This window comes from Streptomyces sp. Je 1-369 (assembly GCF_026810505.1).
Classification (GTDB): Bacteria; Actinomycetota; Actinomycetes; order Streptomycetales; family Streptomycetaceae; genus Streptomyces.
This window is the reverse complement of the sequence record NZ_CP101750.1, coordinates 5979532-6035818: the sequence shown is the minus strand read 5'-3', so window position 1 is coordinate 6035818 and position 56287 is coordinate 5979532. Positions and strand designations below refer to the sequence as shown.

At 69.7% G+C, this 56287-nt stretch carries 56 protein-coding genes (1 of these 56 cut by a window edge); 24 read left to right on the top strand and 32 right to left on the bottom strand.

What is annotated here, in order from left to right:
* Together NOO62_RS27545 and NOO62_RS27540 are read left to right on the top strand one after the other, a co-directional pair.
* Window positions 1-2005, top strand: partial view of a hypothetical protein gene (locus NOO62_RS27545; protein ID WP_268773514.1) — the end only. The gene continues 2228 nt to the left of window position 1, outside the view; 2005 of the gene's 4233 nt are visible here — the last part of the coding sequence; its start codon lies off the left edge, out of view; its stop codon occupies window positions 2003-2005.
* A gap of 90 nt (window positions 2006-2095) precedes the next feature.
* Window positions 2096-2356: a hypothetical protein gene (locus NOO62_RS27540; RefSeq protein ID WP_268773513.1), complete on the top strand. Its 261-nt coding sequence runs from the start codon at window positions 2096-2098 to the stop codon at window positions 2354-2356.
* A 16-nt stretch (window positions 2357-2372) separates the two neighbouring features.
* Here the strand turns inward: NOO62_RS27540 and NOO62_RS27535 are convergent, their stop codons facing one another.
* The 4 genes from NOO62_RS27535 to NOO62_RS27520 form a co-directional block, all read right to left on the bottom strand.
* Window positions 2373-4073 carry a methylmalonyl-CoA mutase gene (locus tag NOO62_RS27535; RefSeq protein ID WP_268773512.1) on the bottom strand — a complete coding sequence of 567 codons (1701 nt, stop codon included), beginning with the start codon at window positions 4071-4073 and terminating at the stop codon, window positions 2373-2375.
* Between the two features lie 82 nt (window positions 4074-4155).
* The gene (locus NOO62_RS27530) at window positions 4156-4488 is read right to left on the bottom strand and encodes a DUF3817 domain-containing protein (RefSeq protein ID WP_268773511.1); all 333 of its coding nucleotides are present in this window, start codon (window positions 4486-4488) and stop codon (window positions 4156-4158) included.
* A 76-nt stretch (window positions 4489-4564) separates the two neighbouring features.
* Complete coding sequence (locus NOO62_RS27525) at window positions 4565-5074, bottom strand: MarR family winged helix-turn-helix transcriptional regulator (RefSeq protein WP_055564582.1); 510 nt, start codon at window positions 5072-5074, stop codon at window positions 4565-4567.
* A gap of 10 nt (window positions 5075-5084) precedes the next feature.
* Window positions 5085-5261, bottom strand: a complete 177-nt coding sequence (locus NOO62_RS27520) for a hypothetical protein (protein ID WP_414930895.1) — start codon at window positions 5259-5261, stop codon at window positions 5085-5087.
* A 182-nt stretch (window positions 5262-5443) separates the two neighbouring features.
* On the opposite strand from NOO62_RS27520, the gene NOO62_RS27515 reads away from it, so the two are divergent.
* Window positions 5444-6481 (top strand): glycoside hydrolase family 6 protein, encoded by a 1038-nt coding sequence (locus NOO62_RS27515; protein ID WP_268773510.1) that lies wholly within the window; start codon window positions 5444-5446, stop codon window positions 6479-6481.
* A 97-nt stretch (window positions 6482-6578) separates the two neighbouring features.
* Here NOO62_RS27515 and NOO62_RS27510 read toward each other — a convergent pair whose 3' ends face one another.
* The 7 genes from NOO62_RS27510 to NOO62_RS27480 form a co-directional block, all read right to left on the bottom strand.
* On the bottom strand, window positions 6579-8546 hold the full coding sequence (locus NOO62_RS27510; RefSeq protein WP_268775806.1) for a kelch motif-containing protein: 1968 nt from the start codon (window positions 8544-8546) through the stop codon (window positions 6579-6581).
* 12 nt (window positions 8547-8558) lie between these two features.
* On the bottom strand, window positions 8559-10424 hold the full coding sequence (locus tag NOO62_RS27505; RefSeq protein WP_268773508.1) for a cellulose synthase catalytic subunit: 1866 nt from the start codon (window positions 10422-10424) through the stop codon (window positions 8559-8561).
* A gap of 560 nt (window positions 10425-10984) precedes the next feature.
* The gene (locus NOO62_RS27500) at window positions 10985-11635 is read right to left on the bottom strand and encodes a TetR/AcrR family transcriptional regulator (protein ID WP_268773507.1); all 651 of its coding nucleotides are present in this window, start codon (window positions 11633-11635) and stop codon (window positions 10985-10987) included.
* On the bottom strand, window positions 11632-12288 hold the full coding sequence (locus NOO62_RS27495) for a DUF4166 domain-containing protein (protein WP_268775805.1): 657 nt from the start codon (window positions 12286-12288) through the stop codon (window positions 11632-11634). The genes NOO62_RS27500 and NOO62_RS27495 overlap by 4 nt, the downstream gene beginning before the upstream one ends.
* 29 nt (window positions 12289-12317) lie before the next feature.
* Window positions 12318-13037, bottom strand: coding sequence for a hypothetical protein (locus NOO62_RS27490; protein ID WP_268773506.1), 720 nt, complete (start codon window positions 13035-13037; stop codon window positions 12318-12320).
* A gap of 142 nt (window positions 13038-13179) precedes the next feature.
* Window positions 13180-13473 carry an MTH1187 family thiamine-binding protein gene (locus NOO62_RS27485; protein WP_268773505.1) on the bottom strand — a complete coding sequence of 98 codons (294 nt, stop codon included), beginning with the start codon at window positions 13471-13473 and terminating at the stop codon, window positions 13180-13182.
* Window positions 13470-13820 (bottom strand): DUF3817 domain-containing protein, encoded by a 351-nt coding sequence (locus NOO62_RS27480; RefSeq protein ID WP_150216147.1) that lies wholly within the window; start codon window positions 13818-13820, stop codon window positions 13470-13472. The genes NOO62_RS27485 and NOO62_RS27480 overlap by 4 nt, the downstream gene beginning before the upstream one ends.
* Window positions 13821-13987: 167 nt before the next feature.
* Between NOO62_RS27480 and NOO62_RS27475 the strand changes: the two genes are divergently transcribed.
* The 4 genes from NOO62_RS27475 (at window position 13988) to NOO62_RS27460 (ending at window position 16685) form a co-directional block, all read left to right on the top strand.
* The gene (locus NOO62_RS27475; protein WP_268773504.1) at window positions 13988-14626 is read left to right on the top strand and encodes an AIM24 family protein; all 639 of its coding nucleotides are present in this window, start codon (window positions 13988-13990) and stop codon (window positions 14624-14626) included.
* A 1-nt stretch (window position 14627) separates the two neighbouring features.
* Window positions 14628-15278 (top strand): AIM24 family protein, encoded by a 651-nt coding sequence (locus NOO62_RS27470; protein ID WP_268773503.1) that lies wholly within the window; start codon window positions 14628-14630, stop codon window positions 15276-15278.
* Window positions 15279-15334: 56 nt separating this feature from the next.
* Window positions 15335-16090 (top strand): AIM24 family protein, encoded by a 756-nt coding sequence (locus tag NOO62_RS27465; RefSeq protein WP_268775804.1) that lies wholly within the window; start codon window positions 15335-15337, stop codon window positions 16088-16090.
* A 118-nt stretch (window positions 16091-16208) separates the two neighbouring features.
* The gene (locus tag NOO62_RS27460; protein WP_150172322.1) at window positions 16209-16685 is read left to right on the top strand and encodes a MarR family winged helix-turn-helix transcriptional regulator; all 477 of its coding nucleotides are present in this window, start codon (window positions 16209-16211) and stop codon (window positions 16683-16685) included.
* Between the two features lie 28 nt (window positions 16686-16713).
* Here the strand turns inward: NOO62_RS27460 and NOO62_RS27455 are convergent, their stop codons facing one another.
* Both NOO62_RS27455 and NOO62_RS27450 read right to left on the bottom strand, forming a co-directional pair.
* Window positions 16714-18153 carry a sensor histidine kinase gene (locus NOO62_RS27455; RefSeq protein WP_268775803.1) on the bottom strand — a complete coding sequence of 480 codons (1440 nt, stop codon included), beginning with the start codon at window positions 18151-18153 and terminating at the stop codon, window positions 16714-16716.
* A gap of 5 nt (window positions 18154-18158) precedes the next feature.
* A complete protein-coding gene (locus NOO62_RS27450) occupies window positions 18159-18824 on the bottom strand; it encodes a response regulator transcription factor (RefSeq protein ID WP_268773502.1) in 666 nt (221 codons plus the stop codon).
* 151 nt (window positions 18825-18975) lie between these two features.
* Between NOO62_RS27450 and NOO62_RS27445 the strand changes: the two genes are divergently transcribed.
* Window positions 18976-19725, top strand: coding sequence for a PepSY domain-containing protein (locus tag NOO62_RS27445; protein WP_268775802.1), 750 nt, complete (start codon window positions 18976-18978; stop codon window positions 19723-19725).
* 76 nt (window positions 19726-19801) lie between these two features.
* On the opposite strand, the gene meaB is transcribed toward NOO62_RS27445, so the two are convergent.
* Together meaB and NOO62_RS27435 are read right to left on the bottom strand one after the other, a co-directional pair.
* Window positions 19802-20758, bottom strand: a complete 957-nt coding sequence (gene meaB / locus NOO62_RS27440; protein ID WP_268775801.1) for a methylmalonyl Co-A mutase-associated GTPase MeaB — start codon at window positions 20756-20758, stop codon at window positions 19802-19804.
* Window positions 20759-20838: 80 nt separating this feature from the next.
* The gene (locus tag NOO62_RS27435) at window positions 20839-22041 is read right to left on the bottom strand and encodes an acetyl-CoA C-acetyltransferase (protein WP_268773501.1); all 1203 of its coding nucleotides are present in this window, start codon (window positions 22039-22041) and stop codon (window positions 20839-20841) included.
* A 138-nt stretch (window positions 22042-22179) separates the two neighbouring features.
* On the opposite strand from NOO62_RS27435, the gene mce reads away from it, so the two are divergent.
* The 8 genes from mce (at window position 22180) to NOO62_RS27395 (ending at window position 32905) form a co-directional block, all read left to right on the top strand.
* A complete protein-coding gene (gene mce, locus NOO62_RS27430; protein WP_150216156.1) occupies window positions 22180-22620 on the top strand; it encodes a methylmalonyl-CoA epimerase in 441 nt (146 codons plus the stop codon).
* Between the two features lie 237 nt (window positions 22621-22857).
* Window positions 22858-26829, top strand: a complete 3972-nt coding sequence (gene scy / locus NOO62_RS27425; RefSeq protein ID WP_268773500.1) for a polarized growth protein Scy — start codon at window positions 22858-22860, stop codon at window positions 26827-26829.
* Between the two features lie 182 nt (window positions 26830-27011).
* On the top strand, window positions 27012-27947 hold the full coding sequence (locus NOO62_RS27420; protein ID WP_268773499.1) for a cellulose-binding protein: 936 nt from the start codon (window positions 27012-27014) through the stop codon (window positions 27945-27947).
* Between the two features lie 74 nt (window positions 27948-28021).
* Window positions 28022-29005 (top strand): ABC transporter ATP-binding protein, encoded by a 984-nt coding sequence (locus tag NOO62_RS27415; RefSeq protein ID WP_268773498.1) that lies wholly within the window; start codon window positions 28022-28024, stop codon window positions 29003-29005.
* A gap of 3 nt (window positions 29006-29008) precedes the next feature.
* Window positions 29009-29779: an ABC transporter permease gene (locus NOO62_RS27410; protein WP_268773497.1), complete on the top strand. Its 771-nt coding sequence runs from the start codon at window positions 29009-29011 to the stop codon at window positions 29777-29779.
* A 21-nt stretch (window positions 29780-29800) separates the two neighbouring features.
* Window positions 29801-30628, top strand: coding sequence for a hypothetical protein (locus NOO62_RS27405; protein WP_268773496.1), 828 nt, complete (start codon window positions 29801-29803; stop codon window positions 30626-30628).
* A 109-nt stretch (window positions 30629-30737) separates the two neighbouring features.
* Entirely contained in the window at window positions 30738-31937 is a 1200-nt protein-coding gene (locus NOO62_RS27400; protein WP_268773495.1) for an ABC transporter ATP-binding protein, read from the top strand.
* A gap of 113 nt (window positions 31938-32050) precedes the next feature.
* Window positions 32051-32905 carry an ABC transporter permease gene (locus tag NOO62_RS27395; protein WP_398975631.1) on the top strand — a complete coding sequence of 285 codons (855 nt, stop codon included), beginning with the start codon at window positions 32051-32053 and terminating at the stop codon, window positions 32903-32905.
* A 27-nt stretch (window positions 32906-32932) separates the two neighbouring features.
* On the opposite strand, the gene NOO62_RS27390 is transcribed toward NOO62_RS27395, so the two are convergent.
* Window positions 32933-33271 carry an ATP/GTP-binding protein gene (locus NOO62_RS27390; RefSeq protein WP_268773493.1) on the bottom strand — a complete coding sequence of 113 codons (339 nt, stop codon included), beginning with the start codon at window positions 33269-33271 and terminating at the stop codon, window positions 32933-32935.
* A gap of 209 nt (window positions 33272-33480) precedes the next feature.
* Between NOO62_RS27390 and NOO62_RS27385 the strand changes: the two genes are divergently transcribed.
* Window positions 33481-34515 carry an LLM class flavin-dependent oxidoreductase gene (locus NOO62_RS27385; protein ID WP_268773492.1) on the top strand — a complete coding sequence of 345 codons (1035 nt, stop codon included), beginning with the start codon at window positions 33481-33483 and terminating at the stop codon, window positions 34513-34515.
* Between the two features lie 60 nt (window positions 34516-34575).
* Here the strand turns inward: NOO62_RS27385 and NOO62_RS27380 are convergent, their stop codons facing one another.
* Complete coding sequence (locus NOO62_RS27380; protein WP_150172297.1) at window positions 34576-34968, bottom strand: SCO5389 family protein; 393 nt, start codon at window positions 34966-34968, stop codon at window positions 34576-34578.
* A gap of 254 nt (window positions 34969-35222) precedes the next feature.
* On the opposite strand from NOO62_RS27380, the gene nucS reads away from it, so the two are divergent.
* Complete coding sequence (gene nucS / locus NOO62_RS27375) at window positions 35223-35894, top strand: endonuclease NucS (protein WP_268773491.1); 672 nt, start codon at window positions 35223-35225, stop codon at window positions 35892-35894.
* Window positions 35895-35912: 18 nt separating this feature from the next.
* Here the strand turns inward: nucS and NOO62_RS27370 are convergent, their stop codons facing one another.
* The 4 genes from NOO62_RS27370 to NOO62_RS27355 form a co-directional block, all read right to left on the bottom strand.
* The gene (locus NOO62_RS27370; protein ID WP_268773490.1) at window positions 35913-38375 is read right to left on the bottom strand and encodes an ATP-binding protein; all 2463 of its coding nucleotides are present in this window, start codon (window positions 38373-38375) and stop codon (window positions 35913-35915) included.
* 196 nt (window positions 38376-38571) lie between these two features.
* On the bottom strand, window positions 38572-38895 hold the full coding sequence (locus tag NOO62_RS27365; RefSeq protein WP_055696792.1) for an STAS domain-containing protein: 324 nt from the start codon (window positions 38893-38895) through the stop codon (window positions 38572-38574).
* Window positions 38896-39091: 196 nt separating this feature from the next.
* Entirely contained in the window at window positions 39092-39940 is an 849-nt protein-coding gene (locus tag NOO62_RS27360; protein ID WP_268773489.1) for a 3-hydroxyacyl-CoA dehydrogenase family protein, read from the bottom strand.
* Window positions 39941-40087: 147 nt separating this feature from the next.
* Window positions 40088-40729, bottom strand: coding sequence for a TetR/AcrR family transcriptional regulator (locus NOO62_RS27355; RefSeq protein ID WP_268773488.1), 642 nt, complete (start codon window positions 40727-40729; stop codon window positions 40088-40090).
* Window positions 40730-40836: 107 nt separating this feature from the next.
* On the opposite strand from NOO62_RS27355, the gene NOO62_RS27350 reads away from it, so the two are divergent.
* The 3 genes from NOO62_RS27350 to NOO62_RS27340 are packed head-to-tail and all read left to right on the top strand — an operon-like array spanning window position 40837 to window position 42994.
* A complete protein-coding gene (locus NOO62_RS27350) occupies window positions 40837-41628 on the top strand; it encodes an ABC transporter ATP-binding protein (RefSeq protein WP_268773487.1) in 792 nt (263 codons plus the stop codon).
* A 24-nt stretch (window positions 41629-41652) separates the two neighbouring features.
* Entirely contained in the window at window positions 41653-42408 is a 756-nt protein-coding gene (locus NOO62_RS27345) for an ABC transporter permease (RefSeq protein WP_268773486.1), read from the top strand.
* Between the two features lie 13 nt (window positions 42409-42421).
* The gene (locus tag NOO62_RS27340; protein WP_268773485.1) at window positions 42422-42994 is read left to right on the top strand and encodes a cob(I)yrinic acid a,c-diamide adenosyltransferase; all 573 of its coding nucleotides are present in this window, start codon (window positions 42422-42424) and stop codon (window positions 42992-42994) included.
* Window positions 42995-42997: 3 nt separating this feature from the next.
* Here NOO62_RS27340 and NOO62_RS27335 read toward each other — a convergent pair whose 3' ends face one another.
* A complete protein-coding gene (locus tag NOO62_RS27335) occupies window positions 42998-43555 on the bottom strand; it encodes a hypothetical protein (RefSeq protein WP_268773484.1) in 558 nt (185 codons plus the stop codon).
* 174 nt (window positions 43556-43729) lie between these two features.
* Between NOO62_RS27335 and NOO62_RS27330 the strand changes: the two genes are divergently transcribed.
* From NOO62_RS27330 to NOO62_RS27320, 3 genes are all read left to right on the top strand, one after another.
* Window positions 43730-44920: a sensor histidine kinase gene (locus NOO62_RS27330; protein ID WP_268773483.1), complete on the top strand. Its 1191-nt coding sequence runs from the start codon at window positions 43730-43732 to the stop codon at window positions 44918-44920.
* Window positions 44917-45567: a response regulator gene (locus tag NOO62_RS27325; protein ID WP_268773482.1), complete on the top strand. Its 651-nt coding sequence runs from the start codon at window positions 44917-44919 to the stop codon at window positions 45565-45567. The genes NOO62_RS27330 and NOO62_RS27325 overlap by 4 nt, the downstream gene beginning before the upstream one ends.
* A gap of 234 nt (window positions 45568-45801) precedes the next feature.
* The gene (locus NOO62_RS27320; RefSeq protein WP_414930894.1) at window positions 45802-47616 is read left to right on the top strand and encodes a glycosyl hydrolase family 18 protein; all 1815 of its coding nucleotides are present in this window, start codon (window positions 45802-45804) and stop codon (window positions 47614-47616) included.
* Between the two features lie 85 nt (window positions 47617-47701).
* On the opposite strand, the gene NOO62_RS27315 is transcribed toward NOO62_RS27320, so the two are convergent.
* From NOO62_RS27315 to NOO62_RS27270, 10 genes are all read right to left on the bottom strand, one after another.
* The gene (locus NOO62_RS27315; RefSeq protein ID WP_150172274.1) at window positions 47702-48151 is read right to left on the bottom strand and encodes a DUF2550 domain-containing protein; all 450 of its coding nucleotides are present in this window, start codon (window positions 48149-48151) and stop codon (window positions 47702-47704) included.
* A 144-nt stretch (window positions 48152-48295) separates the two neighbouring features.
* A complete protein-coding gene (locus NOO62_RS27310; protein WP_150186240.1) occupies window positions 48296-48670 on the bottom strand; it encodes a F0F1 ATP synthase subunit epsilon in 375 nt (124 codons plus the stop codon).
* Between the two features lie 133 nt (window positions 48671-48803).
* Window positions 48804-50246 (bottom strand): F0F1 ATP synthase subunit beta, encoded by a 1443-nt coding sequence (gene atpD, locus NOO62_RS27305; protein ID WP_268773480.1) that lies wholly within the window; start codon window positions 50244-50246, stop codon window positions 48804-48806.
* Window positions 50246-51166: a F0F1 ATP synthase subunit gamma gene (locus tag NOO62_RS27300; RefSeq protein WP_268773479.1), complete on the bottom strand. Its 921-nt coding sequence runs from the start codon at window positions 51164-51166 to the stop codon at window positions 50246-50248. Before NOO62_RS27300 ends, atpD begins: the two co-directional genes overlap by 1 nt.
* Window positions 51167-51187: 21 nt before the next feature.
* Window positions 51188-52777: a F0F1 ATP synthase subunit alpha gene (atpA, locus tag NOO62_RS27295; protein ID WP_268773478.1), complete on the bottom strand. Its 1590-nt coding sequence runs from the start codon at window positions 52775-52777 to the stop codon at window positions 51188-51190.
* A gap of 117 nt (window positions 52778-52894) precedes the next feature.
* Complete coding sequence (locus NOO62_RS27290) at window positions 52895-53719, bottom strand: F0F1 ATP synthase subunit delta (RefSeq protein WP_268773477.1); 825 nt, start codon at window positions 53717-53719, stop codon at window positions 52895-52897.
* Window positions 53716-54270, bottom strand: coding sequence for a F0F1 ATP synthase subunit B (locus NOO62_RS27285; protein WP_268773476.1), 555 nt, complete (start codon window positions 54268-54270; stop codon window positions 53716-53718). The genes NOO62_RS27290 and NOO62_RS27285 overlap by 4 nt, the downstream gene beginning before the upstream one ends.
* Window positions 54271-54311: 41 nt before the next feature.
* Window positions 54312-54557 (bottom strand): ATP synthase F0 subunit C, encoded by a 246-nt coding sequence (gene atpE, locus NOO62_RS27280; RefSeq protein ID WP_268773475.1) that lies wholly within the window; start codon window positions 54555-54557, stop codon window positions 54312-54314.
* A 71-nt stretch (window positions 54558-54628) separates the two neighbouring features.
* Window positions 54629-55399 (bottom strand): F0F1 ATP synthase subunit A, encoded by a 771-nt coding sequence (atpB, locus tag NOO62_RS27275; RefSeq protein ID WP_268773474.1) that lies wholly within the window; start codon window positions 55397-55399, stop codon window positions 54629-54631.
* A 276-nt stretch (window positions 55400-55675) separates the two neighbouring features.
* A complete protein-coding gene (locus NOO62_RS27270; RefSeq protein ID WP_268773473.1) occupies window positions 55676-56125 on the bottom strand; it encodes a hypothetical protein in 450 nt (149 codons plus the stop codon).
* Between the last annotated feature and the right edge of the window lie 162 nt (window positions 56126-56287).

Genomic DNA, 56287 nt, shown 5'->3' with positions numbered 1-56287 from the left:
CGGCGCCGAGAACGAGACCGGCGCCGGCCCCTGCCTTCTGACCACCGGCGACGACAAGTTCAAGTGCTGGTGGCATCAGTCCGTGCAGTGGAAGGACGACTGCAAGACCTACTGCGGCAACGAGTTCGTGCGGTTCAACGACACCTATCCCGAGGAGGCCGACGGCACCGCGTACCCGCCCAACTGCACGACCGCCGGTCTGCCCTCCAACGCGATGATCATCGATGATGTACCCGGGGGCACCCCGTCGATCAGACCCAACTGCCTCAACGGGGGCTGGAACAACCAGGGCACCTTCTCCATGGACTTCGGTGAACCCGAAGCGGGTGTCGAACCGGGCGGCGTGATCGGGAACGTCTGGCCCGCCAAGGTCGACCTGCACCAACTCGGCGCCGGCTTCGGCGGGCACTTCTACTTCGGTCACACCCGGCAGAACGACGCCAAGGGGAAGAGACTGGAGGCCACCGCTCAGTGGAAGCTGGAGAAGGCGGTCAACGGGCCGGCCAAGATCATGGTTCATCTGCCGGACCACGGAGCACACACGAAGAGGGCCAAGTACAAGATCAAGACGGCGAAGGGGACAAGGACTCGCGTCCTCTCCCAGCCCGGCGACGGAAACCGTTGGGCCACCCTCGGGTCCTTCATGTTCGACGCCGCCCCCGAGGTCACTCTGAGCACCACGACGTCGGACGGCACGGGAGACCAGGACATCGCCTTCGACGCCGTCGCGGTGGTGCCCATCAAGGGCACGTACGTGGAGCGCACCGTGCAGTCGGTCGGATTCTTCGACGAGGACCAGAATCTCGACGCCGACAAAGAGAGCATGCTGCCACTCGATACCCCCTTCAAGGATCGGCAGCACATCTACGACTGGGGCATGAAGACGTCGGGTGGTGTGACGGCGCTGCCGGGTTGCATCGACATGCCGGCACCGGGCTGTGTCCTGCCGAACACGCGCGCCGCGATGGCGAGCTGGAAGAAATCCATCGAGGAGGCCGGGACGGATCCGGAAGACCATCCCGACGGCAAGAGCATGGCGGGATGGCTGCACTATTCCAATCCCGTGACCGATCGGCCGACCAGTGACGGTAAACCCGCCCAGTTCGACAGCGACGACAGCTCCTACAAGATCCGCAACAAAGCGACCGTGTCCTTCGTCAAAGCGGACGACGGAAAGATCGTGGACGGCAGCGAATTCGTCGAGTACGACGACCGCACGGCCGACACCCATCTCCCGAAGTTCGTCACGGATACGTTCAAAGCCATCAAGGATGACTACAAGATCGAGCCGCCGGACCTGAACTACACGGCCCAGGACCTGAACGAGCACGACGGCAGGAACACCACAACGGACACCAACAGCACCGGGATACTGCCCGGACGGGCCTACGCGGCCATGGGGCTCAAGCCCAGCGTGGTCGAGAACGGAACCTGCGTCAGGGCCCTGCACACCTCCGGGGGTTCGATCGGCTACCGGCCGATGCTCGGCGTCAAGGAGGCGACCGACGCCGCGACCAAGTGGAGGAACGAGGTGGCGGACTCGCCCGTGGTCGACGACAAGGTGGACGACGTGGTCGGCGAGATCTACAACGCCTTCTTCAAACCGGGCAAGCTGGGTTCGCTGATGAACGCGGCGCCCCCCATCTGGCAGGAACTGAGCTTCCAGCTCTGCGCGGACGGCAAGGTCCGCTCCTACGACGGCGATCCCATTCTGCGGTCGAGCCACATGCCGAACCAGTATCTCTACCTGGACGGCAAGTCGATCGATCAGTCCGGCAACTACACGCAGAGCGCGAGTCCCGTCTACCGCGGTGACTTCATTCCCTTCAGCGCCATCATCTCCCACGCGGGCGGCCATGGAATCCCGTACGGCGGCTGCGACGGATCGTCCGGACACAGCGGAAACCCGTGGAACATCGATGTCCTGGATGGCGCAGGCACCAACCCCGGCGGCCATTTCTGCTCCTGGCCGAGTACTTCACCGGACCCCGAGTACAGTAGCTGACCATCGCATCTGATATCGGAGATGGGACAAGGGGTGGGGTCATCCTCTCGGGTGCCCCCACCCTCGGCGCCGGACAAGGCGGAGAGAAACTTGTTGCTGCTCCTGCCGGTACTCCTCTATTTCGGCATATTCCTTCTGTGGATCGTCATTCCGATCTTCAGTACGCGTGAAGGCCGCATCGGGATACTGCTCCCGTACGGCCATATCGCACTGACCGCGGTGTTCGTGGTCTACGTATACGCGTATGACCCCGACCTGGTGCCGCTGGCCCTTTACATCCTGGCACCTGGCGGCATTGTGGCGTTCCTGCGCATCGTGCTCCAGCGGGCGTTCCGCACCCGGGACCGCTAGAAGCCCGGCGTCTCCACTAGAACCCCGGCGGCTCCACGTAAACCCCCCACTCATCGCGAAGCACCCCGCAGATCTCCCCGAGCGTCGCCTCCGCGCGGACCGCCTCCAGCATGGGGGCGATCATGTTGGCGCCGGAACGCGCGGCCGCCAGCATGGCGTCGAGGGAGGTCCGGACCCGCGCGTCGTCGCGCCGGCCCTTGCGCCCCGCGAGATCCCGTACCTGGTCCCGCTCCACCTCATGGCTGACGCGGAGGATCTCCAGGTCACCCGTGACGGAGCCTTCGAGGCAGTTGACGCCGACGACCCGCTTGTCGCCCTTCTCCACGGACCGCTGGTACTGGAACGCGGACTCGGCGATCTCGCCGGTGAACCAGCCGTCCTCGATGCCACGGAGAATGCCCGAGGTGATCGGGCCGATGGGGTGCTGCCCGTCCGGACAGGCCCGCCGCCCCCGCTCCTTGATCTGCTCGAAGATCTTCTCCGCGTCGGCCTCGATGCGGTCGGTGAGCTGCTCGATGTACCAGGAGCCGCCCAGCGGGTCGGCGACGTTCGCGACGCCCGTCTCCTCCATCAGCACCTGCTGCGTACGGAGCGCGATCTCCGCCGCCTGCTCGCTCGGCAGCGCGAGCGTCTCGTCCAGCGCGTTGGTGTGGAGGGAGTTCGTGCCGCCGAGGACGGCTGCCAGGGCCTCGACCGCCGTGCGGACGACGTTGTTGTACGGCTGCTGCGCCGTGAGCGAGACGCCCGCCGTCTGCGTGTGGAAGCGGAGCCACTGCGCCTTGTCGGTCTGCGCCCCGTACTCCTCGCGGAGCCACCGCGCCCAGATGCGGCGGGCCGCACGGAACTTCGCGATCTCTTCGAAGAAGTCCACGTGCGCGTCGAAGAAGAAGGAGAGGCCGGGGGCGAAGACATCCACGTCGAGGCCGCGGGAGAGACCGAGCTCCACGTACCCGAAGCCGTCCGCGAGCGTGTACGCCAGCTCCTGCGCGGCCGTCGCCCCGGCCTCGCGGATGTGGTAGCCGGAGACGGAGAGCGGCTTGTACGCGGGGATGTCACGCGCGCAGTGCTCCATCAGGTCGCCGATGAGGCGCAGGTGCGGCTCGGGCTGGAAGAGCCACTCCTTCTGCGCGATGTACTCCTTGAAGATGTCGGTCTGGAGCGTGCCGTTGAGGACGCCGGGGTCGACGCCCTGCCGCTCCGCCGCGACGAGGTACATGCAGAAGACCGGCACGGCGGGCCCGCTGATCGTCATGGACGTCGTCACGTCGCCGAGCGGGATGTCCTTGAAGAGGACCTCCATGTCGGCGGCGGAGTCGATGGCGACACCGCAGTGGCCGACCTCGCCGAGCGAGCGCGGGTCGTCGGAGTCGCGGCCCATGAGGGTCGGCATGTCGAAGGCGACGGAGAGGCCGCCGCCGCCGTTGGCCAGGATCATCTTGTAGCGCTCGTTCGTCTGCTCGGCGTTGCCGAAGCCCGCGAACTGGCGGATGGTCCAGGTCCGGCCGCGGTACCCGGTGGGGTAGAGCCCGCGCGTGAACGGGTATTCGCCGGGCCAGCCGATCCGCTCGAACCCGTCGTACGTGTCACCGGGCCGCGGCCCGTAGACGGGGTCGACCGGGTCCCCGGAGAGCGTGGTGAAGTCCGCGTCGCGCTTGCGGGCCTTGTCGTAACGGGCCTGCCAGCGCCGGCGGCCTTCCTCGATCGCGTCAGCGTCCATACCCTCGAATTTACTAGGACGTCCTAGTAAAAGTCGATGCCCAACCGCCACGGACCTGTCCGTGGCGGTGGAGGGTTAGGCCTTACGCCTTCGCCGCGGCCGGTGAGCCGTCCGCGATCAGCGGCTCGACCTCACGCACGACCTTGCGCTCGACGAAGAACGCCGCGGTCGGGATCGTCCCCGAGACCAGCACCCACAGCAGCTTCCCGAACGGCCACTTCGCCTTGGAGCCCAGGTCGAAGGCGAAGATCAGGTAGATGATGTAGAGGACTCCGTGGACCTGGGAGACCACCAGGGTCAGGCCCTCGCCCTTCTCGAAGCCGTACTTCGCCACCATGCAGGCGCACAGGATGAGGAGCATGACGGCGGTGACGTAAGCCATCACCCGGTAGCGGGTCAGCACGCTGGATTTCATGGCTACGAGCGTAACCGCCTGTTTTGCGCGATCTTCGCCGACCCCGACCCGAGCGGAAGGGGCGAGTCCGACGGCCCTACTTCTCCTCGAAATCCTCCGCCGCCACCCGCAGCGGCCTGAGCATCGCGAAGATCTCCCCGCACTCCTCCGCGTCGTACACCCCGAGCCCGAAGTCCATCGCCATCAGCTCACGCGTCGCCGCCTCGACCACCTCGCGGCCCTTCTCCGTGATGGAGGCGAGCGTGCCGCGGCCGTCGTTGGGGTTCGGGCGCTTGTCGACCAGGCCGGACTTGACCAGGCGGTCCACCGTGTTCGTGACCGACGTCGGGTGCACCATGAGCCGCTCGCCGATCTTGGACATCGGCAACTCGCCGGCCTGCGAGAAGGTGAGCAGCACCAGCGCCTCGTAGCGCGCGAAGGTCAGTCCGTACGGCTTCACGACCGCGTCGACCTCGGCGAGCAGGATCTGGTGCGCCCGCATGATCGAGGTGATCGCACCCATGGCCGGGACCGATCCCCAGCGCTGCTTCCAGAGCTCGTCGGCGCGGGCGATGGGATCGAAGGGGAGGCTGAGCGGCTTCGGCACGGCATCGACCTTACCCGTCGGTCACATGGTGGTCAGCCCCGTCTCGCAATTCGGTCGACCGCACCTCCGCCATCAGGAGCAGACAGCAGACGGTGCCGAGGACGCCCGCACCCGCGACGACCGTGCTCACCGCGGAGAACTCCGCGGCCAGTCCGGCGAGTGCCGCTGCTTCGTCGACGCCGTGCATCCTGGCCCGGGCTCCTGGTGTCACGGCGGTACGGGCATCAGGTGTGCTACGAGTGCACCCCGCTCGGCATCGCCCTTGCGACCGGAGGCGGTGTGGCACAAGAGCGCGACTAGTCCTTTATGTAACGATTGCCGGGCTGACTGACCGTCACCATTACTGTCACCACCGCCCAAGGGGGCTGGATGCACCGGCTGCTCCGCACGTTCACGGCACTGGCGGCGTTCGCCGCCCTCGGGCTCCCGGCGGGCTGCTCCTCCGACTCCGCGTCCGGCACGGGCGCGGGCGCGAAGGAGGAGGCCACCGTGCGCGGGGCCGCCACCGCGTCCGCCGGGCCGCCCGAAAGCACCTTCTGGGTCGACCCGGAGAGCCCCGCCGCACGCCAGGTCGAGCAGTGGGAGCAGCAGGGCCGCGCCCGCGACGCCGACGCCCTACGGCGCATCTCCGAGCAGCCCATGGCCGTGTGGCCCGCGGGCGACGACCCGGCGCCCGACATCGCGCAGGCCACGCGGGGCGCGGCGAAGGAGAACCGCACCGCCGTGCTCGTCGCGTACAACATCCCGCACCGCGACTGCGGCCAGCACTCGGCGGGCGGCGCGGGCAGCGCGGACCAGTACCGGACCTGGGTGGACACGTTCGCCGACGCGATCGGCGGTGCGTCGGCGCTGGTCGTCCTGGAGCCCGACGCGATCCCGCACATCGTGGACGGCTGCACCCCGGCCGAGTACCACGCGGACCGCTACCAGCTGCTGTCCGAGGCGATCCAGCGGCTGAAGCGGCAGCCGAAGGTCAAGGTGTACCTCGACGCGGGGAACCCCGGCTGGATCTCCGAGCCGGGCAAGCTCACCGAGCCTCTCCAGAAGGCGGGCGTCGCGCAGGCCGACGGCTTCTCCCTGAACGTCTCCAACTTCCAGGACGACGGGACGATCAAGTCGTACGGCCGCACGCTGTCGGCCACGGTCGGCGGCAAGCACTTCGTCATGGACACCAGCCGCAACGGCAGGGGGCCCCTGGCGGGCGACCGTCAGGACGCCTGGTGCAACCCGCCGGGACGCGGCCTCGGCACGCCGCCGACCGACCGCACGGGCGACCCGCTGGTCGACGCCGTGCTGTGGATCAAGCGGCCCGGCGACTCGGACGGCCCGTGCCGGGGCGGCCCGGCGGCGGGCCAGTGGTGGCCGGACTACGCGCTGGGTCTCGCGCGCAACGCGAAGGCCGCCTGACCACACGACTCCGCGCGGACGGCCGACGGCCCTCCTACCGATCACGACCGGTCAGCCCTACCGATCACGGCCGGTCAGCCCTACCGTTCACGGCCGGTCAGCCGTCCGCGCCGACGTGGACCCACTTCGCCTCGGACGACGTGCCGTCCTTGTCCGTCACGAACAGCATGTACCAGCCCGGCGGCACCAGCGCCGCGTCCTCGCGCGGCACGTCCACCGTCACCGAGCCCGGCCCCTTGCTGACCTCCAGCGCGATCGAGCGCTGCTCGACGTCCGTCGTGTGCGTCACCGCGCTCGGCCGCATCAGGCGGGCCGACGCGATGTTCTCGGGCCGGTCGATCCGGAACGTCGCGCGCCCGTCGGCCGCCAGCTCCTCGGGGCCCTCGCCGAGCACCGGGCGCGTCTCGCCGCCCCGGTGCAGCGCAGGCGGCGTGAAGATCTCCATGCGCTGCTCGAAGTGACCGAGCTTGGTGTTCTGCTCGTTGTCGTAGAGCGGGTCGGAGCCAAACGTGGCGACCCGCCCGTCGGGCAGCAGCAGCGCCTCGGAGTGATAGTTGCGGCCGACCGCGGGCGCCGCGGCCTCCTGGAAGGCGTTGGTCCTGGGGTCGTAGAACTGCGCCTTGTGGATGTTGCTCGCGCTGCGTCCGCGGTAGTCCGAGGCGCCGTTCGTCGTGAACACGGAGTCGTTCGGCATGAGGACGCTGTTCAGGTAGCGCGTGCCCTGCGGAAGCTGCGGCCCGGTCTTGAAGGACGGGTCGTCCTCCTTGAGGTCGATCACGGCGGTGCGCCGCGTCGCCTTCTCCGACTCGCCCACTCCCCCGCCGCCGAGGATCATCACCTTCTGGTCCTGGGCGGGCGGCAGCAGCACGGACGCCGACGTCTCGGTCTGGTCGAGGTCCTCCAGGCCGGGGACCTTCTCGAACTTGTTCGTGTCCAGGTCCCACAGGCCCGGCTCACGGCCCTTCTCCGCGGGCCCGTAACCGGCGTTCGAAGCGGGGTAGAAGAGCTTTCCGCCCTTGGTGAGGAAGAGCGCGGGATACGTGGGGAAGTACCGCTTGGGCCCGTCCGTCCACTTCTTCGTCTTCGGGTCGTAGATCTCGTTGTCGCCCGGGTCGACGACGCCCACGTCGTCGAGTCCGGAGACCGCGAGCACCTTGCCGTCCTCCAGGCCGACGAGCGTCGGATACCAGCGGGCCTTGTCCATCGGCTCCACCGGAACGTACTTCTCGGCCTTCGGGTCGAACTCGTACGCCGCCTTGATCCCCTGGAAGTCCTGCTTCTCCATGTCGATCTTCTCGGCGATGCCGTACGTGTTGTCGGCCTCGTCACCGGTCAGTCCCTCGATCTCGTACTGCGCGGACTTCTCGGTGACCGACTGCGCACCGTCCTGGATCGCCTCGACGAAGACCCGTGCCTCGCTCGCCTTGACCTTGGTCTTCCAGGGCTGCATCACACCGGACTTGGAGTACTCGATCTCGAAGTCCCTTTTGGCCTTGGGCACTTCGACGTCGAACTTGCTGACGTACTCGACACCCGAGGGCGACCGGAACTTGGTGCCCTTCTTCAGAACGATCGGCTTGTCGGGGTTCTCGTTCTTCACGCGCATACCGCCACCGGCCCGCTCGACCTCCCCGTCGAGCAGTTCGTAGCGGGCGGTACCCCCCGCCACCAGAAGCCGCCCGTCCGGCAACTGGGCGTGCCCGGAGCAGAAGAAGTCCTCAGGCGTAGGGATCTTCTTGAACGTGTCGTTCTTCGGATCCCACAAGACGGTGTCGAAGGACCCGGCGTCGAATTTCTTCTGCTCGTTGCCGGACCCCGCGACGATCAGCACCTTGCCCGTGTGGAGCAGCGCGGCGTGAATGGCGTTCGTACGGAACTCGTCCGGAATGCCGACCTGTTTCCAGGAGCCGTACTTCTTCTTGTAGCCGGGCTGGGCGATCTTGTACGCGTAGTACTTCTCCTCGGCGAAGGAGAGCGCGGCGGGCGCGTTCAGCCCGACGAGCAGGGCGCCCGCGCCGACTCCGAGGAGCGTCTTCCTGGTGCGCTTCGAGGGCCGGTAGGCCATGGGTGCCATGGGTCAGTTCCCTCCTGTCGACGTGCCGGTGGCGAACGCGGGCTCAGGCTCGCCTTCGGGGGCGGCCTCGCCACGCGGCACGGCCGTCTGCGTCTGGTTCTGCGCCTTCGCCTTCGCCTTCGTCGCCGCCTTCGGGTGGGCCCTGCGCTCCTTGACGAGGCCGTAGGCCCAGATGGACACGGGTGCCAGGGAGATGACCATGGCGAGGACGGCCCAGGTCCGCATCGCCACGTGGGTGTGGCCGAGGACGAAGGACGCGATCAGCGAGCTCGCGAGCACGACGGCCCAGAACAAGTGGATCCGGAAGGTGAGGAGCCGGTCCGGGCTGGCGTCGCCGCCCTTGGGGGTGACGACGAAGCGGCTGGGCCTGCGCACGACGGCCGCGCCGAGCGACTTGGCGTAGATGGGGGCGGAGAGCGCCGACATCGCCATGCCGGCGAGCCCTCCGGAGCCTTCGGGCTCGTGCGGAGACACGTTGTGCCGCCGGTTCCACAGGTAGAGCCCCACCTGGAGTGCGGCCGCGTCGCTGTAGAGCATCAGCCACACGGATGCGGCGACCTGCGTCCCGGAGGCCCCGAACCACAGGAACAGCACACAACTGAGAATGCCGAGGAGCCAGTTCACGGCGGTCATGGGGTAATACACGAGCATCAGGGAGTACGAGAAGAATCGCCCGGGCGGCATCGTGAACGGTGCCTTCCAGTACTGCTTGAACAGCGTCTCGTACGTACCGCGCGACCAGCGCATCTGCTGGGTGAAGAAGTCCGTCCAGGAGGCGGGCCCTTCGCCCACGGCCAGCACGTCCGGGGTGTACACCGACCGCCAGTGCTTGTCGGTGACCGGATTGCGCCGCCGGTGCAGTTCGAACCCGGTGGCCATGTCCTCGGTGATGGAGTCGTACAGCCCCCCGATCTGCGTGAGCGCACTGATCCGCACGACATTGTTGGTGCCCACGAACATGGGGGCGCGGTAGCGGTTGCCCGCGCGCTGGATCAGCGCGTGGAAGAGGAACTGCTGGGACTCAGCGGCTTTGGTGACGGGAGCGGTGTAATTCCCGTAGACCTGCGGCCCGACGACGAAGGCGACATCCGGGTCCCGGAAGTACCCCATCATCCGCTCGAGGAAATTGGGGAGCGGCACGTGGTCCGTGTCGACGGAGGCGAAGAAGTCGTACTCCGCGTGGTGCATCGCCAGCCAGGCGTTGTAGTTGCCGTGCTTGGTGCGGGTCTTGTGCGGCCCCTTCTTCCGGTTCCACTCGGGCACGCCGTTGCGCGTGAAGTGCCGCACGCCAAGCTCTTCGCAGAGCACCTTCGCCTCGGGACTGTCCCCTTCGTCAAGAAGCCATACGTCGAGGGGGCCGGGATGGTGTATCCGAACGGCACCTTCGAGAGTCGCCCGGACCATGCTCAGAGGTTCCTTACCGGGTACGTACGTAGTAAGAAACGCGACGCGCGTACCGCTCTCCGGACGCACGGGGACCGGATCCCTCGCCACCATCGTCGCGTGGGCGATCGATACGACGTTGACGAGCATGAACAGCTCGATCAGCCCGATCGCCACGAGCATCGTGATGTCGAGCCCGATCAGCCACCGGTCGCCGCCTTCGCGTTCGGTCCAGTGGGTGGGCCACACGAGATAGACGAGCAGGAGTCCCGTGAGGAGGGGGGCGAGGCTCATGAGCAGGACGGCGCGTATTCGGTGCGGTTCGCTGGAAAGCAGGGCGCGATACTGCACGCGGTACGTCCCGCTCCCCCGCCCTCCCCCATGGTCGCCGTCCGGCTCCGTGAGCGGTCCGGCGAGCGTGCTGTGGGTCTCGTAGTCGTAGCCCTCCGGCTGCCGCACAGCGCCCTCCAGGTTCTGGTGGTCCAAGTTCCGCCGATACCCTCACAAAAGTGGACTTTCCCCGGCGTGTCGAACGGGGTTCCCCCGTGCGAGCGGTTTTAGGATGGGCGGTTTGGGTGGGGTTGCGGTGGGGGGCGGGCTGTGCGAGCGGCCCTCACGGGACGTGGCGGGGCGCACGCGCCCTGCCCTTGCCGGACGACGCGGGGAAGCGCCTCCACCCCACCCCCACCGGACGACGCGAGGGGAAACGCCGCTACCCCCGCTGGACGTCGCGGGGTAAACGCCACCCACCCCCACCGCACGACGCGAGAGGAAACGCCCCCACCTCCGCTGGACGTCGCGGAGTAAACGGGTGGGCGGGCGGGGAACATCCGCCGCGAAGCGGCGGGCTCGGCGCCCCTACGCGCACTGGACGTCGCGGGGTAAACGGGCGGGCGGGCGGGAAACATCCGCCGCGAAGCGGCGGGCTCGGCGCCCCTACCCCCGCTGGACGTCGCGGGGTAAACGGGCGGGCGGGTGGGAAACATCCGCCGCGAAGCGGCGGGCTCGGCGCCCCTACCCCCGCTGGACGTCGCCGGGCGCCGAGGTCACTGCAACCGACGAATCCGGTGCCGAACCGCCCGCTGAGCCAGCGGCCCGAGGTCCTCGACGGCGGAGACGAGAAGGGAGAGCTGCTCGAGGGAGTCGAGCGCCCGCCCCGCCCCCTCCGCATCCACCCCTTCGTACAGCTCCATCCCCACGAACGACGCCCCCACCGCCCGCGCGAGCCCCACCGCGTCCACGAACTCCCCGAGCGGCGAAGCCGAGAGCACCCGGGTCAGGACCTTCTCGATCTCCTCGATCCAGAGGGCGAGCCCCGCCGCCGTGGCGACGGCGAGCCGCGGCTGCGTCTGCGACCCGGCGAGCAGCTGGCCGAGCACGGCCACGTGCCCCGCCTCACGCTCCTCCTCGTGCATCTCGCGCCCGAAGGCGAGCAGCCCGGCGAGGGAGTCGATCCCGGAGAGGCGCTCCCGGTACCGGGAGACCCGCTGCTCCGTACCGTGTCGGCACGCCGCCGCGAGCAACTCGTCGACGGACCCGAAGTGGTAGAAGACGAGCGCCTGGTTGACCCCGGCCGTCGCCGCGATGTTCCGCGCGGACGTCTTGGCGATGCCCTGCTCCGTGAGCGTCCGCAGCGCGCCGTCGAGGAGCTTGGTCCGGGTCTCCAGGCTCTTGGCCGGGTCCTTGGCCGCACTCACGCGCGCGCCTCCTCGCGGACCGGCCGGAGCCCCGGGCGGACTCCGCACGTACGGACGTCGGTGTACGTCGCCGCGAAGGACCCCTCGTAGCCGAACAGCGGCCCGAAGCGGGAGTTGGCGACCCGGACCCGGATGCGGAAGCGGCCGGACGCATCGTCCCAGGACTCACGGACCTCGGCGTCGCCTCCGATGAGGGAGGGCACCCGGCAGTCCAGGGGACCTTCCCGGAAGCGGTGCTCTCCGGAGCGGATGAGGAGCGAGCCGTCGGGTTCCGCACGGAAGTGGAGGTCGCTGGCGAGGTGCTGGTGCGTGCCGAGGTAGTCGAGCACGCGGTCGCCCTTGGGGCTCAGAACCATTTGGGCGTCGAAACGGCGGGGGCCGCCGGGCAGGTCGAAGGTGCGCACGAAGGTCACCGTCTCACGGCCGTACGTGTCGGTGTACGGCACGTTCTCGATGACGAAGGGAACGTTCCTGCCCTGGCGCGGGACGAGGATGTTGCGGGTGCCGCCGAGCGCGAGGAACGGCTTCACGAACCCGCGCCCGTGCCAGATGCGGTCCATGACGCCCCGGCCCGTACAGGCCTCGCCGCTCGCGAGCCCGACGGAGAAGCGGCGCTGGAGCTGCGGGTGGAGGCGGTGGAAGTCGGCCCCCATCACGGTGCGGAAGATGGATGCGGGCTGCGTCACGAGTACTGCTCCTCGGTCCTGGTGAGCGGGGCGAGAGTGGAGAGGATGCGCGGGTCACGCGCGCGTGCCGGCGGCTTGCGCAGGCAGCGGCGGGCGGCCGGAGTCGTGGGCAGCGGCGGCAGCATCAGCATCGAGGCCGCGGTCGCCAGGGCCACCATGGGAGCGAAGAGGAGCGCGGCGATCACGCACAGGAGACGAACGGCGAAGTCCGCCACCGCGTGCAGCAGAGCCCTCTCCGGAGTGATGCCCCGCTCCAGCCACAGCCGGAGACGGTCGAACGACCAGGCGGTCGCCCACCCCATGAGGGGGCGGAAAAGCAGCCGGTCGGCGACCTTTCCGAAGCGCCCCCAGCGCGGGCGGTAGTCGTACCCGGTGAGGAAACGGATGCCGTCGCCGTCCTCCGCGGGTACGTAGCGCCAGTAACCGCTGCCCTCTTCGAGGAGGGAGAGCGGGTGCGGGGACGCGAAGCGCAGAGCGGAGGTCCTGGTGCCGTCGCGCCGCCGCTTCTCGCCCGCGGAGATCCCGGTGCCCGCGATGGTCAGAAAGGGCAGCACGCGCGTGGCGTACCGAAAGCGCTGCGGCTCGCCCTCCCGGCACGGCAGGTAGTCGATCTCGCTGAAACGAAGGTCCCAGCGCTGGTGCCGGTCGGGTTCCTGGGTGCGGGCCCAGAGGTCGTCGAGATCGGCGCGTATGCGCGCCTCGATGTACAGAATCACGGCAAACCCCCACGTCAGGATACTTTTGAGCGACCGCTCAAAACGAAAGGTAGCTTTGTTTGAGCAGTCGCTCAAGTTGAGGGGCAGCAAAAAAGCCCCTGCCTGAGGGCAGGGGCTTTTCGCAGTCAGTACTGAGGTGCTTCTACGCGGACAGGTGGCGCTCCACCGTCTCGACCTTCGACGTGAGGCCGTCCGTCACGCCAGGGCGGATGTCGGCCTTCATGACGACGGAGACGCGCGGAGAGCGGGCCTCGACCGCGGCGACGGCGCGCTTGACGACGTCCATCACCTCGTCCCACTCGCCCTCGATGGACGTGAACATGGCGTCGGTCCGGTTCGGCAGGCCGGACTCGCGGACCACGCGGACCGCGTCGGCGACGTACTCACCGACGTCCTCGCCGACCCCGAGCGGGGTCACGGAGAAGGCGACGATCATGCGTTCACTACGCCTTCCTTGCGGGCGCGCGACGCGATCACCGCGGCCTCGGCCTCGCGCTTCAGCTTGCGCTCGGCCATGAAGCCGCCGCCGGGGATGAACGAGAACGCGAAGTACAGGGCGCCGGTCCCGAGGTCCCACTTGGCACGGTTCCAGGCGTCGAGCCAGAAGACCACGTACAGGACGAAGAGCACGCCGTGGATCGGACCGAGCACCGGCGCCACGTTGAAGTCCTCGGAGACCGTGTACTTGATGATCGTGCAGACCAACAGCACGATCCACGAAATGCCCTCGGGCACGGAGACCAGGCGGAGGCGGCGGAGTGCGGAAGCGGTTTTGATGTCCACGGGTCACCTTCGGTGGGACGGACGACAGGCAGGGGGCGGTGCTCGGCGGCGTCGATCTTGTGAACGGACGCACAAGCGACCCCCATTGTGACATCGGGGTGTTCTCCGGGTTCGCTCAGGGCCCTTCACCCTGTTCTGGGTGGGTACGCGGCGGCTACCGTCGATTCGTGGCTACGTTCCGGCTCCAAGGGAGCAGAGTGCTCGCCGTCGACATGACGGGCGACGCCGTGAAGGCGAAGAACGGCTCGATGGTCGCGTATGACGGCCAGATGGCCTTCAAGAAGATGACCGGCGGTGGGGAGGGCATCCGGGGCATGGTGACCCGCCGCGTCACCGGCGAGCAGATGACGGTGATGGAGGTGAAGGGGCACGGCACCTGCTGGTTCGCCGACCGTGCCACCGAGATCAACCTCGTCCGGCTGACCGGCGAGAAGCTGTACGTGGAGGCGAGCAACCTGCTCTGCACCGACGCCGGCCTGCGCACCGGCACCAGCTTCACCGGTATGCGCGGCGCGACGCAGGGGAACGGCCTGTTCACGACGACCGTCGAGGGCACCGGCCAGGCGGCGATCGTCTCCGACGGGCCTGCGGTGGTCCTCCGCGTCTCCCAGCAGTACCCCCTGACGGTCGACCCGGGGGCGTACATCGCACACCAGGGCGACGTCCGTCAGAGCTTCCAGTCCGGTGTCACGTTCCGCACCTTCATGGGCGAGGGCGGCGGCGAGGCCTTCCAGATCCGCTTCGAGGGCGAAGGTCTTGTCTATGTCCAGCCGAGCGAGCGGGCGACGATCGCGGGGGATGTGTGACATGCCCTTCCGCGAGATCAACTCGAAGATGATCGAGGCCACGGTCCAGCCGGGCACCAAGATCTTCAGCCAGCGCGGCGCCATGCTGGCCTACAAGGGGGACGTCTCCTTCACCCCCAACATGCAGGGCGGCCAGGGCGGTCTCGCCTCCATGATCGGGCGCCGGGTCGCGGGCGAGGCCACGCCCCTGATGACCGTTGAAGGCAGCGGCACGGTCCTGTTCGGGCACGGCGGGCACCACATCCAGGTGATCGGCCTCTCCGGAGACACGTTGTACGTGGAGGCGGACCGCCTGCTCGCCTTCGACGGCACGCTCCAGCAGGGCACGATGTTCATGGGCTCCCAGGGCGGCGTGATGGGGATGGTGCGCGGCCAGGTGAGCGGCCAGGGCCTGTTCACCACGACCCTGAAGGGCCACGGCGCGGTCGCCGTCATGGCGCACGGCGGCGTCATCGAGGTGCCGATCACCCCGCAGCGCCCGGTCCACGTGGACCCGCAGGCGTATGTCGCGCACCACGGCGACGTGCGCAACAAGCTGTCCACGGCGCTCGGCTGGCGCGACATGGTGGGCCGCGGCTCCGGTGAGGCCTTCCAGCTGGAGCTGTCGGGGACCGGCGCGGTGTACGTCCAGGCTTCGGAGGAGAAGCTGTGAACCCCAACGTCCCCAACGTCTCGACGCCCGCGGGAGCCCCCGCCGTCTTCGACCCCATGACGCTGCCGAGCGACGACAGCGTGAACGCGTACACCTTCTGCGTGGAGCTCAAGGGGAACCAGTGGTTCCTGCAGAAGGGGAAGATGATCGCCTACTACGGACGGATCGAGTTCAACGGCATCGGGCACGGCCGCCTGGACCGCCTGGTCCGGACCAGTTTTCATTCGCCGCTGCACGCGAGCGACTGGGTCGTGGCGGACGGTCAGGGCAAGATGCTCCTTGCCGACCGGGCCTTCGACGTGAATTCGTACGACCTCGAAGAGGGCAACCTGACCATTCGCTCCGGCAACCTCCTCGCTTTTCAGCCAACTCTCGCGCTGAAGCAGTCGATCGTTCCGGGCTTTCTGACCCTCATCGGCACGGGCAAGTTCGTCGCCGCGTCGAACGGCCCGGTGGTGTTCATGGAGCCTCCGATTCGGGTGGATCCACAGGCGCTCGTGGGGTGGGCGGACTGCCCCTCACCCTGCCATCACTACGACCACGGCTACCTCACGGGCGTGATCGGAGGCGTGCGGGCACTGACCGGCATCGGCGGGACGTCCGGCGAGGAGCACCAGTTCGAGTTCGTGGGCGCCGGCACGGTCCTGCTCCAGTCCACCGAGGCGCTGATGCCCGAACGGGCATCGGGGGAGGTGCCCCATCAGGGGGGCGTTCCCGGCGGACGGGGCACTCCGGGCCAACCGGGTCAGCAGCCGGGTGCACCGCGCCTTCCCGGACAACTGGGGGACCTCCAGCGTCGCTTCGGGCTGTGAGCGGTAGTCTGCGGAGTGTGACGGCGAACGCCTGTGCCCCTCCGTGAGGCAGGTGGTGCGAGGCGTGTCACATCCCACCATTCGTTCACCTTTCAACTTCTTAGGTAGAATCGATTCCATGGAGACCGAGACGGCCCCGCAGTGGCTGACCGACGAGGAACAGTGCGCCTGGCGCACCCACGTGGAGGTCAACAGGATGCTGACATATCAGCTCGAAAAGGACCTTCAGCCGTTCAACCTGACCATGAACGACTACGACATTCTCGTGTACCTCTCCGAGTCGGAAGAGCTCCGGATGCGGATGAGCGACCTTGCCGCCGCCACCCTGCAGTCCAAGAGCCGCCTGTCCCACCAGATCACCCGCATGGAGAACGCGGGCCTGGTGCGCCGTGAGAACTGCGAGTCCGACCGGCGAGGTCTCTACACCGTCCTCACCGAGGAAGGCATGGAGACCATGCGGAAGGTGGCCCCGCACCATGTCGCCTCCGTGCGGCGGCACTTCGTGGACCTCATCTCCGACGAAGCCCTCGAAGACCTGCGCAAGGCTCTGACCCCGATCGCGGAACACCTGCGCTCCCAGCGCGGCAAACCCTGATCGACGCCACCACGGCCCGCCGCACCCCTCATTCCGCCGACGACTGAGGACCCGGCAGCCGCAGCTCGAACAGCGCACCCCCGGACGGCGCCTCCCGCACCACGAGCGTGCCGCCGTGCCGCACCGCCACGTCCCGCGCGATGGCGAGGCCCAGACCGGCCCCGCCCTCGTCGCGGGTCCGCGCGTCGTCGAGCCGTACGAACCGCTCGAAGATCCGCTCCCGCTCGCCCACCGGCACGCCACTGCCGTCATCGGCCACCTCCAGGACCGCCCAGGCCCCGTCGCTCCGGGTGGTGACCGTGACGCGGGAGCGTGCGTGCCGCTGCGCGTTGTTCAGGAGGTTGCCGAGCACCCGTGCCAGCTGGCCGCGGGAGCCCGCGACTTCGGCGCTCTTCAGCTCCGCGTGCACCTCGACGCGGTCCCGGGTGCGCTGCGACAGCTCCTCGCGCGCGAAGGCCGCCAGGTCGACCCGGCCCGCCCCCGGCTTCTCCCCCGCGTCCAGGCGGGCCAGGAGCAGCAGGTCGGCGGCGAGTTCCTGGAGCCGCACGGTGTCCTCGACGGCGCCGTCCACGTCCAGCAACTCCGGGTGCGCGGCGCCCACTTCGAGCTGTGTGCGCAGCGAGGCGATGGGGCTGCGCAGCTCGTGCGAGGCGTCCGCCACGAACCGGCGCTGGCGTTCCACCGAGGTCTGGAGTGCGGTGAGCGTCTCGTTGGTGGTGCGGGCGAGGCGGGCGATCTCGTCGTGCGTGTCCGGCTCGGGCACGCGGCGCGCGAGGTCCTCCGACGCGGTGATCGCGGACATCTCCGCGGTGATCGCGGCCACCGGGCGCAGGGCGCGCCGCGTCACCAGCCAGGTGACGCCGGCGACGACCGCGAGGAGCAGCGGGAATCCGATGAGCATCGACGTCAGCGCCGTGGACACGGCGCTCCGTTCGTCGGAGAGCGTGCCGCCCGCGTAGACGGTGAAGTCGCCCTTGGGCGAGCTGACCTCGACGGCGGCGAAGCGGTACTCGGCGCTCTCGCCGTCGACGGTGGCGGAGCCGTTGGTGTACTTCGACTCGTCGTCGATCTCCCCGTCCTCGCGCGCCTCAAGCTCCTCGCGGTCCCCGGCGTCGCCGCTGTCCTCCTTCGCGCCCGCTCCCCCACGGCCGGGCTTGACCTGGTCGACGCCCGTTCCGCTGATCTTCTCCAGGTCCTCGCTGGCCGCGACCAGCCTGCCGTCGCCGTCGACGACCTGGACGGGCTGGTTCTCGTCGTCCGGCAGGTCCAGGTCGCCGAACGACCGGACCGTGAGGAGCTGCGAGGCGACCTTGCGGGCGGCCGCATCGGCCCGGGAGCCCGCCTGGTCGGTGAGGTTCTCCCGCAGCGAGAGCAGCACGGCGGCGCCCGCGGCGACCAGGGCGAGGGCGACGACGAGGCTCGCGCCGAGCGTGGCCCTGGCCCGTACCGATCCGAACAGTCGGCTCATCCTGCTCATCGCGGGGCCTCCAGGCGGTATCCGGCGCCGCGCACGGTCTTGATGAGGGCCGCGCCGAGCTTGCGCCGCAGCGTGCTCACGTACACCTCGACGATGTTGGGGTCGCCCTCGTACGCGAAGTCCCAGACGTGGTCCAGGATGTCGCCCTTGGAGACGACCTCGCCGGTCCGCAGCACCAGCTGCTCGAGGACCGCGAACTCCTTCGCCGTGAGGGTGACTTCGTCCTCGCCGCGGAAGACGCGGCGCGCCGCCGTGTCGATCCTCAGCTCACCCAGGGTGTGGACCGGGGAGGGGCCCGCGTTGCCGCGGCGGCGCAGCAGCGCCTTCACGCGGGCGACCAGCACGACGTACGAGAAGGGCTTGGTGAGGTAGTCGTCCGCGCCGGTGTCGAGGCCCTCGGCCTCGTCGTACTCGCCGTCCTTGGCCGTGAGCATCAGGATCGGCACGTCGTGGCCTGCCGCGCGCAGTGTGGAGCAGACGCGGTAGCCGTTCATGCCGGGGAGCATGATGTCGAGGATCACCAGGTCGTACGTGCCCTCGCTCGCCCGGTGCAGTCCGTCGACGCCGTCGTGGACGACGTCGACGGCGAAGCCCTCGGCGGTCAGACCCTTGGCGAGCGACAGGGCGAGTCGCTTCTCGTCCTCCACGATCAACAGGCGCATGCGTTCAGGGTGGCAGAGCGAAGCTGAAGAGTTCTTCAGGCGGCTTCAGCGTGCGTTCAGGATCGCTCAGCCAGATTGGTCCATGTCGAAAGCGAACGGCAGCGGCCCCCGGGCCGCCGCCCACACCGCCCACTTCCTCGGGAGGACCCTCATGAAGCGCAACATCGTCATCGCCACCGTCGCCGCCGCGGCCCTGATCGGAGGCGGCACCGCCACCGCCTTCGCGACCGGCGGTGACGACGACAGCGCCGCGAGCAAGTCGAGCGTCCAGCTGAAGGACAACGACCGCAAGGACCAGGACGACCGGGACGACCGGGACAACAACGGCAAGGACGACGACCGCGACGACGCCGCCGAGAACACCGCCGAGGCGAAGGCCGCCAAGGTGACCGCCGCCGACGCCATCAAGGCGGCCCTCGCGGACACGTCCGGCACCGCGGTCTCCGCCGAGCTCGACGACGAGGACGGCGGCCTGGTCTGGGACGTCGACATCCTGAACGGCAAGACCTGGCACAGCGTCGAGGTCGACCCGGGCACGGGCAAGGTCCTCGGTTCCTGGGTCGACAAGGCCGATGACACCGACAAGGACGACGCCGCCGAGGACGCCGCCGACGCCGCCCGGATCAACTCCGCCCTGAAGGGCGCCTCCGTCAGCGCCGCGGACGCCGCGAAGGCCGGCGCCGACAAGGGCACGGTGACCTCCGTGGACCTCGACGACGACGGCACGGCGACCGCCTGGAACGTGGAGACGACCGGCCAGAAGGGCGCCGAGTCCGAGTACAACGTCGACCTGAAGACCGGCAAGGTCACGGCCGACCGGACGGACACCCACGACGACGACCACGACGGCCAGGACCACGACGACCACGACGGCCAGGACGACGACGGCTCCGACGACTGACGGTCAACTGACGGTCGTAGGAGAGCCCACTTCCGCCACAGGGGCGGCGTCACCGACGCCGCCCCTGTGGCATGTCTCAGCTCTCCGTCAGGCCCTCGACGAGTTCGTCCGCAGCCGTGTACGGGTCGAGCTCCCCCGCCACGATCCGCTCCGCGAGCGCGGAGAGCCGCAGGTCACCGTGGAGCGAGCCGATCCGCTCGCGCAGCGTCGTGACGGCGATCGTCTCGACCTCGCGGGAGGCGCGGGCGACCCGGCGCTCGCCGAGGACCCCGCGCTCCTCCATCCAGGCCCGGTGCTTCTCCAGCGCCTCGACGACCTCGTCGATGCCCTCGCCGCGCGCGGCGACCGTCTTGACGATGGGCGGGCGCCAGTCGCCGGGGCCGCGGGACTCGCCCAGGCCCAGCATGTGGTTCAGTTCGCGCGCGGTCGCGTCGGCGCCGTCGCGGTCCGCCTTGTTGACGACGTACACGTCGCCGATCTCCAGGATTCCGGCCTTCGCCGCCTGGATGCCGTCGCCCATGCCGGGCGCGAGGAGGACGACCGAGGTGTCCGCCTGGGAGGCGATCTCCACCTCGGACTGTCCGACGCCGACGGTCTCGACGAGGATCACGTCGCAGCCCGCGGCGTCCAGGACGCGGATGGCCTGCGGGGCGGCCCAGGCGAGGCCGCCGAGGTGGCCGCGCGTGGCCATCGAGCGGATGTAGACGCCGGGGTCGGACGCGTGGTCGGACATCCGCACGCGGTCGCCGAGGAGCGCGCCTCCGGAGAACGGCGACGACGGGTCGACGGCGAGCACGCCGACCCGCTTCCCGGCACGCCGGTAGGCGCTCACGAGCGCCGACGTCGATGTCGACTTGCCGACACCGGGGGAACCCGTGAGGCCGACCACGTACGCATGGCCGGCGAGCGGCGCCAGCGCCGCCATCACTTCGCGCAGCTGCGGTGACGCCCCCTCGACCAGTGAGATCAGCCGGGCCACGGCCCGCGGCCTGCCCTCGCGGGCCTGCGCCACCAGGGAGGGGACGTCCTGCATCACAGCTCCGTTCACTACGTCTGCGTAATACGTAATACGCATTACGTATTACGCACGAGAGGACAGTGGCCGACCGAGGGCTAGGCCTTGGCCACCTTGACGATCAGGGCGTCGCCCTGCCCGCCGCCACCGCACAGCGCGGCCGCGCCCACTCCGCCGCCCCGGCGCTTCAGCTCCAGGGCGAGGTGCAGCACGAGCCGTGCGCCGGACATCCCGATCGGGTGACCCAGCGCGATGGCTCCGCCGTTGACGTTCACCTTTTCCGAGGACACTCCGAGGTCCTTCATTGACTGCACGGCGACGGCGGCGAAGGCCTCGTTGATCTCGATCAGATCGAGATCCGCGACCGCCAGGCCCTCCTTCTTCAGGGCGTGCTGGATGGCGTTGGAGGGCTGCGACTGGAGCGAGCTGTCGGGGCCCGCCACGTTGCCGTGCGCGCCGATCTCGGCGATCCAGGCCAGGCCGAGCTCCTGCGCCTTGGCCTTGGACATCACCACGACGGCGGCAGCGCCGTCGCTGATCTGCGAGGACGTGCCCGCCGTGATCGTGCCGTCCTTGGCGAAGGCCGGGCGCAGCTTGCCGAGGGTCTCGACGGTGGTCTCGCCGCGGATGCCCTCGTCCTTGGCGAAGAGGACCGGGTCGCCCTTGCGCTGCGGGATCTCGACCGGGGTGATCTCGGCCTCGAACAGGCCGTTCTTCTGGGCGGCGGCGGCCCGCTGGTGCGAGAGCGCGGCCACCTCGTCCTGCTCCGGGCGGCCGATGCCCAGGTGGGTGTTGTGCTTCTCCGTGGACTCGCCCATCGCGACGCCGTCGAAGGAGTCGGTCAGGCCGTCGTGCGCCATGGAGTCGATCATTTCGATCGCGCCGTACTTGTGGCCCTCACGGGACTTGGGGAGCAGGTGCGGGGCGTTGGTCATGGACTCCTGACCGCCGGCCACCACGATGTCGAACTCGCCGGCGCGGATGAGCTGGTCGGCGAGTGCGATGGAGTCGAGGCCCGAGAGACAGACCTTGTTGACGGTCAGCGCGGGGACGTTCATGGGGATGCCCGCCTTGACGGCGGCCTGGCGTGCCGGGATCTGCCCTGCCCCGGCCGTCAGAACCTGGCCCATGATCACGTACTGGACCTGGTCGCCTCCGATGCCCGCGCGCTCCAGCGCGGCCTTGATCGCGAAGCCCCCCAGGTCCGCACCCGAGAAGGACTTCAGGGAGCCGAGGAGGCGGCCCATGGGCGTGCGTGCGCCCGAGACGATCACTGAGGTGGTGCCGGTCGTTCCTGCCATGTGCGACGACCCCTTGGGAGGAGAGGAGTTAACGAGGGTTTATCTGAATGTACTGAGCAGTACCCCTGCCGTCACCGGGCGGCGACTGTGATCGCGCGCACGTTGCGTAATCACTGCATCAAGCGCTGCACTTGAAGCATGCTGACGCGAATCGATCACATCGGGATCGCCTGTTTCGACCTCGACAAGACCGTCGAGTTCTACCGCGCGACGTACGGATTCGAGGTGACCCACTCCGAGGTCAACGAAGAGCAGGGCGTGCGCGAGGCCATGCTGAAAATCAATGACACAGGTGACGGAGGCGCTTCCTACCTGCAGCTTCTGGAACCGACCCGCGACGACTCCGCGGTCGGCAAGTGGCTGGCCAAGAACGGCGAGGGCGTGCACCACATCGCCTTCGGCACCGCGGACGTCGACGGCGACGCGGCGGCCATCAAGGACAAGGGCGTACGCGTCCTCTACGAAGAGCCCCGCATCGGCTCCATGGGGTCGCGCATCACCTTCCTGCACCCGAAGGACTGTCACGGAGTCCTGACGGAACTTGTCACTTCGGCACCCTCCGAGTCACTGGAGCACTGACCTCCGTATATCTGGCCCGGTAAGGTAGGGGCGGCCGTCCGAAGTCGGGGCGGCCACATGCCGGGGTCCGGGTTTCGGGGGACGAGCGTCGGGGCAGCAGCCCATGCTCCGCTGTTGATCTGACACCATTCCCCCGGGGGCCTCGTTCGGCTGATGGACGAGGCTCGTTGGAGAGACGTGCGACCAGGGTTGGGGTATCCCCTGCTCGAAGAGCCTGGGGAAGGATGGGACCGCGCAGTGCGGGGCTACGAACGCCAAGAGAACTCGCGGGCTGAGACCGACAGTCTGTCGCGGTTCGAGGCCGAGATGGACCGGCTGAAGACCGAGCGGGAGAAGGCCGTCCAGCACGCCGAGGACCTCGGCTACCAGGTCGAGGTGTTGCGCGCCAAGCTGCACGAGGCGCGCCGCAACCTCGCGTCCCGCCCTGCCTACGACAGCGCGGACATCGGGTATCAGGCCGAGCAGTTGCTCCGCAATGCCCAGATCCAGGCCGAACAGCTGCGCGCCGACGCCGAGCGCGAGCTGCGCGACGCCAGGGCACAGACCCAGCGCATCCTCCAGGAGCACGCCGAGCAGCAGGCCAGGCTCCAGTCCGAGCTGCACACCGAGGCCGTGACGCGGCGCCAGCAGCTCGACCAGGAGCTGAACGAGCGCCGGCAGACCGTCGAGTCGCACGTCAACGAGAACGTGGCGTGGGCCGAACAGCTCAGGGCCCGCACCGAACAGCAGGCGCGCCGCCTCCTCGACGAGTCGCGTGCCGAGGCCGACCAGGCCCTCGCCGCCGCCCGCGCGGAGGCCGCCCGCGTCGCCGAGGAGGCCCGCCAGCGCCTCGCCGGTGACGCCGAGGCCGCCCGCGCCGAGGCCGAAGCCATCCTGCGCCGCGCCCGAACGGACGCCGAGCGCCTCCTGAACGCCGCGTCGACGCAGGCCCAGGAGGCCACCGACCACGCCGAGCAGCTGCGTTCCACCACGGCGACCGAGTCCGAACAGGCGCGCCGCCAGGCCGCCGAGGCGAGCCGGGCCGCCGAGCAGCGCATGGCCGAGGCGGAGACGGCGCTGCGCGAGGCGCGCGCCGAGGCCGAGAAGGTGCTCGCCGAGGCCAAGGACACCGCGACCAAGCAGCTCCAGGCCGCCGAGGGTGCCAACGAACAGCGCACGCGCACCGCGAAGGAGCAGGTCGCCCGCCTGGTCGGCGAGGCCACCAAGGAGGCCGAGACCGCCAGGTCCGAGGCCGAGCAGCTGGTCGCCGACGCCCGCGCGGAGGCCGAGAAGCTGATCGCGGACGCCGCCGAGAAGGCGCGCACGATCACCGCCGAGGAGACCGCGGGCCAGCTCGCGAAGGCCGCGCGGACCGCCGAGGAGGTCCTCGACAAGGCCTCCAAGGACGCCAAGGAGACCACGAAGGCCGCCACCGAGCAGGCCGAGCGGATCCGCTCCGAGGCGGAGACCGAGGCGGACCGGCTGCGCGCGGAGGCACACGACATCGCCGAGGAGCTCAAGGGCGCGGCGAAGGACGACACCAAGGAGTACCGCGCCAAGACCGTCGAGCTGCAGGAGGAGGCGCGCAGGCTGCGCGGCGAGGCCGAGCAGCTGCGGGCCGACGCGGCCGCCGAGGGCGACCGCATCCGCAGTGAGGCGCGGCGCGAGGCGGTCCAGCAGATCGAGGAGGCGGCCGAGTCCGCCGAGGAGCTCCTGGCCAAGGCGAAGGCCGACGCCGACGAGCTGCGTACGGCCGCGACCACCGAGAGCGAGCGGGTCCGCGCCGAGGCCGTCGAGCGCGCCACGACGCTGCGCACGCAGGCCGAGGAGACGCTGGAGCGCACCCGCGCGGAGGCCGAGCGGCACCGCGAGGAGGCCGCCGAGCAGGCCGAGGCCACGAAGTCGGAGGCCGAGGACGCCGCGCGGGCGCTGCGCGAGGAGACCGAGCAGGCCATAGCGGCCCGCCGGGCCGAGGCCGCCGAAGAGCTGACGCGGCTGCACACGGAGGCCGAGGACCGTCTGTCCGCCGCCGAGCAGGCGCTGACCGACGCCCGCGCGGAGGCCGAGCGCATCCGCAAGGAGACCGCGGACGAGACGGACCGGCTCCGTACGGAGTCCGCCGAGCGGATCCGCACCCTCCAGGCGCAGGCCGAGACGGAGGCGGAGCGGCTGCGCACGGAGGCCGCCGCCGACGCCTCACAGGCCCGCGCTGAGGGCGAGAACATCGCCGTACGCCTGCGTTCGGAGGCCGCCGCGGAGGCCGAGCGGCTCAAGACCGAGGCGCAGGAGTCCGCGGACCGGGTGCGTGCGGAGGCCGCCGCCGCCGCCGAGCGCGTCGGCACGGAGGCCGCCGAGGAGCTGGCCGCCGCCCAGGAGGAGGCGGCGCGCCGCCGCCGCGAGGCCGAGGAGACGCTGGGCTCCGCCCGCGCGGAGGCCGACCAGGAGCGCGAGCGGGCCCGCGAGCAGAGCGAGGAGCTCCTCGCCTCCGCCCGCAAGCGCGTCGAGGAGGCGCAGGCCGAGGCGATCCGCCTGGTCGAGGAGGCCGACCGCCGCGCGACCGAGATGGTCTCGGCCGCCGAGCAGCACGCCCAGTCCGTACGGGACTCCGTCGCCGGCCTGCACGAGGCGGCGCAGGAAGAGGTCGCGGGCCTGCGTTCGGCCGCCGAGCACGCCGCCGAGCGTACGAGGACGGAGGCGCAGGAGGAGGCCGACCGCGTCCGCTCCGACGCGTACGCGGAGCGGGAGCGCGCCACCGAGGACGCCAACCGCACCCGGCGCGAGGCGTCGGAGGCGTCGGAGGCCGCGAAGGCCCTTGCCGAGCGCACGGTTTCGGATGCCATCGCGGAGGCCGAGCGGATGCGTTCGGACGCCTCGGAGCACGCCCAGCGGGTGCGCACGGAGGCGTCGGACACCATCGCGCAGGCCGAGCAGGACGCGTCCCGCACGCGCGCCGACGCCCGCGAGGACGCCAACCGCATCCGCAACGACGCCGCGAGCCAGGCCGACACGCTGATCGGCGAGGCCCGCAGCGAGGCCGAGAAGCTGCAGACCGACACGGTCGCGGAGGCCGAGCGGGTCCGCACGGAGGCGCTGGAGCAGGCGGAGCGGCTGCGTGCCGAGTCCACCGCGGAGGCCGAGCGCCTCAAGGCCGAGACGACGACCGAGGCGGAGCGGGTCCGCGCGGAGTCGGTGGCGAAGGCCGAGAAGCTCATCTCGGACGCGTCGGGCGACGCGGAGCGGCTGCGCGCCGAGGCCTCGGAGACGGTCAACTCCGCGCAGCAGCACTCCGAGCGGATCCGCGGCGAGTCCGAGCGGGTCAAGGCGGAGGCGGCGGCCGAGGCCGAGCGGCTCACGTCCGAGGCGCGCGAGGAGGCGGAGCGGACCCTCGACGAGGCCCGCCAGGCCGCCAACAAGCGCCGTCAGGAAGCGGCCGAGCAGGTCGACACGCTCATCACGGAGGCCGCCGCGGAGGCGGAGAAGCTGACCGCGGACGCGCAGGAGAAGGCGCTGAAGGCGACGACGGACGCCGAGGCGCAGGCCGACACGATGGTGGGCGCGGCCCGCAAGGAGGCCGACCGGCTCGTCGCCGCGGCGACGGTCGAGGGCAACTCGCTGGTGGAGAAGGCCCGTACGGACGCGGACGAGCTGCTCATCGGTGCGCGCGGCGACGCGACCGCTATAAGGGAGCGCTCGGAGGAGCAGCGCGACCGTCTGACGGCGGAGATCGAAGAGCTGCACGAGCGTGCCCGCCGTGAGTCCGCTGAGGCGATGAAGTCGGCGGGCGAGCGCTGCGACGCGCTGGTCAAGGCGGCGGAGGCGCAGCTGGCCGAGGCCGAGGCGAAGGCCAAGGAGCTCGTCTCCGACGCCAACTCCGAGGCGAGCAAGGTCCGTATCTCCGCCGTGAAGAAGGCGGAGGGTCTCCTGAAGGAGGCCGAGGCGAAGAAGAGCGAGCTGACGCGCGAGGCCGAGCGCATCAAGGCGGAGGCGGAGGCCGAGGCGACGCGCATGGTCGAGGAGGGCAGGCAGGAACTCGAGGTGCTTGTCCGCCGCCGGGCCGACATCAATGCGGAGATCTCCCGTGTCCAGGACGTGCTGGAGGCGTTGGAGTCTTTCGAGGCCCCCACGGGCGGTGCGAAGTCCGGGTCCGGCAGCGGTTCGGGCGCCGGTGGCGTCAAGGCCGGAGCCGCGGCGGGGTCTACACGTTCGAGTGGGAAGCAGTCTGAGGGGTAGCCAAGGAGCATCGCCCGTGCTCTGAAAGGACCTTTGGCCCTGTACCTGGCAAGCGCTCTCGCGGTTGACCACTCAAAAGGGGTGTCATTCTCCAGATCAAACGGGCATCTGCTCGATGACACGCCGCTTGGACCCCTAGGATTCCCTCTATCACCTCACCGGTCTCATTCGACAGGAACCCCATGAGCGACACTTCCCCCTACGGCTTCGAGCTTGTGCGGCGTGGGTACGACCGCGCTCAGGTGGACGAACGTATCTCCAAGCTCGTCTCCGACCGTGACAGCGCTCTTGCCCGTATCACTGCTCTGGAAAAGCGCATCGAGGAACTGCACCTCGAGACGCAGAACGCCCAGGCCCAGGTCGCCGACGCCGAGCCGTCGTACGCCGGTCTCGGTGCCCGCGTCGAGAAGATCCTCCGCCTCGCCGAGGAGGAGGCGAAGGACCTGCGCGAGGAGGCCCGGCGCGCCGCCGAGCAGCACCGCGAGCTCGCCGAGTCCGCCGCCCAGCAGGTGCGCAACGACGCCGAGTCGTTCTCGGCGGAGCGCAAGGCCAAGGCCGAGGACGAGGGCGTCCGGATCGTCGAGAAGGCCAAGGGCGAGGCGAGCGCGCTGCGGGCCGAGGCGCAGAAGGACGCGCAGTCCAAGCGTGAGGAGGCCGACGCGCTCTTCGAGGAGACCCGCGCCAAGGCCGCCCAGGCCGCCGCGGACTTCGAGACGAACCTCGCCAAGCGCCGTGAGCAGTCCGAGCGTGATCTGGCCTCGCGTCAGGCCAAGGCGGAGAAGCGCCTCGCGGAGATCGAGCACCGCGCGGAGCAGCTGCGTCTGGAGGCCGAGAAGCTGCGTACGGACGCGGAGCGCCGCGCCCGTCAGACGGTGGAGACCGCGCAGCGCCAGGCCGAGGACATCGTGGCCGACGCGAACGCGAAGGCGGACCGGATCCGTTCGGAGTCCGAGCGCGAGCTCGCCGCTCTGACGAACCGTCGCGACTCCATCAACGCGCAGCTGACGAACGTGCGCGAGATGCTGGCGACGCTGACGGGTGCGGCCGTGGCCGCCGCGGGTACGCCCGCGGAGGACGAGCCCATCTCCCGTGGGGTGCCGGCGCAGCAGACCCGCTGAAGCGCTCCGTCAGGACAGCGAGGCCCCCCGCCACTCCGGTGGCAGGGGGCTTTGTCCCGTTTTAGCGTTGCTGCATGATCGAGCTCGAGGGGCTGACCAAGCGGTACGGCGAGAAGGTGGCCGTCAACAACCTGACCTTCACCGTCCGACCGGGCATGGTCACCGGCTTTCTCGGGCCGAACGGCGCGGGCAAGTCCACCACCATGCGCATGCTGCTCGGCCTCGACAACCCCTCGGCCGGGTCCGTCCGCATCGACGGCCGGCACTACGCGCAGCTGAAGGACCCCCTCAAGTACATCGGCGCGCTGCTCGACGCCAAGGCGATGCACGGCGGCCGCAGCGCCTTCAACCACCTCCTCTGCCTCGCGCAGAGCAACGGCATCCCGCGCGCCCGCGTCACCGAGGTCCTGGACACCGTCGGCCTGACCGCCGTCGCGAAGAAGAAGGCCAAGGGCTTCTCGCTCGGCATGGGCCAGCGCCTCGGCATCGCCGGGGCGCTCCTCGGCGATCCCGAGATCCTGATGTTCGACGAGCCCGTCAACGGTCTCGACCCCGAGGGCATCCACTGGATCAGGAACCTGATGAAGTCCCTTGCCGGGCAAGGGCGTACGGTCTTCGTCTCCTCGCACCTGATGAGCGAAATGGCGCTCACCGCCGACCACCTCGTCGTCATCGGCCAGGGCCGCCTCCTCGCCGACACGTCGATGTCCGACTTCATCCGGCAGAACTCACGGTCGTACGTCAGACTCCGCTCCCCGCAGCGCGAACGCCTCCTCGACGTCCTGCACGCGGCGGGCGTCACCGCCGTCGAGGCGGGCAACGGGGCCCTCGAAGTGGACGGAACGCCGCCGGAGGAGCTCGGCGAGCTCGCCGCGAGCCATCAGCTGGTCCTCCATGAGCTGAGCCCTCAGCAGGCCTCCCTGGAAGAAGCCTTCATGCAGCTCACCGCCGAGTCGGTCGAGTACCACGCGCACACGGACAACGGAGCGGCACCACCACCACCGTCGCCGCCCGGCGGCTGGGGCGAAGGCTGGCAGCAGCAGCGGAAGGGGGCCTGAGCCATGGCCGCGGCACAAGTGCTGAGATCGGAGTGGACCAAGATCCGCTCGGTCTCGTCGACCATCTGGACGCTCGGCCTCACCTGCGTCGTCACGATCGCGCTCGGCATGGTGATCAGCATCCTGTCCAAGAACGACTACGACGGACTCGACGCCAAGGACAAGCTGACCTTCGACGCGACGTACATCAGCTTCGCCGGGATGTCCCTCGGCCAGCTCGCGATGATCGTGTTCGGGGTGCTCGTCGTCGCGAACGAGTACAGCACCGGCATGATCCGCACCTCGCTCGCGGCGGTCCCGCAGCGCGCGACCTTCCTGTTCGGCAAGATCGCCGTGGCGACGCTGCTCGCCTTCGTGGTGGGCCTGGCCACCAGCTTCCTCACGTTCTTCGTGGGGCAGGCGATGCTCGGCCCGTACAAGGCGCACCTCGGCGACCCCGGCGTGCTGCGCGCCGTCATCGGCGGCGCGCTCTACATGACGCTGATCGCGGTCTTCTCGATGGGCGTCGCCGCGATGCTGCGCAGCCCGATGCTCTCCCTTGGCATCCTGATGCCGTTCTTCTTCCTGATCTCCAGCATCCTCGGCAACGTCTCGGCGACGGAGAAGATCGGCCGCTTCCTGCCCGACCAGGCCGGAAGCAAGATCATGCAGGTCAAGCCGCCGTTCGACGACGACACCCCGTACGGGCCGTGGGGCGGGCTCGCGATCATGCTGGCGTGGGTGGTGCTCGCGCTGCTCGGTGGGTACGTACTGCTGAAGAAGCGGGACGCGTAGCGGTACTCCAGGGGGGCGCGTGTGACGGCACAGGACCGCGGGCTCGCGGCGCTCGGCCTCGCCGGGGTGCCCGCGCTGCAGCCCCTCACCTACCCGGGCCCACCCGTCACCGCGCCCGCCCTGCTGACCGGCACCGAGCTGCTGCCGCTGCGCACGCGCCCCGGCGGACTCGGCACGTGGCCCGTCGAGACCGCCGCCGGAGTTCACCGCACGCTGGACGACGTCCTGGACGCCCTCGGGCAGGTACCCGTCGCCGGACGCCACCCCGTGCTCGCCGTCGGCTCGAACGCCTCCCCCGGCCAGCTCGCCCACAAGCTCGGCAGGCTCGGCATCCCCGGCACCGTGCCGATGGTGCCGGTACGGCTGCGCGGCCTCGGCATCGGCTGCTCGGCGCACATCGGCCGGGCCGGATACGTGGCCACCGCGCCCTACGCACGCGCCGGGGAACGGCGCACCCTCGTCGTCTCCTGGCTGGACCCGGCGCAACTGCCCGCGGTCGACGCCACCGAGCTCCCCAACTACCGGCGGGTCCACCTGTCCGGGGACGCGTACGGGATGACCCTGCCGTCCGGCGAACCGCTCACCGGCGCGTCCGTCTACGTCAGCGCGCGCGGCGTCCTCGCCGACCCGCTCACCGGCCTGCCGCGGCCAGGCGGCGGCGATCAGGCGGCGCTCCTGGACGCCCTGCTCGACGCGTCCACGCCGCTGCGTGAACTGCTCGGGCCCGACGCGGCCACCTGGGTGCGCAGGGCGGCCGCCGATCCGGAGCTGCGCGCGCGGGGCACGCTGCTCTTCGCCGAGGAGGGCTGGGTGCTGCCCTGGACGGATCTACCCCACCCGTCCGCATGAAGCGCCGGTTTTACTTGCTCTTGGCTGGAACCGTCAGCTCACCGTTATCCTCCTAACCCTTACGGGGGCGTGTGCCCCGACGTCCTGAACCATTCGATGGGTGCGGAGAATGATCGAGGCAGTCGGCCTGACGAAGCGCTATGGCGCCAAGACAGCCGTGTACAACCTTTCCTTCCAGGTGCGGCCCGGAACCGTCACCGGCTTCCTCGGGCCGAACGGCTCCGGCAAGTCGACGACGATGCGCATGATCCTGGGGCTCGACGCGCCCACCAGCGGGCAGGTGACGATCGGCGGCTATCCGTACCGGAAGCTGCCGAACGCGCCGCGCCAGGTCGGTGCGCTCCTCGACGCCAAGGCCGTGCACGGTGGCCGGCACGCCCGCAACCACCTGCTCTGCCTCGCGCAGCTCTCCGGCATCCCGGCCCGCCGGGTCGACGAGGTGCTCGGCGTCGTGGGTCTGCAGGACGTGGCGAAGAAGCGCTCCAAGGGCTTCTCGCTCGGCATGGGCCAGCGCCTGGGCATCGCGGCGGCGCTCCTCGGCGACCCCCAGGTGCTGCTCTTCGACGAGCCGGTCAACGGTCTCGACCCCGAGGGCATCCTCTGGGTCCGCAACCTGATGAAGTCGCTCGCGGCCGAGGGGCGCACGGTCTTCGTGTCGTCCCACCTGATGAGCGAGATGGCCCTCACCGCCGAGCACCTGATCGTGATCGGCCGCGGCCAGCTGCTCGCCGACATGAGCGTCAGGGACTTCATCTCGCACAACTCCGCGGACTTCGCGCGGGTGCGGACGCCGGACGGCGAGACCACGGGACGCGAGAAGCTGACGGCCGCGCTGACCGAGGCGGGTGGCCAGGTGCTGCCCGAGCAGGACGGCGCGCTGCGCGTCACGGGTCTGCCGCTCCCCCGCATCAGCGACCTCGCACACGGCGCGGACGTCCGCCTGTGGGAGCTCTCCCCGCACCAGGCCTCGCTGGAAGAGGCGTACATGCGGATGACGCAGGGCGCCGTCGACTACCGCTCCACGGTCGACCAGCGCGCCGGGTTCCAGCAGGACATGCCGCCCGGCGCCCTGCCGCCCGGCCAGCAGCCGCCCGTGCCCGGCCAGGGCCAGCCCGGCTGGTACGCCCCGCCGCCGCCCCAGCCCGGCGGGCAGCCGTTCGCGATGCCGCAGCAGGGCGCGCCCGGGACGCCGAACCCCTACGCCGCCGCTCCCCCGCAGCAGGCCCCGGCAGCGGCGCCCGCGGCCCCTGCCGCCGCTCCCGCCCCCGCCCCCGACATGACCAAGCGCGACAGCGAGGACCAGCGATGACCACGCCTCCGACTCCGCAGCAGCAGCCGCAGGCGCAACCCCAGGCGCAGCCCCAGCAGGCGTACGCACAGGCGGGCGCCCCGATGCAGGGAGCTCCCCCGCAGGGAGCCCCGATGCAGGGTGCCCCCGTGGCCCCCGCACCCGCAGCCCCCGCGCCGCCCTCCGCCTGGCAGCAGGCGATGGCGAACGCCTACACCTCGCCGATCCCGGTCAAGAAGACCCACCTCGGCAACGCCCTCTCCTCGGAGTGGACGAAGATCAAGTCGGTCCGCTCCACGGTGTGGACCCTGGGCATCTTCCTGCTCCTGGTCATCGGCATCGGCCTGCTCGCCGTGGCCAACACCGACCCCGTCGACTACGCGGACATGCCGTTCACGGTCCCGGCCTTCTTCGGCCTGATGCTGGGCCAGATCTGCCTGATCACGCTGGGCGTGCTCGTCACCTCGTCCGAGTACGGCACGGGCATGATCCGTACGACGTTCACCGCGTCGCCGCAGCGCCACCGCGTCCTCACCGCGAAGATCCTGATCTTCTTCGTGGTCGCCTTCGTCGTGTCCGCCGGATCCATCCTCCTGGTGGGCCTCGCGGCGTCGGCCGCCAACAGCGGCCCGGAGGCGGGCGACCTCCCCTGGGCGGGGTCGGTCTTCAAGGGCGGCCTGTACGTCTCGCTGCTCGGTGTGCTCGCGCTCGCCGTCGGCTCGATGCTGCGGCACTCCGCGGGCGCCATCACGGCGATGCTCGGCGTGGTGCTGCTGCCCGCCATCCTGGGCGGGTTCCTGATGATCTGGGAGAGCACCCAGCCGCTCGGCGAGAAGATGAACGACTACAACGCCATCACGGCCCTCGCCAAGATCTTCGGCGCGGACGACACGGGCGCCAGCGGCGGCTCGCAGCTGACGCTGCTCGTCGTCATCACGCTGGTCGCCGTCGCCGGCGCGTTCGCGCTCCTGGAGAAGCGCGACGTATAGCCGTACGGCCGCAAGGCGTACGAGGTACTAGTACCTCGGAGCGTTACGGGACCGCTGCACCCGCGTGGTGCGGCGGTCCTTCGCGTTCCAGCACGCCTTGTGCCAGTGCCTGCGCTCGTCCACCCCGGAGTGCTCGGGCCAGGCCACCACGTGCGCGAGGCCCGACGGGATCTCCTGGTCGCACCCCGGGCAGCGGTACCGCTTGCCCGCCGCGCTCGCGCCCGCGACGTGGCGCACGCTCCACTCCTCGCCCCGCCAGCTCTCGGCGCGCTGGAAGCCGCCGTACCGACCGGAGGGCTCCGCGCCCGCCGATGTGAATGAGCTCGGCTCTCCGGCGCCCTTGGGGCGGTTGCGACGCGGGGACACGGAAACACCTCACGGGCTGTACGGCGGTCAGGGGTGTGACCAGCCTACGCGCCGCGCCGTGGGGTACCCGGCCCGCACCGACGACCTCGGATCCCGTCCACTGCACGGAAAATCAAACAATCTTCTTGCCAGCCGTGCCTTTGGCACGTGTCACGCGTTGTTGCCCGTAGGGGGAGTGCCTGCGTCGGCGTCAAGGAGGCAGGAGTTCGATGCGAGTAGGTAGTTTTGTTCTGGCCGCCCAGTTCCCCGGGCAGGGGCAGGGGGAGGCGCTGCACCGCGCGGTGCGGTCCGCCGAGGTGGCCGAGGAGGCGGGGCTCGACGCGGTCTGGCTCGCCGAGCACCACTTCGTGCCGTACGGCACGTGTCCGTCGGCGGTGACCCTCGCGGCGCTGATCCTCGGACGGACGCAACGGATCCACGTCGGCACGGCCGTGAGCGTCCTGCCGACCGCGCACCCCGTGGCGCTCGGCGAGCAGGCGGCGCTGCTGCACGTGACGACCGGCGGCCGGTTCTCGCTCGGCGTCGGACGTGGCGGCCCCTGGGTGGACCTGGAGGTGTTCGGCGCGGGCCTGGCGGCGTACGAGAAGGGGTTCCCCGAATCCCTCGACCTGCTGCTGCGGTGGCTGCGGGAACCCCGCGTCGGCGGCAGCGGCGACCGCTTCGCGTTCCGCGAGGTCGCCGTGGTGCCGCGCCCGCAGGAGGCCCTGAACGGCCAGGGCGCCGAAGGACCCGAAGTGGTCGTCGCGTGCACCTCGCCGTCCAGCGTGCGGCTCGCCGCGCAGCGCTGTCTGCCGATGCTGCTCGGCATGCACGTGGGCGACGACGAGAAGGCCGAAATGGTGGCCTTGTGGAATCGCCACGCGCGTGCTGCCGGGCATCCGCCGGAGAAGGTTTCCGCGGCACCCCACGTATCCGCCGGAGTCGCACAGGTCGCGGACCGTCGGCTCGACGCGGCCGAGGCATTACAGAAGGCGATGCCGGGGTGGCTGAAGCAAGGGCTGGACGCCCATGTGACCGTGGACGGCAGGCACCGCGCCATGCGTGACCCCGCGGCCTACACGGAACTGCTCTGCGGGCTGCACCCCGTGGGCACCCCGCAAGTGTGCGCCGACCGTCTCGCCGCCACCGCCGAGCGCACCGGCATCACGCGCTTCGCGCTGCTGGTGGAGGGCTCGGGCGACCTCGCGGCCACCGAGGAGAACGTGCGGAGGCTGGGCACCGAGGTGCTGCCCCAGCTCCGCTGAGCGCCTGGCGAGCTGCCGCTCCTGACACACCTCCCGCGTACGGAGCGGCAGCAACAGGCGTCAGCAGTCCCGGAGTTCGGGCGACTGGTTGAGCAGCTGGCCCCGGATCGAGGTGAAGCGGGCGAGCCGGTCGTCCACCGCCGGGTCAAGCGGGAACACTGCCACGCGGTGACAGTTCTGGAATGCCAGACGCACTCCGAAATGCCTCTGCAGAGCACCGCGAATCGCGTCACTCGCGAGCGCGCGCAGCAACTGGCCACGCGCCTGCTCGTCCGGCGGCGGGGTCTGGTTGTCGGCGAACTCGCCGCCGTCGACCTTCAGCTGGGCCACCAGGGAGCTGATCATCTCCCATGCGTAAGGCAGGGAGGTCCGGACGCAGTCGACGAATTCTGCTTCGTCCACCTCGCCTCGCTCGGCCTGTTCCAACAGTGCCGGTGAGACGTCGAGCGACATGGGTTCTCCTCTCGCACCCCCGGGGAGCGGGGGCCTACGGACAGGGATGGAGTCCGCCTACGCAGCGTGCACGGATGACGACCTCTAGCTTCTACGGTAGGCACCGGGCGGTGCGGGCACCAGGAGATTGGGCGCATAACCGGCCAGGATCGAACAGGCCCATCGACGGACAAGTCGCCTCTTCAGCGCGGGGGTGCCGGGAGCGGGCCGGGCGAATCGCGTACACCGCCCCGAGTCGAGTAGCGTTGCGCCCCATGCGTCTCGTCATTGCCCGATGCTCCGTGGACTACGCGGGCCGGCTCACCGCCCATCTCCCGTCGGCGCCCCGTCTGATCCTCGTGAAGGCGGACGGCAGCGTCTCGATCCACGCGGACGACAGGGCCTACAAACCGCTCAACTGGATGTCTCCGCCCTGCACCCTGAAGGAGGGGACCGGGGACGACGCGGGTGTGTGGACCGTCGTGAACAAGGCGGGCGAGAAGCTCATCATCACGATGGAGGAAGTCCTGCACGACTCGTCGCACGAGCTCGGTGTGGACCCCGGCCTCATCAAGGACGGCGTGGAAGCACACCTTCAGGAGCTGCTCGCCGACCGGATCGAGACTCTCGGTGACGGATATACGCTCATCCGCCGCGAGTACATGACGGCGATCGGCCCGGTGGACATCCTCTGCCGCGACGCCGACGGGCAGACCGTCGCCGTCGAGATCAAGCGCCGCGGTGAGATCGACGGCGTCGAGCAACTCACCCGGTACCTCGATCTGTTGAACCGCGACCCGCACCTGGCGCCGGTCAAGGGCATCTTCGCCGCCCAGGAGATCAAGCCGCAGGCCCGCGTCCTCGCCACGGACCGCGGCATCGGCTGCACCGTTCTGGACTACAACGCGCTGCGCGGCATCGAGGACGACAAGCTGCGGCTGTTCTGAGACAGGAGCCGACCCCCGTCAGACCCTGTCCTCGGCCCCCGGGCCGCTCGCCGAGTTCGAGTTGTCGGGCGAGGTCGGCGGGGACTCCTCGTCGGGAGGGGTCGTCGGCGGGGTCGTGGGCGGGGTGGTCGGCGGAGTCGTCGGGGGTGTGGTCGGCGGGTCCGTCGGCTTGTCGGTCGGCTTGGTGGGCTTGTCCGTGGGCTTGGTCGGCTTGTCGGTCGGTTTCGTCGGCGTGTCCGAGGGCTTGGACGGAGTCTCCGACGGCTCGTCGCTCTCGCTCGGCTTGTCCGACGGCTTGCCGCTGTCGCTCGGCGTCGGGCCGTCGGAGGTGCCGCTGACGCCGTCGTCGCCGGGGGTGTCGGAGCGGCTCGTGGAGTCCTTCCGCGGCTCGTCGGCGGTGAGGCCGCCGTCGTCGCGGTCCTCCTTCGCCGACTGCTCCGTCTTGACCTTGTCGTTCGGCGGGTCGTTGTCGTCGGACGTGGCGCCGAGCGTGACGACGGTGCCGAGGACGGCGACGAGGAGGGCTCCCGCGCCCGCCGCGACGAGGTTGCGGCGGGTGCCGCTGATGACGGAGCGGCGGCTCGGCGCGGGGCCCGCACCGGGCACGGGCGTCGCCTTGCTGGTGACGAGCGTCTCCGGCTCCGGGGGCGGCGTCGGCAGGGCGAACGCGGCCGCGGACGGCGTGAACGTGGCGGGGATGCCGCCGGGCGGCGACGCCGATTCCTCGTAGCGCGCGTCGGGCACCTCTTCGCCCGCGGCCGTGCGCCCGCCGGGCAGCGCGCCGCCCGAACGGTCGGCGACCAGCGCGAGGGCCCTGCGCCCGGAGATCATGCCGCGCTTGTCGGCGAGTGCGCCGCGCAGGGCTATGGACGCCTCCAGTTCGGCGCGGGCCCGGTCGAGCTGTCCGCCGCAGAGCGCGAGGACGCCCAACTCGTGGTGGAAGTACGCCTCTTCGGCGACCTCGCCCGCGTTCCGTGCCGCTTCCTGGCCGGAGCGCAGGGCACGCTCCCATGCGCCCCAGTCGAGCCCGCCGGCGAAGGCGGGCGCCGCGGTGCGGGCCAGCAGTACGGCCGCGCCGCTCTCGGTGGCGACCAGCGCGGCGAGGGCGGCCTGCACGGCGTCGGACTCGGCGGCGACCCGCTCCGGGGTGACGGAGGGGTGCCCTGACCACCAGGCGTAGTGCTGGGCGGCGCCCAGGGCGTACTCGGCGGCCTCCTCCGCGTACCCGACGGCCTCCAGCTGGGTGCGGACACCGGCGGCGAGGCGGTAGTGCGCGCCGACCGGGGTGACCAGGGCGCAGCTGACCAGTTCGGCGAGGGCCGCGTCGGCGTGGGTGTCGCCCACGAGGGCGGGCAGGTGCGCCTGGTGCGGGAGTTCACCGCCGAGGGCGACGGCGAACTTCAGGGTGGCGCGGGCGGACGGGCTGAGGCGTGAGGCGAGCAGGGCGGCGGGCGCGGCGCCGTCGGCGAGCGAGGGCAGCGGCACGTCGTGCTCGTCGGCACCCGAGTCGAAGGGCGCGTCGACGGGGGTGTCCGCGTAGTAGCCGTGCTCCTCGAAGGCGTGCGGGTCGGCGCGGAGCTGGTCGCGCTGGCGGAGCAGTGCACCGGCCTGGACGAAGCGCAGCGGGAGGCCTTCGGACTCGAACCACAGGTCGCCCGCCCAGTTGGCCTCCTCGTCGTCGAGGACGCGGCCGACGGCGCGCTCCAGGAGTTCGAGGCCGCCGCCGCGGCCGAGTCCGCCGAGGAAGACCTCTTCGAGGGGGGAGTCGGCGGACGGCGCGGCCACGTCGGGCGTGGCGGCGACGAGGAAGGCGCATTCGGGTGTCGCGTCGAGCAGCTCGTCGAGGGCGGCGCCGCCGAATTCGAGGTCGTCGAGGACGACGACGGCGCCGATCTCGCGGACGTGTTCGAGGAGCTGGGCGCGTTCGGGGCGGTGCAGTGGCGCGTCGTGGACGGCGGCGAAGAGGTCGTGGAGCAGTTCGCCGGGTGCCCTGCGGTAGCCGGAGAGGCGGACGACGCCGTCGGGGGCGAGGTCCGCGCAGTCGTCGGCGACGGCGTTCAGGAGCGCTGTGCGGCCCGAACCGGCGGGTCCGGTCAGTCTGACGGAGCGGCCGCGTGCGAGGAGCCGTACGAGCCGCTCACGCTCTTCCTGGCGCTCCAGGAGCGGCAGCCTGGGCAGTGCGGGTCCCGGCGGCACGGGCGGCATCGAGGCGCGGCGCAGCTCGGCGCGGTCGGCGGCGGAGCGCTTGCCGGGTGCGGCGGGCCGTTCGCCGGGCGGGCAGGGCTCGATCTCGCTGCCGTCGACGGGGTTGACGGTGAGCAGGAAGTCGCCGGAGACGAGCTGGACGGTGCGGGCGAGCGCGGGTGCGGGCTGCCCGAAGTCGGCTGTCAGAGGGTCGCGCGGCCGCCCGGGGCGTGCCGAGCCGTCGTCGTCGATGCCGTCGTGGCCGTGCTCTTCGGATCCCCGGTTCATCGGGTCCATGGTCCTAGCCCCCCAGATGCGTGGTGTGCAGAGCCCCCTCCGGCCTTCGTGCACACTGCGCTGTCGCTTCTGGTCCGGCGCCCCCGTGCGGGTCCGTATATCGGTGGCCACCGAACCCTAGACCTTTGCTCAGTATCTACGGGAGGGCGGGGTACCGCCCCGTCCGAGACGTCACAGGTTCGTGAGGATTGTGCGGTCAGACTCTGGGGAGCGATTCGACTCCGATGCCGCCCTCGATGGCGAGGATGCGGTGCAGCCGGGTCGCCACGAGGAGGCGCTGCATCTGCGGCGGCACGTGGCGCAGGACGAGTCTGCGTCCGCAGCGTCCCGCGCGGCGGTGGGCGCCCATGATGACGCCGAGGCCCGTGGCGTCCCACGAGTCGAGTTCGGACAGGTCGAGCACCAGGTCGCCGGCGCCGTCGTCGACGGCCGAGTGCAGGACCGTGCGGGCGTCCGCCGCGCTGCGTACGTCGAGGCGTCCCCCGACGACCAGCTGGGCCTGGTCGCCCCTGATGTGCATATGCGCTCCCCGAGAGTGCTGTGTCTGCTGTGACGCCCGATACGTAGGGCGTCTGCGTATGTCACTGCAACTGACTGCCCCGTGGGCGAGGAAGTTGCCGTCTGTAAGCGAACCGATACCGAATTCACTCCGAGGGGTGACCCGCCGGGCGCCGGAGCGTCCGACGGGGCGTCAGACGGCGTACGTCAGTGCTGGTTCAGTGCTTGTAGAACCCTTGCCCGCTCTTGCGCCCGATGTCACCGGCGTCAACCATCCGGCGCATCAGCTCCGGCGGCGCGAACTTCTCGTCCTGGGACTCCGTGTAGATGTTGTCGGTGGCGTGCAGCAGGATGTCGACGCCGGTGAGGTCGGCGGTCGCGAGCGGGCCCATGGCGTGGCCGAAGCCGAGCTTGCAGGCGATGTCGATGTCCTCGGCGGTGGCGACGCCCGACTCGTAGAGCTTGGCGGCCTCGACGACGAGCGCGGAGATCAGACGGGTCGTCACGAAGCCCGCGACGTCGCGGTTGACGACGATGCAGGTCTTGCCGACGGACTCGGCGAACTCACGGGTGCGGGCGAGGGTTTCGTCGCTGGTCTTGTAGCCGCGTACGAGCTCGCAGAGCTGCATCATCGGGACGGGCGAGAAGAAGTGGGCGCCGACGACGCGCTCCGGACGCTCCGTCACGGCCGCGATCTTGGTGATCGGGATGGCGGAGGTGTTGGAGGCGAGCACGGTGTCGTCGCGCACGAGCTTGTCGAGCGTACGGAAGATCTCGTGCTTGACCTCGAGCTTCTCGAAGACGGCCTCGACGACGATGTCCGCGTCGGCGACGGCGTCCAGGTCGGTGCTGGTCGTGATGCGTCCGAGCGCGGCCTCCGCGTCCTCGGCCGCGAGCTTGCCCTTGCTCACGAACTTGTCGTACGACGCCTTGATCCCGTCGGTGCCGCGGGTCAGGGCCTCATCGGTGACGTCGCGCAGGACGACGTCCCAGCCCGCCTGGGCGGAGACCTGAGCGATGCCGGACCCCATGAGTCCGGCTCCGATGACGGCGAGCTTCCGTGCCACTGTTCCGACTCCCCTACCGCTTGTCACGCTTGGCTTGCACGCTGTTCACGTATGCCTTCCCGGCGCACGTTAGCGGCCGTGGGCGCGCCTGTGGCGGTAAGGAGATGCGCGTCACGTCTCAAATGACGGACATCACACTGGTACGCGTCATTCGGCGGCGCGCGGCGCGTAGTTGAGGACCTTCTCGCTCAGCAGGTCCTCCATCTCGTCGAGCAGCGCGAGGGCCTCACGGGACACTTCGGCGGGCTCGCGGCGCTGGGACATCTCGTCGCCGATCCATGCCATGAGCGTGCTGTGCACCCAGGAGAGCTGTCCGGCGACGAGGCCGGGGAGCGGGTCGCCCCCGGCGGCCCCGGCCTCCTTGGCGAGGGTCCCGGTGAGCCGGTCGAGGGCCTCCTGCTGGATCGCCCAGAGCCGGGAGCGCAGGGCGTGCGCCTCGGTGATGACCTTCATGAAGTCGGCCCAGCCCGGGAAGAGCCCGACCGCCGGTGAGACGGCCTCCACTTCGGCGCGGAGCTCGCGCAGGACGGCGTCGGCGGCGGACTCCCCTTCGTGGCGGCCGCGCACGTAGCGGGAGAGGCGGTCGATGACGTCGTCGCCCCGGTCGAGGAACAGGTCCTCCTTGGCCGGGAAGTAGTTGTAGACCGTGTTGACCGAGACGTCCGCGGCGTCCGCGATCTCGGCAATGGTCACGGTGACGAACCCGTGCTCCAGGAAGAGCCCGGTCGCGATGTCCGAGATCCGCTGTTTCGTCTGCCGCTTCTTGCGCTCGCGCAGGCCTTCACTCATGCCTCCCATCCTAGGGACCCTGAAATTTTGGCGACACACCAACTCTTGGCCTCACTGAAATTTTGGAGCGGTTGCAAAATTTGGGCGTCTCTGTTTTTGTGGTCGCCATGGCAATCATCAGCACCTCCGGGCTCGCCCGGACCTTCCGGACCAAGGGCGGCCCCGTCGAGGCCGTGCGCGGCATCGACCTGCGCGTCGAGCCCGGCGAGATCCTCGGCTTCCTCGGGCCGAACGGCGCGGGCAAGACGACGACCCTGCGCATGCTGACCACGCTGCTCCCGCCCACCGGCGGCGCCGCCACCGTCGCGGGCCGCGACCTGGCGAAGGACCCCGCAGGGGTGCGCGAGCGGATCGGCTACGTCGCCCAGTCCGGCGGCGTCGACCTGAGCATCTCCGTACGCGAGGAACTCATCACCCAGGGCCGCCTCTACCGCCTGACGAAGGCTCAGGCGGCCGCCCGGGCGGAGGAGCTGGCCCACGACCTCGGCCTGACCGAACTGATGGAGCGGCCCTGCGCCGCCCTCTCCGGCGGCCAGCGCAGGCGGCTCGACATCGCCCTGGGGCTCACCCACCGGCCCGAGGTGCTCTTCCTCGACGAGCCGACCACCGGACTCGACCCGGGCAGCCGGGCCGACCTGTGGCAGCTGGTGCGCAAGCTGCGCGACGACCACGGCACGACCGTCTTCCTCACCACGCACTACCTCGACGAGGCCGACGCCCTCTCCGACCGCCTGGTCGTCGTCGACAAGGGCGTCGTCGTCGCCGAAGGCACACCGAGCGCGCTGAAGCTGCGGTACGGCGGCTCGATCGACGCCACCCTCCAGGACACCTTCCTCGCCATCACCGGGCGCGACATCGCGCCCCAGTCCCCCACGGACACGACTCCCGTCGCCGTCTGACCCTCACCACCCGGGACCCCCACCATGCCTGCACTGCTCGCCGACACCGCCCTGATCTTCGGGCGGTACGCCCGGCAGACCCTGCGCTCCAAGTTCCAGATCCTGTTCGGCGTCCTCACCCCGCTGCTCTACCTCCTCTTCTTCGGCCCGCTCCTCACCGACCTGCCGCTCGGCTCCGACGGCGACTCCTGGCAGGTGCTCGTACCGGGACTGCTGCTCCAACTCGGCCTGTTCGGCGCCACCTTCAGTGGGTTCGCGCTCATCATCGAGAAGCAGTTCGGCGTGGTGGAGCGGATGCGGGTGACACCCGTGAGCCGTCTCGCGCTGCTCCTCGGGCGGATCCTGCGCGACGCCGCGCTCTTCGTCTTCCAGGCGGTGCTGCTCGTGCTCGCCTCGCTGGCGATGGGGCTCAGGGCGCCGCTCGGCGGCGTCCTCATCGGCTTCGCGTTCGTGGGGCTCCTGACCGCCGGGCTCGCCTCGCTCTCGTACGCGCTGGCCATGAAGGTCGACAAGCCGCACGAGTTCGGTCCCGCCGTCAACGCGGTGAGCATGCCCTCGATGCTGCTCTCCGGCCTGATGCTGCCGATGGCGCTCGCACCGGCCTGGCTCGACGTCCTCTCCCACTTCATGCCGTTCCGCTACCTCGTCGACGCGGTGCGCGCGGGATACGTGGGCGACTACGCGACGACGACGATGCTGTACGGCGTCCTGATGGCCCTCGCCTTCGTCCTGCTCTCCGTGACGGTGGGCACACGTGTCTTCAAGAGAGCCGGAGCCTAACTAGGCTGGCCGTATGGTCAATCTGACGCGCATCTACACCAGGACCGGCGACCGGGGCACGACGGCCCTCGGGGACATGAGCCGCACCGCCAAGACCGATCTGCGCATCTCGGCGTACGCCGACGCCAACGAGGCCAACGCGGCCATCGGCACGGCGATCGCGCTCGGACAGCTCGACGCGGAGGTGGTGAAGGTCCTCGTACGCGTCCAGAACGACCTCTTCGACGTGGGCGCCGACCTGTCCACGCCGGTCGTCGAGGACCCGAAGTATCCGCCGCTGCGCGTCGAGCAGTCCTACATCGACAAGCTGGAGTCGGACTGCGACCGCTTCCTGGAGGAGCTGGAGAAGCTGCGCAGCTTCATCCTGCCGGGGGGCACGCCCGGCGCGGCGCTGCTGCACCAGGCGTGCACGGTGGTGCGGCGCGCCGAGCGGTCGACGTGGGCGGCCTTCGAGGTTCACGGCGACACGATGAACCCGCTGACCGCGACCTACCTCAACCGCCTCTCCGACCTCCTCTTCATCCTCGCCCGGGCGGCGAACAAGGCGGTCGGGGACGTGCTGTGGGTGCCGGGCGGCGAGCGGTAGCGTTCACACCCCCGTGCGTTCCTGCTCGCGGGCAGGGGCCTTCTTCGGGAAGAGCGTGTAGCTGAGCGCGATCAGGCCGTGGATGCCCGCCGTACGCCACGCCGTGTGCATCCACGCCTGCAGCGACGAGGTGCGGCCGGGGTCGTCGACGTACCACATGGCGAGCAGCAGCAGCCCGCTCGCGACGGCCGCCCCGACGACCGAGCCGAGCCAGACCTTCGCCTCGTGCAGGGCGCGGGCCTTGCCGTAGCGCGGCGGACGCGGCACCGGCATGCCCTGGAAACGGTGCGCCGCGTGGCCGTCGAGCCACTTCACGGTGCGGTGGCCGTGCCCCACGGTGTAGCCGATGTACAGCGCCGCGAGGCCGTGCTTCCAGCTGGGGTCGGCGCCGTTCTTCAGGTCGAGCGCGGTCACCACCAGAAGCACGAGTTCGAGCAGCGGCTCGCACAGCAGGATCGCGATGCCCAGGCGCGGCATGCGCAGCAGATAGCGGGTGGCGAGCCCGGCGGCCAGCAGGACCCAGAAGCCGACCTCGCAGATGATGATCAGCGCGACGATCACAGCGCTCTCCTCACGTTCGCTCCCCCTGCCACTCCGTCACTCCTCAAGGCTCGCGCCCCGGCCGCCGTGGATCGTCGTCGTCAGTGACGAAGTGGGACTGCATCCTTCGATGTAGCGCCCGGTTCCTCCCCCAGGACCAGGCAGGACGGCCGGTCCACCGTGTTGGATGGGGACATGGCCCTGTCCCTGCCCCGCCCGCAACGCGTCGACGTGCAGATCGCCGCGGCCAGCCTGCTCTGCGGGCTGGCGCTGTGGGCGCTCGGGCTGCGCTCGCAGACCGACCGGCCGCTCGGCAACCACTGGTCGCTGCTGCCGCTCTTCGCCCTTGCGGGGCTCGAACTACTGCGCAGCACCAAGCCGCAGTTCGCCTTGGTCACGGCCACGTTCGCGCTGGTGGCCGACCAGTTCACGGCGGGCAACCTCGCGTCGATCCTGATGTTCACGGACATCATGTACGCGGCTGTCGTGTACGGGACACCGGCTGCCGCCCGACGTATCCCGATCACGTCCGGCGTCATCACGGTGGCCGTGACCGTGGCATTCCTCGCCTGGTGGCAGGACCCGCAGGCCGTCCTCCTCGGCGTCGCAACCGGCATCGTGGCCTTCACGCCCGCCGCCACCGGCGTCCTGGTGCGCAACCACCGGGAGGCCACCGCCGCGGCGAAGCTGCGGGCCGAGCAGACCGCGCTGCTCGCCGAGATGGACCGGGTCCAGGCCGTCGGCGCCGAGCGCGCCAGGATGGCCAGGGAGCTGCACGACATGGTCGCCAACCACCTCTCGGCGATCGCCATCCACTCGACGGCCGCACTCTCCCTCGACGACCCCAAGACCAGCCAGGACGCCCTCGGCGTGATCCGGGAGAACAGCGTCGAGGGGCTGGCGGAGATGCGCCGCCTCATCGGCATCCTGCGCGACCAGACCGGCGACCTGGAGCCCGCGGCCGCGCCCACCCTGGACGGCCTCGCCGCCCTCGTCGCGGGCGCCCGCACCAACGGCCTCGACGTCACGCTCGACGACGCCCGCCCCGGGGACGGGCCGAAGCTGCCCGCGCCGGTGGAGCTCGCGGCGTACCGCATCGTGCAGGAGTCCCTGACGAACGCCCTCAAGCACGCGTCCCCCGGCCTGGTCACCGTGGCCCTCGCACAGCGGCCGCGCGCCCTCACCGTCCGCGTCACCTCCCCGTACGGGGACCCCTCCGGGCCGCGCGCCCCCGGCTCCGGCGCCGGCCTCGTCGGCATGCGCGAGCGCACCGATCTGCTCGGCGGCACCTTCGAATCGGGCCCCGAGAGCACCCCTGACGGCAAGGTCTGGAGCGTCTTCGCGACCCTGCCCGTCGATCCAGCGGACGAAGGAGCCAAGGAATGATCCGGGTACTGGTCGCCGAGGACCAGTCGGCCGTGCGCGCGGGACTTGTCCTGATCCTGCGCAGCGCGTCCGACATCGAGGTCGTCGGTGAGGCGGCGGACGGCGAGGAGGCGGTCGCGCTCGCCCGCGAACTCCGCCCCGACCTGGTCCTGATGGACATACAGATGCCGCGCCTCGACGGGGTGTCGGCGACCCGGCAGGTCGTCGCCGAGCAGCTCGCGGACGTACTCGTCCTGACCACCTTCGACCTCGACGAGTACGTGTTCGGGGCGTTGCGGGCGGGCGCGTCCGGGTTCCTCCTGAAGAACACGGAGGCGAAGGACCTCATCGAAGGCGTCCGTACGGTCGCGCGCGGCGAGGGCCTGATCGCGCCCGCCGTGACCCGTCGGCTGATCTCCGAGTTCGCCGCTCCGGCGAAGCCCGTACGCGACGAGAACGCGCCGGACCCCGCGATCCTGGACAGCCTCACGCGGCGGGAGCGCGAGGTGCTCTCCTGCATCGGTGAGGGGATGTCGAACGCCGAGATCGCGGCCCGTCTCGCGATGGCGGAGGCGACGGTGAAGACGCACGTCAGCCGCATGCTGGGCAAGCTGGAGCTGCGCAGCCGGGTGCAAGCCGCGGTGCTGGCGCAGGAGTTGGGCGTCTGAAGCGGAACCGGGGGCGCCGGGCCGTCGCGATCCGGCCAATGGTTCAGACCTCTTGACCGATGGTCCAGACCTTTCTATTCTCGCCGCACTGCGGTGAGCACTCCCCCACGTGTCCACGTGCTCACGGGCGGCGCAGGGTCCAAGCCCCTAACGGCCCCGGAACTCACCCGAGGAGCACTCGTGCGCTTCACGACGAACAGCACACGCCCGAGAGTCGGATTCAGACACAAAGCCGTGGCGGGGGTGACGACCCTGTTCCTCCCGCTCGCCACCCTCGTCGCCCTCGGCGGCCCCGCCGACGCGGCGCCCGAGGCCGCCCCCGAGGCCACCGCCACGTACGCCAAGACCCAGGACTGGGGCGGCGGCTTCGAAGGCAAGTGGACGATCAAGAACACCGGCACCACCACGCTCAGCTCCTGGAACGTCCAGTGGGACTTCCCCTCCGACACGAAGGTGACCTCGGCCTGGGACGCCACCGTCACCAACTCCGGAACCCGCTGGACCGGCAAGAACCTCGGCTGGAACGGGACGCTCGCCCCCGGCGCCTCGGTCTCCTTCGGGTTCAACGGCACCGGCCCCGGCGCCCCCTCCAAGTGCACGCTGAACGGCGGCAGCTGCGACGGCGGCAGCGTCCCCGGCGACAACCCGCCGAGCGCCCCCGGCACCCCGACCGCGTCCGGCATCACCGACACCGGTGTGAAGCTGGACTGGAAGGCCGCCACCGACGACAAGGGCGTCAAGAACTACGACGTCCTGCGCGACGGCGCGAAGGTCGCCACGGTCACCGGCACCTCGTACAGCGACAGCGGTCTGACCGCGGGCACCGACTACTCGTACAGCGTCCAGGCCCGTGACACCGCCGACCAGACGGGTCCCGCCAGCGACGCCGTCAAGGTCCGCACCACCGGTGGCGGCGGCCCCGACCCCGAGCCCGGCGACAAGGTCAAGCTCGGCTACTTCACGGAGTGGGGCGTCTACCAGCGCAACTACCACGCGAAGAACATCGCGACCTCCGGCTCGGCCGGCAAGATCACGCACATCAACTACAGCTTCGGCAACGTCCAGGGCGGCAAGTGCACCATGGGCGACGCCTATGCGGCGACCGACAAGGCGTACACCGCCGACCAGTCCGTGGACGGCGTCGCCGACACCTGGGACCAGCCGCTGCGCGGCAACTTCAACCAGCTGCGCAAGCTGAAGGCGAAGTACCCGAACATCAAGATCCTCTGGTCCTTCGGCGGCTGGACCTGGTCCGGCGGCTTCACCGACGCCATGAAGAACCCGGCGGCATTCGCCAAGTCCTGTCACGACCTGGTCGAGGACCCGCGCTGGGCCGACGTCTTCGACGGCATCGACCTGGACTGGGAGTACCCGAACGCCTGCGGTCTGTCCTGTGACACCAGCGGCCCCGCCGTCTTCAAGAACATGATGCAGGCGTTCCGCAACGAGTTCGGCTCCAAGAACCTCGTCACGGCCGCGATCACCGCGGACGGCTCCAGCGGCGGCAAGATCGACGCGGCCGACTACGGCGGCGCCTCGCAGTACGCCGACTGGTACAACGTGATGACGTACGACTTCTTCGGCGCCTGGGCGGCGAAGGGCCCGACGGCCCCGCACTCCCCGCTCACGTCCTACCCGGGCATCCCGCAGGACGGCTTCAACTCCGCGGCGGCGATCTCCAAGCTCAAGGCGAAGGGCGTGCCCTCCGCGAAGCTCCTGCTCGGCATCGGCTTCTACGGCCGCGGCTGGACCGGCGTGACGCAGAAGGAGCCGGGCGGTACGGCGACGGGTGCGGCGCCCGGAGCATACGAGGCGGGCATCGAGGACTACAAGGTCCTCAAGAACTCCTGCCCGTCCAACGGCACGATCGCGGGCACGGCGTACGCCCACTGCGGCACGAACTGGTGGTCCTACGACACGCCGTCCACCGTCCGCTCCAAGATGGCGTGGGCCAAGGACCAGAAGCTCGGCGGTGCGTTCTTCTGGGAGTTCAGCGGTGACACGTCCAACGGTGAGTTGGTGACTGCGATCAACGACGGCCTGAAGTAGTACGCGCCGTCCCCCCAAGACGAAGCCGGGAAGACAGGAACGCCCCCTGTCTTCCCGGCTTCTTCATGCCGTACGAACTCTCGTACTAGGCCACATTCACTCTCTGGCCCGGCGGGGCCGCTTCCAGCCACGCCAGGAAACCCGTCAGGGCGTCCTCGCTCATCGCCAGTTCCAGGCGGGTGCCGCGGTGCAGGCAGCCAAGGACGATCGCGTCGGAGAGCAGGGCGAGCTCCTCCTCGCCGTCCGGGGCGCGGCGGTCCACGACCTCGATGGCGGAGCGCTCGAGAACCCGGCGCGGCCGGGGAGCGTAGGAGAAGACGCGGAACCACTCGACGCGGTCACCGTTGTAGCGGGCGACCCCGTACCCCCAGCCTTTGCCGGAGGTGTCGCCCTTCTCGGGGGCGTCCCACCGCAGGCTGCAGTCGAACGTGCCGCCGGAGCGCTGGATGAGCCGGCGCCGCAGGCCGAAGACGAAGAGCCCCACCAACACCAGCACGATCAAAGCTAGTCCGCACACGAGCAGAGTGAGGATCATCGGCACCGACCTCCTCGCCTCTACCGTCGGCCGAAGGGCCGACAACGGACCAATACATTGCACCCGCATTGCCTCAGCCGCGACCCGGTCCGGATTGTTCCCGGACCTGGCCGCGGCTGAGTCACGTTACGCCGCGCGCTGGGGTCAGCGCGTCGCCACCGCACGCAGTCGGACGTCGGCGCGACGCTCGGCCGAGGCGTCGGCCTCGCCCTTCGCGCGCTCCAGCGCCCGCTCCGCACGCTGGACGTCGATCTCGTCGGACAGCTCCGCGATCTCGGCCAGCAGCGACAGCTTGTCGTCCGCGAAGGAGATGAATCCTCCGTGGACAGCGGCCACGACCGTGCCGCCGTCACTCGTACGAATGGTCACCGGGCCCGATTCCAGCACACCGAGCAGCGGCTGGTGACCGGGCATGACGCCGATGTCGCCGGACGTGGTGCGCGCGACGACCAGGGTGGCCTCACCGGACCAGACACTGCGGTCCGCTGCGACCAGCTCGACATGCAGCTCAGCAGCCAAGGGTGGCTCCTCGGGTCACCACCCGGCGGTTCAGCCGGGTGTTGGGTCAAATTCTAGTGGGCGTACGGAGAGGGGCGGGACACTGCCCCTGCGCGGGGTGCTCCCCGCCCCTCTCCGGATCGAGCTGCAGAGCTCAGGAGACGCCGAGCTCCTTGGCGTTCTTCTTGAGGTCCTCAAGACCACCGCACATGAAGAAGGCCTGCTCGGGGAAGTGGTCGTACTCACCGTCGCAGATCGCGTTGAACGCCGCGATCGACTCCTCGAGGGACACGTCCGAGCCGTCCACACCGGTGAACTGCTTGGCGGCGTGGGTGTTCTGCGACAGGAAGCGCTCCACGCGACGGGCACGGGCGACGACGAGCTTGTCCTCTTCGCTGAGCTCGTCGATACCGAGGATCGCGATGATGTCCTGGAGGTCCTTGTACTTCTGGAGGATCCCCTTGACGCGCATGGCGCAGTTGTAGTGGTCCTGCGCGATGTAGCGCGGGTCCAGGATGCGGGACGTGGAGTCCAGCGGGTCCACGGCCGGGTAGATGCCCTTCTCGGAGATCGGACGGGAAAGCACCGTCGTCGCGTCGAGGTGGGCGAACGTGGTGGCCGGGGCCGGGTCGGTCAGGTCGTCCGCGGGGACGTAGATCGCCTGCATCGAGGTGATCGAGTGACCACGGGTCGACGTGATGCGCTCCTGGAGGAGACCCATCTCGTCGGCCAGGTTCGGCTGGTAGCCCACCGCGGAAGGCATGCGGCCGAGCAGGGTCGAGACCTCGGAACCGGCCTGCGTGAAGCGGAAGATGTTGTCGATGAAGAACAGCACGTCCTGCTTCTGCACATCGCGGAAGTACTCCGCCATGGTCAGACCGGCCAGGGCGACGCGCAGACGCGTGCCCGGCGGCTCGTCCATCTGGCCGAACACCAGCGCGGTCTTGTCCAGAACGCCGGCTTCCTCCATCTCGACCATGAGGTCGTTGCCCTCACGGGTACGCTCGCCGACACCGGCGAAGACGGAGACACCGTCGTGCAGCTTGGCCACACGGACGATCATTTCCTGGATCAGAACGGTCTTGCCGACACCGGCACCACCGAACAGACCGATCTTTCCACCCTTGACGTACGGGGTGAGAAGGTCGACGACCTTCAGGCCGGTCTCGAACATCTCGGTCTTGGACTCGAGCTGGTCGAAGGCCGGGGCCTTGCGGTGGATCGTCCAGCGCTCGGCCTCGGCGACCGAGGACGGGTCGTCGTTCAGCACCTCACCGAGGGTGTTGAACACACGGCCCTTGGTCACGTCGCCGACCGGCACCGAGATGCCCTTGCCGGTGTTGGTGACCGGGGCCTGGCGGACCAGGCCGTCGGTGGGCTGCATCGAGATCGCGCGGACCACGCCGTCGCCCAGGTGCTGGGCGACCTCGAGGGTCAGCGTCTTCTTCGCGCCCTCGGTCGACGGGTCGTCGACCTGGACGTGCAGGGCGTTGTAGATCTCCGGCATCGCGTCGACGGGGAACTCCACGTCGACGACCGGGCCGATGACCCGGGCGACGCGGCCCGTGGCAACGGCCGTCTCAACAGTGGTCGTCATTACTTGTCACTCCCCGCGGTCGCGTCGGCCAGGGCTGCTGTGCCGCCGACGATCTCGCTGATTTCCTGGGTGATTTCGGCCTGGCGGGCCGCGTTGGCAAGCCGGGAGAGGCTGTTGATCAGATCCCCGGCGTTGTCGGTCGCCGACTTCATCGCGCGGCGCGTGGCGGCGTGCTTGGAAGCAGCCGACTGGAGCATCGCGTTGTAGATACGGCTCTCGACGTACCGCGGCAGCAGGGCGTCGAGGACGTCCTCCGCCGACGGCTCGAAGTCGTACAGCGGCAGAATCTCGTCCTTGCCGGACTTCGACTCCTCCGCCACCTCCTCGAGGCTGAGCGGCAGCAGGCGGCCGTCGACGGCCGTCTGCGTCATCATCGAGACGAACTCGGTGTAGACGATGTGGAGCTCGTCCACGCCGCCCTCCGCCGTCTCCTTCTCGATGGCCTCGATCAGCGGCACCGCGACCTTCTTGGCGTCCGCGTACGTGGGCTCATCGGTGAAGCCCGACCACGACTCCACGACCTTGCGCTCGCGGAAGTTGTAGTGGGCCAGACCACGGCGGCCGACGATGTACGTGTCGACCTCCTTGCCCTCGGCCTCGAGGCGCTCGGTGAGCTGCTCCGCGGCCTTGATGGCGTTGGAGTTGAAGGCGCCGGCCAGTCCGCGGTCGCTCGTGAGGAGCAGAACCGCGGTACGGGTCGCCGTCTCCGCCTCGGTGGTCAGCGGGTGCTTCGTGTTCGAACCAGTGCCGACCGCCGTGACCGCCCGGGTGAGCTCGGTCGCGTACGGCGTGGAGGCCGCCACCTTGCGCTGCGCCTTGACGACACGCGAGGCGGCGATCATCTCCATCGCCTTGGTGATCTTCTTGGTCGCGGTGACGGATCGGATGCGACGCTTGTAGACCCGGAGCTGGGCTCCCATGAGTCAGGTCCCTTCCTTACGTCACTTGGCAGCGGCGGGGGCGTCCTCGCCGAGAAGCTTCCCGTCCGAGGTCTTGAACTGCTTCTTGAACTTCTCGATGGCGTCGCCGACGGCCTGCAGCGTGTCGTCCGACATCTTGCCGCCCTCCTTGATGGAGGTCATGAGGCCCTTCTCACCCTGGTGCAGGTAGGAGAGGAGCTCGCTCTCGAAGCGACGGATGTCGACGACCGGCACGTCGTCCATGCGACCGGTGGTACCGGCCCACACGGAGACGACCTGGTTCTCGGTCGCCATCGGCTCGTACTGCGGCTGCTTGAGCAGCTCGACCATGCGCTGGCCGCGCTCGAGCTGGGCCTTCGACGCGGCGTCCAGGTCGGAACCGAAGGCGGCGAACGCCTCGAGCTCACGGAACTGGGCGAGGTCCACGCGGAGGCGGCCCGAGACCTGCTTCATCGCCTTGTGCTGCGCGGAACCACCGACACGGGAGACGGAGATACCGACGTTCAGCGCGGGGCGCTGACCGGCGTTGAAGAGGTCCGACTCCAGGAAGCACTGGCCGTCGGTGATGGAGATGACGTTGGTCGGGATGAACGCCGACACGTCGTTCGCCTTCGTCTCGACGATCGGCAGACCGGTCATCGAGCCCTTGCCCAGCTCGTCCGAGAGCTTCGCGCAGCGCTCGAGCAGACGCGAGTGCAGGTAGAAGACGTCACCCGGGTAGGCCTCGCGCCCCGGCGGGCGGCGGAGCAGCAGGGACACGGCGCGGTAGGCGTCGGCCTGCTTCGAGAGGTCGTCGAAGACGATGAGGACGTGCTTGCCCTCGTACATCCACTGCTGGCCGATGGCCGAGCCGGTGTAGGGCGCCAGGTACTTGAAGCCCGCCGGGTCGGACGCCGGGGCGGCGACGATGGTCGTGTACTCCAGCGCGCCGGCCTCTTCGAGGGCACCGCGCACGGAGGCGATGGTGGAACCCTTCTGACCGATGGCGACGTAGATGCAGCGCACCTGCTTGTTCACGTCGCCCGAGCGCCAGTTCTCGCGCTGGTTGATGATCGTGTCGACGGCCAGGGCGGTCTTGCCGGTCTGGCGGTCACCAATGATCAGCTGACGCTGGCCGCGGCCGATCGGGGTCATCGCGTCGACGGCCTTGTAGCCGGTCTCCATCGGCTCGTGCACCGACTTGCGCTGCATGACCGTGGGGGCCTGCAGCTCAAGGGCACGACGACCGCTGGTCTCGATCTCGCCGAGGCCGTCGATCGGGTTGCCGAGCGGGTCGACGACGCGGCCGAGGTAGCCCTCGCCCACGGCGACCGACAGCACCTCGCCGGTGCGGGTGACCGACTGGCCTTCCTCGATACCGCTGAACTCACCGAGGACGATCGAACCGATCTCGCGCTCTTCCAGGTTCAGCGCGAGACCGAGGGTCCCGTCCTCGAACTTCAGCAGCTCGTTGGCCATGGCCGAGGGCAGGCCCTCGACCTTCGCGATGCCGTCGCCGGCAAGGGTGACCGTACCGACCTCCTCGCGCGAGGCCGCGTCCGGCTTGTACGCCTGGACAAAGTTCTCCAGCGCGTCCCGGATCTCCTCCGGCCGGATCGTGAGCTCCGCCATCTGGGTTCCCTGCTCTCCTTGTTGGGCCCGAAGTTTTCTTGGGGGGTCTGGGGTCAGCCCCCAGGAATCCTCTGCACGGCCCAACTAGGGCCGTAGGTCGTGCTTTGTTGCTTTGCTTTACTGGCCGGCCACGCGGCGGCCGACTTCCTCGATGCGGTCCGCGATGGAGCCGTTGATGACCTCGTCGCCCACCTGGACCGTGATCCCGCCGAGGACCCCGGGGTCCACGTCGAGGTTCAGGTGCATCGGGCGTCCGTACACCTTGGCCAGGGCGGCGCCGAGACGCTCCTTCTGCCGGTCCGAGAGCGGAACAGCGGAAGTGACGACGGCGACCATCCGGTTGCGGCGGTCGGCGGCCAGCTTGGAGAGGGACACGATGCCCTCTTCCAGGCTACGTCCACGCGGCGCGGTCACGAGGCGCTCGACGAGACGCTCCGTGACGTCCTCGGCGCGGCCGCCGAGCAGGCTGCGCAGCAGCTCGCTCTTGGCCGTGCCGGTCGCGGCGCGGTCGGTCAGCGCGGCACGCAGCGCGGTGTTGGACGAGACGATCCGGCTGAACCGGAAGAGCTCGTCCTCGACGTTGTCCAGGGCGCCGGCCTTCTGCGCACCGGTCAGGTCGGCGAGGTCGGCGAGCTCCTCGAGGGCGTCCACCAGGTCACGCGACTGCGACCAGCGCGAGCGCACCATTCCGGCGACCAGGTCGGCGGTCTCGCCGCCCACCTGTCCGGAGAGCAGACGTCCCGCGAGCTCGGCCTTGGCCTCACCGGACTGCGCCGGGTCGGTCAGGACCCGACGCAGCGACACCTCACGGCTGAACAGCGCGGTGACCGCGGCGAGCTCGTCCGCGAGCCGCTCCGCGTCGACCGAGGTGCTGTCCGTCAGCGCGTCGAGGCGCTCGCGCGCGGCGGCCAGGGCCTCGCGGCTAGCTCCGTGCGCTGTCATCGAGCAGCCTCGGCCTTCTGCTCCAGCTCGTCGAGGAAGCGGTCGATCGTGCGGCTCTGCCGGGCGTGGTCCTCAAGGGACTCGCCGACGAGCTTGCCCGCCAGGTCGGTGGCCAGCTGGCCCACGTCCTGACGCAGCGACTGCGCGGCGGCCTTGCGGTCGGCCTCGATCTGCGTGTGGCCCGCGGCGACGATCTCCTCGCGCTGACGCTGGCCCTCGGCCCGCATCTCGGCGATGAGCGTGGCGCCCTGCTCCTGCGCCTCCTGGCGCAGACGCGCGGCCTCGTGCCGGGCCTCGGCGAGCTGAGCCTTGTACTGCTCAAGAACGCTCTGGGCCTCGGTCTGAGCGGCCTCGGCCTTCTCGATACCGCCTTCGATCGCCTCCCGGCGCTCTTCCAGAACCTTGTTGATGTTCGGGAGGAGCTTCTTCCAGAAGAAGAAGAAGACGATGGCGAAGGCGATGGCGCCGACGAGCAGCTCAGGACCGGGCGGAATGAGCGGGTTCTGCTCCTCCGAGTGCTCGGCCGCCAGCTGTACCAGGTTGGCGATCACATCATTGCCTTTCGTCGAACGGTACTAATCGTCTCTGGCGATCAGGAGCTGTAGACGAAGGGCATGACGATGCCGATGAGGGCGAGCGCCTCACAGAAGGCGAAACCAAGGATCTGGTTGGCACGGATCAGACCGGCGGCTTCGGGCTGACGGGCCAGGGCCTCGGTGCCCTTACCGAAGACGATGCCAACACCGATGCCGGGGCCGATCGCGGCGAGACCGTAACCAATGGAGCCGAGGGCCTTGAGGTCACCGGTGACGGCGGCGAGTTCGAGAGTCGCGGACATGCCGTTACTTCCTTCTCTTTCATGGACCGGTGGGGGTTGGCCACCGGGCGCTTAGGGGGTTGCGGAGGGGCTCAGTGGTGCTTGGCGAGAGCGCCCTGGATGTACGAGCAGGCCAGGAGCACGAAGACGTACGCCTGAACGGCCTGCACGAAAAGCTCGAAGAGGATCATGGCCATGGTCATCACGAAGGAGACACCGGCGGCCGGGATCAACCAGCTGTTCAGCAGGTACCAGGAGGCGACGGTGAACATCACCAGCATCAGGTGACCGGCGAACATGTTGGCGAAGAGTCGCACGGCATGCGTGAAGGGGCGCACCAGCAGGTTCGAGAAGAACTCGATGAACGACACGAGCCACTTGATCGGGCCGAGCGAGTTGTCGAACCCGGTGATGTTCTTCCAGCCGCCCACGAAGCCGTGCTTCTTGAAGGTGAGAGGCACCCAGACCAAGTAGACGACCGCCGCGAGCACCGCCGGGTAGGCGATGATCGACGAGACCGGGAACTGGGTCAGCGGGATCACGGACCAGATGTTCATGATCCAGATAAAGAAGAACAGCGAGACCATGAGCGGGACGTACTTCTCGCCGTCCTTCTTGCCCATCGTCTCGTAGACGATCCCGCGGCGTACGAAGTCGTAGCCTGCCTCGCCCATCATCTGCAGCTTGCCCGGGACCAACTTGGCCTTGCCGAACGCCACGTAGAAGAAGGTGACGACGACGAGCGTGGTCAGCAGGGCGAGCAGCATGACCTTGTTGAACTCGAACCCGCCGACGGTGAAGATCGGCTTGAAAAGGAACGAGTGCAGGCCCGGAGCCGGGAAGCCACAGCCGTTGTCGGACATGATCCGACAGCTCCAGTCAAAGGCGAGCTCAGTTTGGTCAGCACTCACCGCGGGCTCCTTCGGCGTGACGCATAGGTACGGCAACCTCGTTGTCGTGTCGGCGCGGCGCGCGGCCGCGGGTCGGCACCGGACTGGTGTTTCGGAAGTGTGAGCGGCGTTCAGGCATCGAGCCTCGCGATTGTGCAGGCGTCAGCTCAGATGCCCGCGCCCGCAGTGCCGCAGTTGGCACCGGACGATAGCAGCATCTCGAACGGCCATTTATCCCGCCCCTACCCTTCACGTCGACGACCCCGACTTCTCCGGCTTGTCCTTCTTGGAGGAGTCGCTTTCGGAGTCGGGTTCGACGTAAAGGATCTTCGCCTTCATGTGCGCACGCGCCTGTGCGGCCATCCACACGATGGTCGCCGCGACGAGTGCGGCGGCGAAGGCCCTCGGATTGAAGAGCGTGGTGTCCTTGAACAGACCCATGAAGACGAGGAGCAGCAAGAGTTGGGCGACGTAGAGCATCATGCCCATCGCCTGAAAAAGCTGTGGAAGCGATTTCGCCGTCTTCTGCAGGACGAACAGACCGAGCCCCATGAAGGCAATGACGACCGCGGTGCCGACGACCGCTCCGATCGCCCCCTTGCCACCGGCAACGACACCGCTCACCGCGGCGACGATCGCGCCGACGGCAGCCGTGGGCACGGCGGACTGAAGGAGATTTCGGGCGTCTTGAGACGGCATGGCGGCAGCTCCGCTTACTGATGGGGGCAGGGTGTCGTCATGGACGAGCGTAGACCCGGGTCGAGAGGGTCCCTCGGGCCAATGGACCGTCGCACTACGGTCCTTCGGCTCTATCCCGGGATCTCGTGAACCGTATCACAAACTATTTGATGAGGTCTTTAC

Bases quoted from the DNA above. Each gene is read 5' to 3' on its own strand.
- NOO62_RS27465 (WP_268775804.1), top strand. From the start codon at position 15,335: ATGACGCTGCCGAGCGACGACAGCGTGAACGCGTACACCTTCTGCGTG.
- atpD (WP_268773480.1), bottom strand. From the start codon at position 50,246: ATGACGACCACTGTTGAGACGGCCGTTGCCACGGGCCGCGTCGCCCGG.
- atpA (WP_268773478.1), bottom strand. From the start codon at position 52,777: ATGGCGGAGCTCACGATCCGGCCGGAGGAGATCCGGGACGCGCTGGAG.
- NOO62_RS27460 (WP_150172322.1), top strand. From the start codon at position 16,209: ATGGAGACCGAGACGGCCCCGCAGTGGCTGACCGACGAGGAACAGTGC.
- NOO62_RS27355 (WP_268773488.1), bottom strand. From the start codon at position 40,729: ATGAGTGAAGGCCTGCGCGAGCGCAAGAAGCGGCAGACGAAACAGCGG.
- NOO62_RS27420 (WP_268773499.1), top strand. From the start codon at position 27,012: ATGAGCGACACTTCCCCCTACGGCTTCGAGCTTGTGCGGCGTGGGTAC.
- meaB (WP_268775801.1), bottom strand. From the start codon at position 20,758: ATGCAGGACGTCCCCTCCCTGGTGGCGCAGGCCCGCGAGGGCAGGCCG.
- NOO62_RS27535 (WP_268773512.1), bottom strand. From the start codon at position 4,073: ATGGACGCTGACGCGATCGAGGAAGGCCGCCGGCGCTGGCAGGCCCGT.
- NOO62_RS27450 (WP_268773502.1), bottom strand. From the start codon at position 18,824: ATGCGCCTGTTGATCGTGGAGGACGAGAAGCGACTCGCCCTGTCGCTC.
- mce (WP_150216156.1), top strand. From the start codon at position 22,180: ATGCTGACGCGAATCGATCACATCGGGATCGCCTGTTTCGACCTCGAC.
- NOO62_RS27520 (WP_414930895.1), bottom strand. From the start codon at position 5,261: ATGCACGGCGTCGACGAAGCAGCGGCACTCGCCGGACTGGCCGCGGAG.
- atpB (WP_268773474.1), bottom strand. From the start codon at position 55,399: ATGTCCGACAACGGCTGTGGCTTCCCGGCTCCGGGCCTGCACTCGTTC.
- NOO62_RS27350 (WP_268773487.1), top strand. From the start codon at position 40,837: ATGGCAATCATCAGCACCTCCGGGCTCGCCCGGACCTTCCGGACCAAG.
- NOO62_RS27395 (WP_398975631.1), top strand. From the start codon at position 32,051: ATGCAGGGTGCCCCCGTGGCCCCCGCACCCGCAGCCCCCGCGCCGCCC.
- NOO62_RS27340 (WP_268773485.1), top strand. From the start codon at position 42,422: ATGGTCAATCTGACGCGCATCTACACCAGGACCGGCGACCGGGGCACG.
- NOO62_RS27330 (WP_268773483.1), top strand. From the start codon at position 43,730: ATGGCCCTGTCCCTGCCCCGCCCGCAACGCGTCGACGTGCAGATCGCC.
- NOO62_RS27445 (WP_268775802.1), top strand. From the start codon at position 18,976: ATGAAGCGCAACATCGTCATCGCCACCGTCGCCGCCGCGGCCCTGATC.
- NOO62_RS27515 (WP_268773510.1), top strand. From the start codon at position 5,444: ATGCACCGGCTGCTCCGCACGTTCACGGCACTGGCGGCGTTCGCCGCC.
- NOO62_RS27315 (WP_150172274.1), bottom strand. From the start codon at position 48,151: ATGATCCTCACTCTGCTCGTGTGCGGACTAGCTTTGATCGTGCTGGTG.
- NOO62_RS27485 (WP_268773505.1), bottom strand. From the start codon at position 13,473: ATGATCGTCGCCTTCTCCGTGACCCCGCTCGGGGTCGGCGAGGACGTC.
- NOO62_RS27270 (WP_268773473.1), bottom strand. From the start codon at position 56,125: ATGCCGTCTCAAGACGCCCGAAATCTCCTTCAGTCCGCCGTGCCCACG.
- NOO62_RS27370 (WP_268773490.1), bottom strand. From the start codon at position 38,375: ATGGACCCGATGAACCGGGGATCCGAAGAGCACGGCCACGACGGCATC.
- NOO62_RS27385 (WP_268773492.1), top strand. From the start codon at position 33,481: ATGCGAGTAGGTAGTTTTGTTCTGGCCGCCCAGTTCCCCGGGCAGGGG.
- NOO62_RS27400 (WP_268773495.1), top strand. From the start codon at position 30,738: ATGATCGAGGCAGTCGGCCTGACGAAGCGCTATGGCGCCAAGACAGCC.
- NOO62_RS27325 (WP_268773482.1), top strand. From the start codon at position 44,917: ATGATCCGGGTACTGGTCGCCGAGGACCAGTCGGCCGTGCGCGCGGGA.
- NOO62_RS27380 (WP_150172297.1), bottom strand. From the start codon at position 34,968: ATGTCGCTCGACGTCTCACCGGCACTGTTGGAACAGGCCGAGCGAGGC.
- NOO62_RS27435 (WP_268773501.1), bottom strand. From the start codon at position 22,041: ATGGCAGGAACGACCGGCACCACCTCAGTGATCGTCTCGGGCGCACGC.
- NOO62_RS27495 (WP_268775805.1), bottom strand. From the start codon at position 12,288: ATGGGGGCCGACTTCCACCGCCTCCACCCGCAGCTCCAGCGCCGCTTC.
- NOO62_RS27410 (WP_268773497.1), top strand. From the start codon at position 29,009: ATGGCCGCGGCACAAGTGCTGAGATCGGAGTGGACCAAGATCCGCTCG.
- NOO62_RS27530 (WP_268773511.1), bottom strand. From the start codon at position 4,488: ATGAAATCCAGCGTGCTGACCCGCTACCGGGTGATGGCTTACGTCACC.
- NOO62_RS27300 (WP_268773479.1), bottom strand. From the start codon at position 51,166: ATGGGAGCCCAGCTCCGGGTCTACAAGCGTCGCATCCGATCCGTCACC.
- NOO62_RS27455 (WP_268775803.1), bottom strand. From the start codon at position 18,153: ATGAGCCGACTGTTCGGATCGGTACGGGCCAGGGCCACGCTCGGCGCG.
- atpE (WP_268773475.1), bottom strand. From the start codon at position 54,557: ATGTCCGCGACTCTCGAACTCGCCGCCGTCACCGGTGACCTCAAGGCC.
- NOO62_RS27470 (WP_268773503.1), top strand. From the start codon at position 14,628: ATGCCCTTCCGCGAGATCAACTCGAAGATGATCGAGGCCACGGTCCAG.
- NOO62_RS27365 (WP_055696792.1), bottom strand. From the start codon at position 38,895: ATGCACATCAGGGGCGACCAGGCCCAGCTGGTCGTCGGGGGACGCCTC.
- NOO62_RS27345 (WP_268773486.1), top strand. From the start codon at position 41,653: ATGCCTGCACTGCTCGCCGACACCGCCCTGATCTTCGGGCGGTACGCC.
- nucS (WP_268773491.1), top strand. From the start codon at position 35,223: ATGCGTCTCGTCATTGCCCGATGCTCCGTGGACTACGCGGGCCGGCTC.
- NOO62_RS27290 (WP_268773477.1), bottom strand. From the start codon at position 53,719: ATGACAGCGCACGGAGCTAGCCGCGAGGCCCTGGCCGCCGCGCGCGAG.
- NOO62_RS27415 (WP_268773498.1), top strand. From the start codon at position 28,022: ATGATCGAGCTCGAGGGGCTGACCAAGCGGTACGGCGAGAAGGTGGCC.
- NOO62_RS27510 (WP_268775806.1), bottom strand. From the start codon at position 8,546: ATGGCCTACCGGCCCTCGAAGCGCACCAGGAAGACGCTCCTCGGAGTC.